This is a genomic window from Flavobacterium sp. HSC-32F16 (assembly GCF_024171645.1).
In the GTDB taxonomy this organism is placed as follows: Bacteria; Bacteroidota; Bacteroidia; order Flavobacteriales; family Flavobacteriaceae; genus Flavobacterium.
The window spans coordinates 1-57,671 of sequence record NZ_JALKAC010000006.1; the positions used below are offsets into that span (position 1 = coordinate 1).

Here is a 57,671-nt window from a genome sequence, read left to right on the forward strand (position 1 = left end):
TGCAGTATTGTGGGAGAGTATGTCGTCGCCTTTCTTTTGAAGAATCCTCATCATGTATTTGATGGGGATTTTTTTGCTTTTAATCATTTTTGGATATCAAAAATAGTGTGCGAACCGCGACAGCGATCGCGATATGCCACTCTTACTTGAAGTTAAAACAAAATGTCTTAAAATATAAGATTAAAAACGTTTAATGGCTGTTGAATGAATGTGTTAATTCGAAATTTGTAAATGTAAATATCGAATTGGTTGTGAAATTCTCAGTTATGATTTTTTACATTTTTATGGTATATCCTTTAAAAGAGAAAGCTTTTTGTTTTCTCTTTTTTTATGCAACAGCTCCAAATTAAGCTTTAAAACTGGAATGTTTCACTATAAAGTACTTAGTAATATAAATCGTATTTTATGGAGTCTTCTGAAAAATGGTATACGAAACACTTCAAAGATTTTATTGTTTAAGAGTAAAATTATTTCTGTCAAATTTTAATTCTGTAATAAGGCTATTGATAATAAATTTTTTAGATCTAATTAGGTTATAATTTAAATTTATATCGTAATATTGCAATATGTAAATATATAAAATGGGAGCAACAAAAACAGATCACTTTACAGACAGCCAAAACGAATTGGCGATTTTAGCTAAGGCTTTGGGGCATCCTGCCCGAATAGCTATAATAGAATATTTGTTAAAAGTAGATACTTGTATCTGCGGTGATATTGTAAATGAGCTTCCTCTGTCGCAGCCTACAGTATCGCAGCATCTTAAAGAATTGAAAACTGCCGGACTGATAAAAGGAAGTATTGATGGAAAGTCGATTTGTTATTGTATAAACGAACCGGGCTTAGAGAAAATAAAGGGCTTTTTTGAACATATCACAAACCATCTTGCAAAAAAAAGAAATGAATGCTGTTAATCTAAAATAGAAATTATGAAACTTTCAGAAATTAAAGAAGTATTAAAAACAGCAGAAGCTGTAAATTTTGAACTCCCAAACGGAACATTTGTGCCTGAATATTTTCATGTAACGGAGGTAGGGCTGATTAATAAAAACTTTATTGACTGTGGAGGCACTGTAAGAAACGAAACTGTAGTAAACTTTCAGCTTTGGAATGCAAATGATTACGAGCATAGGCTTAAACCGCAAAAACTGATTAATATTATTGAGCTTTCTGAAAAAGTATTAGGGATCGAAGATCATGAGATTGAAGTAGAATATCAGGATAGTACTATTGGGAAATACGATTTGGATTTTAACGGGAGACATTTTATTTTATTAAACAAGCAAACGGCCTGTCTTGCTCAGGAACAATGCGGTATACCTTCTGATAAGCCAAAAATAAAATTAGTACAACCTTACACAGATGATTCAAACTCCTGTACTCCGGGCGGAGGATGCTGTTAACTTTATTTTATTAATCTAATGCATTTTATAAATCATGTTATTTGCTGAAATAAAAAAAACAATGGAGTCATTTGATTTCAATCAGATTTCAAATGAACGAAAACTTATGTTGCAGCCATTAATAACATATATACAAAATAAAGTAAATAATGAGGAGCATATCCGTCTTAATTTTATTTGTACGCATAACTCCAGAAGAAGTCATTTGTCTCAGATTTGGGCGCAGGCAGCAGCGGCACATTACAGGATCAATAATCTTAGCTGTTATTCTGGTGGTACAAAAGTTACGGGTATGTATTCAATGATTGCCGAAACTTTAAAATCTGCAGGGTTTAAAATTAAAGAATTGGTTAAAGGTGAAAATCCCGTTTATTCGATAAAATATGGGGAAAACTCACATCCGATTATTGGTTTTTCTAAATTGTATGATGATGATTTTAATCCTGAAAATCAATTTGCTGCTATTATGACCTGTTCTCAGGCAGATGGCGGCTGTCCGTTTATCGCGGGAGCAGAAAAGCGCTTTCCAATTACTTTTGAAGATCCAAAAGTTTCAGACGGCACGACAATGCAAAAAGAAGTATATCAACAGCGCAGTTATCAAATTGGTACCGAAATGTTATATGTTTTCTCTAAGATTAAGTCATTTTAATTTCTTTTTATTCAAACGAAGAAGGATTTTATTTATAATTTTTTTTATCAAATATGCTTCTTACAAAGATTACTTAATTTGTAAAAGTTTTTGCATTTTCTTTTTCATTAATTGGTCTATCAATATTTTGGAGGTTTTCTAAGATCAATAAATACTATTTTTCCTTTTAAACATCTATATAAAAATGGCTGCAACTTATAATATCTCTCCTCTTTACTAAATCAATTTTGTATAGGTAACTAAACTCACTTATCTTATATTTAATAAGTGCAGTATTTCTTATATCACTGGATACCCCTATTAAGTGTAAAGTGACTTTTATAGGATATGATGTGTTTATATTGAATTCAATACAGATTTCCTTCTCTTCTACAGGTTGCAAATTATAACTTGCAACCATTTTCTAACTTCTTGTTTTGTAGTTGTTTGTAAATTGCACTCAACTAAAACCGGAATTAATTTACTACATAGATAAGCATTAAATAGCCCTTTAAAAACATTTAGCTTTTTAAGGAATTAATATTTAATCACATTTGAGTTATACTGCTTTCTATCTGCTTAAAAAACATTCCCTGCCCATTTAATAATAAAAACTTCTAATATCCCCAGATCGAAGTTATTGTTTATATGTAATACCGCTTTCAATTATCCTGGTTGATTAGAGTATTTTTTGTCTAAAATACATCTAGCAGTACTCTGTATGTTTTTTTTATATAAAAAAGGAATATAGGTATAGCTTAAAATCAATTAGCCAGAATATAGAATCATCATTTGTTTAATAAATAAAATTATGAAAACAAAAATTATCCTATTACTGAAGCTATTTTTTTTTCGTAACATTTCCATACAAGTAGTATGGAAGAAAAGGATGTGGCCTGTTAGTATTGATAATTTTAATGTATGGGTGGCTTTTTTCCAATTTTATAATACTACCCAGACTTATAGCTGTAGATTAAAAGCATCTTTTATCGAAGTACGTTTGGCAAGTTTAGCAAAAAACGGTATCACAACGTTTCAAAAAGAAAGACTTTTTTAAAACCCTGAACAAAAACAGGACTGCAGCCAGCAGTCCTGTTTTTGTTTTTAGGAAAAGCAAAAAACAGTATAAATTAATAATAAAAAAATTGTTATGGGAACAAAATTATTTTTTTTAGTCATAATGTCAGCAGTCTTTTCAGGTTATGCGCAGCAGGATGCACAGTACACACAGTATATGTACAATACCATAAATATAAATCCGGCTTACGCCGGTTCTCGTGGGGCGCTGAGCATTTTTGGACTTTACAGGACCCAGTGGGTGGGTCTGGACGGAGCTCCGGAAACCAGCGCCTTTTCTATCAATACTCCTATCAACAACAGCAGGCTGGGAGTGGGGCTTTCTTTGGTTAATGATAAAATAGGCCCCACAAACGACACTGATATTTCTGCGGATATATCTTATACTGTCCAGACATCGGCGAGTTTTAAACTCTCTTTTGGGGTGAAAGCAACCGGAAATTTATTCAATCTCGACATCAATAAATTAAATCCTTCCCAGCAGGGCGATCCTCAGTTTCAGGATTTCGACAATAAATTTTCACCCAATATAGGGGCCGGAGTGTACTGGCATTCAGATAAAGCCTACATTGGTTTGTCCATACCCAAATTCATCGAAACCAATCAATACGATGATAACGATGTTGCCATCTACAAAAGCAAAATCAATTATTACTTAATAGCAGGGTATGTATTTAATCTCGATAAAAATCAAAACTTTAAATTTAAGCCTGCCACACTTATCAAAATGACAGATGGTGCGCCGCTTCAGGTAGATATTTCGGCCAATTTTATGTTTATTGATAGGTTTGTACTGGGAGTTGCTTACAGATGGGATGCTTCAGTTAGTGCCCTGGCGGGATTTCAAATCACAGACGGACTTTACATTGGATACGGTTACGATCGAGAAACGTCCAATTTAAATAACTACAATTCAGGCTCGCATGAAATATTCCTGCGTTATGAATTCTTCAAAAAGAATGGTAAAATGACAACCCCTCGTTTCTTCTAAAAGTACGCATCATGAAAAACTATATACTTCTTTGTTTACTAGTTCTGAATACAATCTATGGTAATGCACAACAGTCCAAAACCAATTCAGGAGATAAAAAATACAACGATTATGCTTATGTCGATGCCATAAAAACATATGAGCGTATAGCCGATAAAGGTTATAAATCGGATGATTTGTTTAAAAAAATGGGAGATTCCTATTATTTCAATTCCGAATTTGAAGGAGCGGCCAAGTGGTACGGAGAATTGTTTGCACTCAACCCTTCGCCTGAAGCTGAATATTTCTACCGATATGCACAGGCTTTAAAATCAACAGGGCAGATGGACAAAGCCAATACAATCCTAAACGAATTCAATACCAAATACAAAGACGATTCGAGAGGAAAACTCTATAAGAAAAATGTAAATTATCTGGATGTTATCAAAGCCAATTCGGGTCGTTATAAAATTGAAGATGCCGGAGTCAATTCAAAATATTCCGATTACGGAAGCTTTATCTGCAATAACAAAATCTATTTCGCATCGGCCAGAGATACCGGAAATTTCAGCCAGCGAACACACAAATGGACAGGCGAATATTTTACCAATATATACAGTTCTTATCTGGACCAGCAGAACGGTGCAGTATTAAAACCTCAAAAATTTAAACCTTCTATAAACAGTAAATTTCACGAATCGACTCCGGTTTTTACTAAAGACGGAAATACAGTTTATTTTAGCCGAAACAACTATATAAAGGGAAAAAAAGGAAAAAATGAAAATAAAATTACTTTAATAAAAATTTACAAAGCTAGTCTTCAAAATGCAAAATGGACCAATATAACGGCGCTTCCGTTTGCAAGTAACAATTACAGCACAGCGCATCCTGCACTCAGTCCGGATGAAAAAACACTCTATTTTGCTTCGGATATGCCGGGAACTATCGGGCAGTCTGATATTTATAAAGTCAGTATAAACGGAGACGGCAGTTTTGGAAATCCCGAAAATCTCGGTGCACCGGTTAATACCGAAGGAAAAGAAACCTTTCCATACATAACCAGTGAAAACGAAATTTATTTTGCTTCAGATGGTCATCCTGGTCTTGGCGGTCTCGATGTTTTTGTGGGACAGATAGAGAACAGCTCAGCCGTAACCAATATACAGAATTTAGGAAACGATATAAATTCTCCTCATGATGACTTTGCTTACAGCATAGATCCTCTTTCCAGACAAGGCTATTTTAGTTCTAATAAAGAAGGAGGGCAGGGTTCTGATGATATTTACAAATTTCTTGAAACCAGAAGATTAAAATGCATTCAGGAATTAAACGGAATCATTACAGATGCTGCGGCCACTGTTATTTTACCCGGAACAAAACTAACCCTTTACGAAAATCAGCTGATAAAAAATACAACAGTTTCAGGAGTGGACGGCAAATATAGTTTTCCTGTTGAATGTGGTAAAAGTTATACGGTTAGAGCCGAAAAAACCGAATATGCGGTTAAAGAATTGACTGTAGAAATTGGCAGAACAACCGGCAAAACAAATCTGCCTATAGCTTTAGATAAAACGATCTGTAAAGTAGTCGTAGGCGATGATCTTGGTGTCTGCTTTGGGATCAAGATGATCTATTTTGATCTTGATAAGTACAATATTCGAACAGAAGCGGCTATTGATCTGGAAAAAATTCTGGATGTTTTAAACCAGCATCCCACAATGAAACTGGACATCCGTTCATATACAGACAGCAGAGCCACCCAAGCCTACAACAAAAACCTGTCTCAATGGAGAGCAAAAGCAACCATAGACTGGCTCATTAAAAACGGAGTCGCCAAAAATAGATTAACAGGAAAGGGATATGGTGAAACAGAACTGGTAAACCAATGTGCAGATGGTATAGATTGTACCGAAGAAGAACATCAGATGAATAGACGAAGCGAGTTTATTATAACAGGACTTTAGGTTTAGTGTTCAGTATTCAGCCCCAGTTTTCAGTCTGTGTGTCAACTAAATGCTGAATATTAAACACGGAACGCTGCGACTGAAACTGAATACAAAAAATGTCCTAAACTGTTACTTTAAAATCTTTTACTGGCAATATTAACTGAAGGATAGAAAGAACTTTGCAGCTTGATATTAATTATTAAATTATTTAAAAACAAGAGGTTAAAAATAAATGAATTCATTCCGTTTTTTGGGTTAATAATCTGATTTAATGGATGTATGATTTTTTTTTAATAAAAAAAAACGATTTATGAAAACAAAAATTACATCAATTTTGTTCTTATTGTTGTTGTCTTTGATAGGAGGAGCGGCATTTGCACAAGTGCAGATCAATGCTCCGTTATCTTATCAGCCCTCGAGTCTGGAACAGGGTGGTGCCCCTGGGACTTATAAGGTTGACATTGTAAACAATACAGGTGCAGCGCTCAACGGAGCAACATTTTCTTTAATGCTGCCCGCCGGAATGGAGTATGTTGCAGGAACTATAACAGCCGCCACTCAGGCGAATGTTAGTAACCTGCAGAGTCCTACCTTTACTTTAAATAGTATTCCTATTGGGAATACTTTGGTAGTTACTTTTAATGCCCGTATTAATTGTGGGTATTCTACTCCTTTAATCAATTACAGTGTGCTGCAGGGAGCAACACCTCTGGTTACAGCTTCAAGTGCGGTTGCGGCTAATACGCCGGCACCGGCTTTCGTGCTTTCAGCGGTACCTTCACCACAAGTACTTAATACACCTTTAAAAACGAATGCCTTTCGAACTATCAAATTTAAAAATAGTGGAAATGTACCCGTTTCTACCGTATATATAGAAAGTAGTGTGGCGACAGCTTCTCACTATTCGTCTTATAAAGTGATGAGTGCAGATCATGGTACGGTCTCAGCAGTACCAAACGGTTACCTTATAACTTTAACAGGAGCTGCACTTCAGGCTGCTATTACTACTACAGTAGGTGCAACAAATACCAGCTTTGATGCAGGTGAAGAAATTACAGTGGTACTTACGGAACAAATGCTAAGCTGTGCTGCAACAACAAGTATTGCCTTAAACATGAAGGCGGGTTCTGGAGATACAAAAGGAAGTTTTTGTTTTTCTGATGGATCTACGGCAGGAATTTCGACAACAGTAGGAAATCCTAGTATGGATTTTAGCCGTATAGTGGCTACAGGAACATATCCTAGTTTTTGTACCGATGGAAAAACTTCTTATATCATTAAGAATGCGGGAACTGGTGGAGCAGAATCGGCATTACACGATTTAAAATTACCTTGGAGTGTCTTTAGAAACAGTTCAGGTATATTAGCTGTAGCACCACAAGATGGACTTATATTAAAAAAAGTAACTATTGGTGGGGTTGATGTTACAGCCCAGATTTTAAAAGACAATGGCACAGGCAGTGGTGCTTTAATACCAGCTGCTCAAAATGTTAAAGTAATTAATTTTGCCTCTTTAACGAGTGCGCCAGGTGGTGTACCTTTAGTAGATTTAGACGGAGACGGTCATTTTGATGATTTAATGCCCGGACAAAGCTTTCAAATTGATTTTGAATATGGTTTTGATTTAAGCAAATTTCAATCTTGTATGTTGCAAAGTGCGACATCAACTGCAGATGGGAATGGTTATTTTAATTTAGGAACTTCTTTTAAAGATCAATGTGGCAACATAGTTAATAAGTTTGATTATAGTTTTGGAACTTCTATTACAAATAATACTCCAGGATTTTTAATTACGAATCAGTCTCAGAATACTACTAGTGCAACGATAGAGAAAGCTCTCTTTAATTTAGGAGATAAGTCGAATATTGTTTTAACAATGTTAACAACTATCAGTGGATCATATTATACTGGAACTGTACCAATTACAAAGACTTTTACTGTAGAATTACCTGATGGTTTAGATTATGACCCGACAGGTATTTTAAAGTATGGTACTAATGTATTACCAGGAACTCGATAATAAAGGCGTTTTTTTGAAAATGTTTAAAAGAAAATTTAAAAACAATTTTGAGTTTTCTGAAGATTCATTTTTGCTTAAAAATGAAAGTAAACCAGGTAATTATGATCGTTCGATATTTGTAGTTTACGACAAAACAGAATTACTTGATTTTTTAAGGTTAGAAAAAAAAGGAACCCATGTAATGGTTTGTCTGTTTAATAAACAATTGCATAATAGTTTCTCCTTTTTTAAAGATATTAAGAATTTATTTTTAATAGACGGATCACAAAGCCGAACAGAAATTTTTAAAGATCTGTCGGTTTACTTTAGCAGTAAATCAGATTTTGTTCCAAAAATACCCAATATGAAGCGTTCAAAATTGAATTCAAGTGAGATAAAACTCGATAACCTGCAGAAAGCTTTGTTTTTTATGATGTAGAGTATTTTGTATTAGTGTTTTATAAAAAAGGCGGTTACTTTTTAGGTAATCGCCTTTTTGTTGTTATTTTAGTTTATAAATTTCAGATCCGGCTAGTAAAAAACAACCTAATCCATAATCTTCAAAATCAGGAATTTTATCGTAAGACAAAGGCTGTCCGTCCTTAGGTTCCTTACCAGTAGACTGCAAATATCCTAAAAAACCATTTGTATGCAGACTCTCGGTTGTTATTGCATTCCACGCCTTTTGAATAACCGGCAGATAGATTTCTTTTTTAAGAATGCCGCTGTTTATTCCATAAGCCATTCCATAAATAAATAAGGCCGTTCCTGAGGTTTCTTTTTCGCCAAAATTTGCCGGATCATGAAGACTCACATTCCAGAAACCATCGGGTCTTTGAATAGGAACCAGAGCCGCTGCCATTGCCTTTAAATCTTTTACATACTGCTCTCTGTGCGGTGCATTTTCCGGAATAATAGTCAGGACTTTTGCCAAGGCCGCAATCACCCATCCGTTACCACGGCTCCAATAACAATTTTTTCCGTTAGGTTCTTTATAAGGCGGATCAAAATCAGCATCACGCCACCATAAACCTTCTTTTGGATTGTACAAACCATTGTCGCCGTGTTTATTTCTCGAGAACATATACATGTCATACATTTTTTCGAAATAACGGTTGTCTTTTTCTAAAACACCCATTTTAGCAAAAACCGGCATTCCCATTTGAATAGCGTCAATCCAAGACCAATCATTGAGCTGAGGTGTGTTTAACAGCATATTGATATTTGCCTTTGTGTTTTTGAGTTTTTTAGCATCAGGTTCCAGATTATACAAATCAATATACGTCTGAGCCGCACAATAATTATCAGCATTTCGTGTAACGTTGCCGCCGTTAAATCCCCATTTGTGAAATTCGGCCCAGCCATAAGCGTAATCATAATACGCTTCTTTAGGGAAAATTTCATGCAGAGCCATTAATCCTTCATAATATACACCACGTGTCCAGATGTTGCTGGGACGTTCTTTATTGGTTATAATGGTTTTTCCGGTTTCCGGCCATTTCTGCATAAAATAATCATTGGCAAGTATCATTTGTTTTAAAACCTGTTTTTTATCCAATGATTCCTGAGCACAAAGGCTTGTTAAGGATAAAATAGAGACGGTAAAGAGGGTGAATAATTTTTTCATTTTTTGGTTATTTGGCAGTTAGTTTTGTTGTTGTAAAGGCGTAAGGCTTACGGGACCTAAAAGTCCGGACGGCATGAGATTCCACTTTGTGGCATCAAATTTTTTATAATCCTTATCGACCATATTTATTTCGTAGAAAATTTTCCATTCCTGACCTTTTAATTCCATATCGCGTATGCGGTTGGCAGGGAGATTGGTTACCTGAATTTTTAAAATGTTTTTTCCGGATTTTAAATTTTGTATCTGTAGTTTATAGGGAACAGACCAGGCTGTGCCTATAAATTCATCATTAATCCAGACTTTGGCACTTTCGCGTACATCACCAAGATTGAGATCCCAATTTTTTATTTTAGAATTTGGACTCTCGAATTCAAGCATATATGTTGCTGATCCAGAAAAAGCTTCTGCATCCGGATTTAATTTTGTCCACGATTCTAAATTAGAAACTACAGCATCAGCAGGCAGTTTTGGTCCGCCTTTGTCAAACGATAATTTCCAGTTTCCCTTTAATGCGGCTGGCTCTGAAGTGCTTTCAAAATACATCCATTTTTTTTGCGAAGCTGTGTTTTCAGTTTTTAAAAAGTAAGACTGTCCCGGTTCAATTTTGAGTTTTACATACGTGATTTGATTTTTTTTATTGACAATTGCATTTCCAAATTCCCGAGTTAACGGATCAAGAATGATAACTTCTTTGTTTTCAATTTGAAGCGGAATAAAATCATCTATTGTTTTTGAAGTATGATTAACCAGATAGTAGATTTTTTCGCCGTTCATATTTCTTCTAATGAATTTTAAACCGGAATTTACCAAGCTTTCCGGGTGTATTTTGGTATCTTCTAAACTTTTAAAAAGATCAGAAACGGCTTGTATTTTATTCTCGGCCAAAAGATTTTTAAGATTTTGTTCTTGTTTTTTATACTCATTAAATCCCGGAACCGATTCCGGCAGTCCTTCAAATAGAACAGAAGCTCCGGCTTTTTTTAAGTCAATAAGTTTTTGCAGTGTTTCAAGCGGCATTTTTTGGCAGGACGGAATAATTAATGATTTGTAATTTCCTCCGGGCAATACAATTTTTCCATTTACAACTTTGGCCTCGGCAATAAATTTATCTGAGATAAAATCAACGCTGTAGCCTTTTTTCATAAGGTTTTTGGTTGTATCATAAAAAGAAGTTCCATAAAGCCATTCTGATAAAGAATGTATTTTGAACTGGTAAAACAAAGTGCCTTTTTCGTATTTGTCCCAAGCATCAAAAATAGGCCAGTAAAGCAGCATTTCGTTATCAGGTTTCCCCTGCTGTAATAAGGACTGACAATTTGAAATATAAGAAAATAAAGCCGGAGCATCTTCCCAAATGGTATTGTTTGAATTGAAATTTACCGAAGCATAAAACTGCCATCCCGGCCATACAGCTCGATCTGGAGAATAAGTAGAGCCGTGCAGAAAAATATGATTAACTCCATTAAGCAGTAAATCTTCGGCTTCTGGTTTAGACTGAGACAAAGCGGTTTTAAAATGTTCTCTAAGCCATGTAAAAGTTTCGGATGAAACTAGATTTTTACCCGAAATATGTGCTGCCGAAGAAGAAAATTTGAGCATTACAGGATCAGCATCTCCTTCGCGGATATCTTCTTTTTCACGTCGTAAACCCGGAATATCAAAAGGCATTGAGCCAAAAGTTTCACATTCAGGAATATCGGCAGATGCATACAAATCAATTAAATTTCCGGGAGAACCGTGTGCCTGAAGTTTTGTTTTGAAATTTTTAGAATGCGCCCAGCTGGTCCATGATTTGTCAAATTTATTTAAGAGCAAATCAGCTATAGTCTGGCGGTAATCGCTTCTTATTCGGTTTCCGGTTTCGTTATCGGTTTCATTCAATAAAATAGGAAGTTCTTTCTTTAAATCGTAGCCGCGTAATTTTTTAAATTCTTCAAAAAAATCAGGAGTAAAGTCTGTTCCGTAAACTTCAAAACTATCATTAAAAATGGCCCTGATTTTTCCTTCTCTTCCTCTTAAAGCGTTATCAAAAGGAACAACATAGGCTTTTAAGGCTTCTGCCGAATAATGATCTAGAGTATAACCACTGCCTGCCGGAGCAGCTCTTTTTACCTGTTGTCCGGTTTTACCGCTGAATACGGCATAAATTGTATAATCAGTTTTTTTAGCCTTCCAGTTTAGTTTATTAGGCTCCAGTTTATTGGGCAGTTTTATATTTGATCCTTCGAGTCCTTTATCGGTTACGTTTATTTTTTTGTTTTGAAGTTCATTAGTCAAATTGACAAACGAACCGTAGTTTCCGTAAGCCACAACATACAAAAGAGAAGCAGGAACTTTTTCTTTGCTGTTTTGAAGCGTAATGTTTCCATTAAAAGTTTCATTTTTTTTAAGCTGATATTTCTCGACAATAAGTTTAGTTGCGGCGTGAGGCAAAGTAACGTGCGATCCTCCATACGGCCATCCGGTTCCTAAAACCATATCGACCTGCATTTTTAAACTGTCGGAAACATGAAGGGTGTAATCGAGCATCTCCATCCATTTAGGCGATAAATAGTCAATAAAATTGTTCTCTTCGCCTTTTACGCCATAGATAGGCGTGATTTCAACGCCTCCAATTCCAGCTTTATGAAATTCTACAAGGCTTCTTTTTAAGTTAGGTTTATCAACCGCGCTTCCCATCCACCACCAGCGTGCCCACGGCTGATTAATGTTGGTTGATTTTGGCCACGGTGAAACCGTTTTTTCTTGTGAAAACACATAAAAAAAACAGAATAACATCACTATAATAAAGCCGTTTTTTTGAGATTGCTGCATGTATATTTTGATTTTTTAAACTTCTATAAATAAAGCTTATTTCTTATTTTATTGTCTTGAAAAGTGACATTTGATTTTCTTCGCAATAAGGTAAAAGTATGATCAGCGTGTGAAAATGCTATCCTGTAGCGTCCTGTTTTTATGAAATAATTCAAAAAATAAAATTATCAGTTAAATAAGGATATAAGTTATTATTTTATATTTTTTTATGTAAATAAATATGAAATATAAAAAAATAATTTGCTAAAATTTTTGATAATATATTTTTGAATTTCGCAATGAATTAGCAGTTGTAAATCAAGCAGTTGTGCGTAATTTTTGTTAAAGTAAACTTAGAAATAATTATAAGATATTGAAAGTTAACAGGATACTACAGGATACTGCGGAAAGCACTTCTAAATAAATTTGGTTTGAACTAATTAACTAACCAAATTGAACTTTTATGAAAAACAAGCTTAATCTTTTGCTGATTATGGTCTTATTTGTACTTGCGTACTCATCAGGCTACGGGCAGGAAAAAACGGTTACAGGAACCGTTACTGATCCAGCCAAATTATCAATACCTGGTGTTAACGTAATTGTCAAGGGAACCAACAGGTCTACCAGTACCGATTTTGATGGAAAATACAATATTTCGGCCGCAGCCGGAGAAACATTAGTCTTTTCGTTTGTGGGATTTGTAAAACAGGAAATAAAAATTGGAACCGCTGCGAGTTACAATGTTTCTCTTGATGCAGAAAGTGCAAACCTTAACGAAGTTGTCGTAATTGGTTACGGCACGCAAAAGAAGAAGCTGACTTCGGGAGCGATTTCAGGAATTAAAACCGAATCTTTTGCAGAGCGTCCAATTTCGAGAATTGATCAGGGATTAATTGGTCAGGTAGCCGGAGTTCGTGTAAAACAAACTACAGGGCTTCCGGGACAGCCTTTTAGTATAGAAATCAGAGGAGCGGGTTCTATTACCGCAGGAAACGAGCCTTTGTATGTTATTGACGGATTTCCTATCTATACAGAAGGATCAAATAGTAACGGAGCATTTTCAAATGGAAGCCCGCTGGACAATATGAACCCAAATGATGTGGCTTCTATTGAAGTTTTAAAAGATGCTTCGGCGGCTGCAATTTATGGTTCTCGTGCTTCAAACGGGGTAGTAATTATTACCACCAAAAAGGGTAAAAAAGGAAAACCAAAATTTACTTTTAATACTTACGGGGGAGTGAATAAAGAAGCAAACCGTGTAGATATGCTGTCTGCCGAAGGTTGGATTAAAAGAGCCAAAACAATGATCGATTCACAATGGGTTGGATCAGGAATTGCCGGTGCTTCTGCCGGTCAGACTACTTCAGAAAGAATTGCCGCTTACAACGCAGCAAATCCTTCTGCACCGCTTACAACAGCCAATACAAGATATTACTCGTATTTGTATGATGATAGATGGGATATGCCTGGACATCCTGGATTAGATTATATCGACTGGCAGGATAAAGTTTTCCGTACGGGAGAATTCAGCAATTATCAATTAACAGCTTCGGGCGCTACAGATGCGGTGAATTACTATGTTTCTGCCAATTATCAAAAAAATACCGGATACATTGTAGGAACAGATTATTCTCTTTTCTCGGCAAGAGCCAATGTAGATGTTAAGTTGTCTGAAAATTTTAAAATGGGAATTAATTTAGCGCCTTCGTATTCAATTAAAAATGATCCGGGTGTTGAAGGAAAAGACAATACTTTGTTTAAAGCTCTTACTGCAACGCCGGTTTTTGAAAGTGCGGCAAATGCAGCGGGAGAAAAATATACAACGCGTTATGCGTGGGGTTCCAGTACAACCAATATGCTGAATGCTTTAGCGAGAACAGGAAGAAACTCTATGTACAGAAACCTGATTTCGGGATATGCGAGTTACCAGTTTGCAAAAAGTTTTACTTTAAAAAGCACGATTAACTTTGATAACTCAGACAACGTAAACGAGAGTTATACGCCAAACGATGTAATTGCAAGTATTAGAGGAGCTTATAATACATATAGAAGACAGAATATCGTAAACGAAAATACATTGACGTTTGATAAAACTTTTGGAAGCCACAGTTTTAACTTGCTTTTAGGAGAGTCTTTTAACTCGTATGAAATTACAAAATCGACTATGTCTTCGGGAGCGCTTTACAACAATTCAAGTATCGAAACACTGCCTGCGGGATCTATTGGTTCTACAACGGCTGAAAAGAATACGCTCTTATCTTATTTCTCTCGTATTCAGTACAATTTCAGAGAAAAATATATTTTATCAGCAAGTATAAGACGTGATGGTTCTTCTAAATTTGGAACCGACAGAAGATGGGGAACTTTTTCATCTCTTTCATTGGGATGGAGAGTTAAACAAGAAGCTTTTCTTCAGAATGCAGACTGGTTGACGGAGTTTAAATTAAGAGCCAGCACAGGTATAAACGGAAGTAATAATATTGGAAGTTATGCGCAGTATGCCACTCTTGGAACTTACAATTACTCAATTGGAGGCGCAGTAGCGATTGGTCAGGGAGCGGCTTCTATACCAAATCCGTCATTACACTGGGAAGAATCAAAAAGTATTGATTTTGGTCTGGATTTCGGATTTATCAAAAACAGACTTACAGGAACTTTCGAATTGTACAGAAAAAATAACAGCGAATTACTTTTAAGAGTTCCTGTTCCGGGAGATTCTGGTTTTCAAACGTATTTAACCAACATTGGAGAAGTACAAAATCAAGGATGGGAATTTGAGTTAAACTCTCTAAACGTGAAAACGCCAAGTTTTGAATGGAGAACTTCGGCAAACATAAGTCATAATGAAAATAAAGTTTTGGCATTAGGTCCGGATCAGTCTAAAATAGAAATCAGCAATGCATATGACGGAGGTGTACCGTTTGTAAAACTGGAAGTGGGAAAACCAATGTACACGATTTTTGGATTAAAGCAAAACGGTGTAATCACTCAGGCCGATATTGATGCGGGTGGCACTACAATTGGAGGAAACAAACTGGTTCTTGGAGATCCAAGATATATTGACCAAAACGGCGATAAAAAAATCAATTCAGACGACCGTGTTGATTTAGGAAACCCAACTCCAAAATACACTTGGGGAATCACGAATACTTTTAAATACAAGGATTTAGATTTAAATGTTTTGGTTCAGGGACAAAACGGAGGAACGGTTTACGGATTAACAGGACGTGCTATTGATCGTACCGGAATGGGATCTGTAGAAAATTCTCTAAACGTTGATCCGGCTGTGAGAGGAAACTGGAGAACTTCTTTTGGATACCAGGCCAATTCAGACTGGTTGTATAAATCTGATTATGTAAGTATTAGAAGTATTTCGATTGGATATAATTTAAGACAGGCGCTTAAAGGTATTTCAAGAATTGATAACGCAAGATTATATGTAACAGGCGAAAACTGGTTTTACTGGAATAAATACAAAGTAGGTTTTAATCCGGAAGCCGTAAATACTTCAGCAAGTTCAAACAGTGATTTTTCTGTTCCGGTTGATTACGGCGGAGCGCCTTTGGCAAAATCTTTAGTGATCGGGCTTAACATTAATTTTAATTAAAAAAAAATGAAAAAATATATCTTTATAGCGGCAGGTGCTTTACTATTATTTGCACAGTCATCTTGTACAGAGGAGCTTACACAGCTGCCTTTGTCTCAGGGAACAATTGAGAATTTTTATTCGACTCCAGGCGATTTTGCTCAGGCCAGAAATGCAGCCTATTCAGTAGCTTTTCACGGAACAACCGTTTATGGTTATGCAAATAGATTAATGAATTTAAGCGAAACCAGATCTGATAATTTAATGGCAACCACACAGGCATCCAGAGACTGGGAAGGAATCAACAGTTTTTACACGTCAATAAGTTCTAACACTTACGTGAAAGAAGCCTACATGACCAACTATAATGCGATTTACAAAGCCAATCAGTTATTAGAAAAAATAGCAGAAAAAGGCGATGCAATTTTCGTAAATCCTGCTGAAAAAACGGCAATGGCAGCCGAAGCCCGTTTCCTTAGAGCATTCTGCTATTTTGATTTAGTAAGATGGTTTGGACGAGTACCATTAATAGACAGAACAATGACGGCTGCAGAAGCGGCAAAAGTGCCAAGAACGGCTGTGGCTGATATTTATAAACTAATTATTTCAGATTTAGAATTGGCTATTCCGGATCTTGCCCCGTCTTATGATACAGCAAATTTTGGGCGTGTAACGAAATATGGCGCTAAAGCTATTTTAGGTTTGGTTTACATGACGCGTTCAAGCCCGACTTATGGAATCGACGGCGCAACGCTGGGTTTAAGCGAATGGGATAAAGCGTACAAAGAATTAAACGATATTAAATTAAGTGGTTTATATGCCTTTGGAACAGAGTACGATCCAATTTTTAAAACTGAAGGAAATGCGAATAAAGAAAATGTATTGGTAATTCCGTACACACAAAATATTTCAACTCCGGTAGGAGGTAACTTTATGGTAGAATTGGGTTACGAGCCTTATTTTGCTTCTGTAAATTTATCAGCGCAGGGAGCTTTAGAAGCCAGGCCAATTTCAAATGGTTTCATGACAAAGTTTGCCGCAACAGATAAAAGAAAAATCTTTGGAATCGCTACAAGTTATACCGTAGCCACAGGAACTTACAAAGGCAGTTACACGCTTCCGGTTTTTAAAAAATATATCGATGCCACAAGATACGGAAACGGTCGTGAAGACTGGGGAGTTGATTTCATGATTACACGTTACACAGATGTATTAATGCTTATGGCCGAATGTACGCTTCATGGCGGGGGTGGCTCTCAGGCAGAAGTTGACGATATTGTAAATAAAGTAAGAACCAGGGCCGGACTTACGGCAAATGCGGCAAATATTACACTTGACCAATTATTTGACGAAAGAAGAAAAGAGTTCTTTGCAGAAGGAACAAGATGGTTTGATTTAATTAGATCAGGCAACGCAGTAACGATTATGAATGCCTGGAAAGCAGCAGAAGATACAGAGAATAAAATCAGAACTATTGATAATAATTCATTGTTATATCCAATTCCTTTATCAGAAATCCTAGCTGTTCCAGGACTTTACGATCAAAATCTTGGTTACGATTAATAAATTTTGCCCCACTTTTATTTTTTGTTTTTTTTTGAAAGAAGCTGTCTTTTCTGACAGCTTTTTTTTCATTTTTGTATTACACTAAACAGGAAAGCACAGGATGCTTTACTCGTGTAACTATTTTAAATTTAAAATGTACTTAAAATCAATGCCCATGATTTACTCAAAAAAATTACTGTTTCTTTTTTTAGTTTTAAGTGTAAAGTTCTCTGCGTCAGCACAAGTAAAACTGCCGGCTTTGGTTGGCGATAATATGGTTTTACAGCAGAATGCCAAAGTTAATTTATGGGGATGGGCCTCTCCAAACGAAAAAATCACGCTGAATTTAGGATGGACAAATGAAGCTGTTGAGGTTACGGCCGACGCTGAAGGAAACTGGAAAACAGTCGTTTCTACCCCAAACGGCAGCGATAAATCCTTTGAAATCACAATTAATGCTTTCAATAAAATTGTCCTGAAAAACATTCTGATAGGTGAAGTCTGGCTTTGTTCCGGACAATCGAATATGTTTTTTCCTGTGGGAAGAGAAGAAGGAACCTGGAAAACCGGAGTTAAAAATTATGAAGAAGAAGTGAAAAACGCTTCATTCCCTAATATCAGATTATTTACAGTGGCGCTTAATGCTTCGCCAAAACCGCTTGAAGATGTTACAGGAAACTGGAAAGTGTGTTCGCCGGAAAACATCAAAACATTTTCGGCCGTCGCTTATTTTTTCGGAAGAGATATATACCAAAGACTTAATGTGCCAATTGGGTTAATTTCGACTTCTTGGGGAGGAACAAAAGCCGAAGCGTGGACAGCTCAGAATATTTTAGAAGAAGATACCGCATTTTTGCCTATTCTTCAGGAAGATGCCAAAAACGAAAAAATACATCAGGAAAAACTAGAAGCGTATTATTTAGCTTTAATAAATGAAAGAATTGCAAGTGCTGCCAACGCTCCAAAAGGACAGTTGAAAAAACCTAAAAAAGAACCCAACAAAACGTCGTATGTTTTGTACAATGCCATGCTCCACCCAATTGTAAATTATACCATAAAAGGCGCAATTTGGTATCAGGGAGAAAGCAACTCCGGAAAAGCGTATTTGTACAGAAGTTTATTTCCAGCAATGGTAAAAAGCTGGAGAGACGAATGGAAGCAAGGCGATTTCCCATTTTACTATGTGCAGATTACTCCGCATAAAGGACAAAATGCCGAAATACGTGAAGCACAGCTGATGTCTTTAAAAACAATTCCAAACAGCGGTATGGTCGTAACAACCGATGTTGGCGACGCACAAAACATTCACCCAATCGATAAACAAACAGTAGGGCACAGACTCGCCTTAATTGCCGGAGCGAAAACGTACGGAGAAAAAAAACTGGTTTATTCCGGACCGATTTTTAATCATATGAAAATAAAGAAACAAAAAGCACAATTATTTTTTGATTATGCCGATTCCGGATTAAAGAAAACAGATGATGTTTTAAAAGAATTTGAAATTGCCGGACAAGATCAGGTTTTTTATCCCGCAGATGCTAAAATTGATGGAAAAACTGTAGTGGTTTCTTCTTCAAAAGTCAAAAATCCAATAGCCGTTCGTTTTGCCTGGAAAGCCGTTCCGGAACCCAATTTATTCAACAATGATAATTTACCGGCTTCTCCTTTTAGAACAGATGACTGGGTAATAGTTGAAAAGAAGTAAAAGCGATAAAATTAAACACATAGAAACATAGTTTGAGGAACTTTAAAAAAGGCGTTTCACTTGCATAAACGAACATAGCTATGGGTAAAAACTAGTTTTTTTAAAGCTCTTTTATAGAATTAAAAAATCTATGTTGCTATGTGTTTAAATTTAAAATCAAAGAGCAAATGAATAGAAGACAATTTATAATAGGAAATTCTTTGGCTGTTATGGGATTATGTCTTCCATTTTCGGCGAAAGCCCTTAATTTTTTAGACGATCCCAGACTTTCAGATTTCGAGAAAAAACTCCGTCCAGTTGGGCGCGCTTTAGAATTTGAAGAGTATTACGTTTGGTGCAACAGCCCGATTGAAGGTCCGGACGGAAAAATTCATGTTTTTTTCTCACGATGGAAAAAATCAAAAAGCATGAGCGGCTGGATAAACGGTTCAGAGATTGCCCATGCCATTGCTGATAAACCAGAAGGTCCTTATGAATATGTCAGCACTATTTTAGCTCCAAGAGGCGAAGGTTTTTGGGATGCCACAACCTGCCATAATCCGAGTATTCATTTTGCAGACGGAAAATATGCGCTTTTTTTCATGGGAAATTCCAATGGAAAAATGGATACCAAACGCATCGGCTTAGCCGTTTCAGATTCACTTTACGGCCCGTGGGAACGACCAGACGAACCATTGCTGTTTCCTGGAGAAAAAGGTTCTTGGGACGATCTGCTGACCACAAATCCTTCTTTTTTAAAACATCCAAACGGAGAATACTGGCTCTATTATAAGTCATTGGATACAGAAAATTATGTGCATCCAAAATTTCCCGTAAAAGGAAACCGAAAATACGGACTCGCAGTTTCTAAATCACTTAAAGGGCCATATATAAAATCGCCGGACAATCCCGTAATTGATTTTTCAAAACTCGGCGATAATAAACAATGCGAAGATGCTTTTGTATGGTATGAAAACAACAAATTCAAAATGCTGGCAAGGGATATGGGTGTTTTTGGAATGGATTATGGCCTTTATATGGATTCTGATGACGGAATTCACTGGAATGATCCGCAGATTTCCTATCAGCCTTTAGATAAATATATCAAACAGCCCGATGCGCCAAAACATTTAAACCGATACGGACGTGCCGAACGTCCGCAGTTATTGTTTCAAAACGGAAAAGCGACGTATTTGTTTGCCGCTTCACAAGGCGGAAAATACGAAACTGCTTCGGCCTTTATTTTTAAGATAATTTAAAAGTGAAAAAAATGGAAAACACAATTAGGAATGCTTTTACGATGAAAGTAAAATCAGGTTTTGAAGCTGAATATAAAATACGACACGACCAAATCTGGCCGGAACTCACGGCACTCCTTTCAGAAAGTGGTATTTGTGATTATTCTATTTTTCTGGATGAAGAAACCGGAATTCTTTTTGGTGTTCAGAAATTAAATAAAGGTTTTGATCGTTCGCAGCTTTCAAGTCATCCGCTAATGCGAAAATGGTGGAACCATATGTCAGATATAATGGAAACAAATCCAGATAATTCACCCAAAACAAATTCGCTGAAAGAGGTCTTTCATTTAGATTAAATGATTAAATTGTTTTTCAATAAAAAAGTAATAAAATAATGAAAAGTACAATCAAACTTTACGTTCCAATTGCATTTTCAATGTTGGTTTTTGCAAACACTAATGCGCAGAAAAAAACTGAAAATACGATTGTCTTAAAAAACACTTCCAATTTAGAACTGCCTCAAAAAGCTGTTTCCATAAAAAGAAAACAGCTCCCTTCACAAAACGATTCAGGAAAATATCCAATTTTAATTTATAAAAACGATACCATTCCGGCACAGGTAAATGATTTAGACGGAGACGGAAAGTGGGACGAATTGTTTCTGGTAACTGATTTTGCTCCAAAAGAAGAAAAGAAAGCCGTTTTAAGCTGGTCCAGTACAGATCCAAAATTTAAAATACGAACAAGCGCCAGATTTGGGAAAAGAGAAGGGAAAAATCTGCCGGTTCATCCCGATACTCAAGAAGTTTTATTAGCCAATCAGGTTCTAAAAAAACTCGGTTACCAAAAATACCAAACCGACGGACCAACTTGGGAAAATGATAAAGTAGGTTTCAGGCACTATCTGGACGGAAGAAACTGTAAAGACGTTTTCGGTAAAAAAACACCCGGAATTACACCAGAAGATGTGGGTATAAACAGCAAAGGTGAAGTTGAAGACAATTACCATGTAATGCTGGATTGGGGAAGAGATATTTTTCCTGTTGGAAGTTCTTCAGGATTAGGAGGTTTTGCATTGCTGACCAGCGATAATAAAGTACACCGACTTGGTATTTTAGGCAATGACACGATCAACAATATTGAGAAAACGACTTTTAAAATTATAAGTGAAGGTCCTGAAAATTCAGTTTTAAATTATAAATACGAAAATTGGGAAGTCTCAGGAAATAAATATCAGGCAGAAGAAACCGCTTCAATCTGGCCGGGAATGTATGGTTATAAAAACACCGTTTCTGTAAACGGACTAAAAGGAAACGATACACTTTTGATTGCATTTTCAAATATTAATAATCAAAATCCGCTTCAGGTAATCAATTCAGGAGATTTTGTGTGTTTCATTCAGCATGATAAATTAACCTACGAACGCCAGTGGATTTTAGGAACAGCCATAATAATTCCGAAAGGCGTTTATAAAGGATATATAGAAGCTCCAAAAACAGGACAGCTGACTGATTCGTATTTGATAAAAACGTTAGCCAAAAACAACCAGCAGATAAGTTATTACCCAATAGCCGGCTGGGAATTAAGCGCAGATAAAGGCTTTAAAGATTCGGCTTATTTTACCAGTTATGTAACCACTTTGGCAGAGCAGTTATCTGCAAAAGTTAAAGTTGAGGTGAAATAACGAGATACTGGCCGCTCAAAACTTTCACAAAGTTCAATAACCACAAAACTAACAACTAACCCAATGAAAACTATTTTAAAAACCTTATTCTGTCTCATTGTCTTTACTCAAGTGGCAATCTCTCAGAATTACACCAATGATACATTTCCAGACGGAAGCCCGATTTCGAATTGGTTTAAAGACTACTCGAAAATTCAGCTGAAAAATTTAGGAAAAAAATACACCATAACCGATTTTGGAGTGAGTAAAGACAGCACTAAAATCCAGACCATTACCATACAAAAAGTAATCGATAAAGCTTCGGCAAATGGAGGAGGAGTAATTGTAATTCCTAAAGGTGTTTTTTTAAGCGGAGCCTTATTCTTTAAACCGAAAACAGCTTTGTATGTATCAGAAGGAGGGGTTTTAAAAGGTTCAGATGATATTACCGATTTTCCCATTATGCCATCCAGAATGGAAGGACAGAACCTTGATTATTTTCCTGCGCTAGTAAATGCTTATGGAGTTGATAATTTCTCGATTTCTGGAAAAGGAACCATCAACGGAAATGGCAAAAAATATTGGGAAGCTTTTTGGGAACGACGCAAGGAAAACCCAAAATGTACCAATCTGGAAGTTTCAAGACCAAGATTAGTTTTTGTGTGGAATTCAAACAACGTACAGCTTCAGGATGTAAAACTGATCAATTCCGGTTTTTGGACGAATCATTTTTACAAATGCAATAATGTAAAACTGCTTGATTTGTATATTTTTTCACCCCATGTAGAAATTAAAGCACCAAGCACAGATGCTATTGACATTGATATCTGTAATAACTTTTTGGTAAAAGGCTGTTATATGTCGGTTAACGACGATGCTATTGCCTTAAAAGGAGGGAAAGGCCCTTACGCCGATCAGGGTAAAAACAACGGACCTAATTCGAATATTATAATAGAAGACTGTAATTTCGGATTCTGCCATTCAGCCTTAACAAACGGAAGCGAATCTATTCATAATAAAAATGTAATTATGAGAAACTGTAAAATAAACGGCGCTTCGCGAATGTTGTGGCTTAAAATGCGTCCGGATACACCGCAGCGATATGAATACATAAGAGTAGAAGATATAAAAGGACAGGCTAAAACAGGTTTGGCCATTTTTGCATGGAAACAATTTTTTGATTTAAAAGGACGTCCGGATATTCCGTTGTCTTATGGAGATAACGTGACTCTGAAAAATATAGATTTAAAATGCGATACTTTTTACGGAGTAGAAAATGATCCCAATGTTCGTTTAACCAATTTTACATTTGAAAATTTAAATATCGAAACCGTAAAAACGAATATTGATAAAAGCTTAATAAAAGGTGTTGAATTTAAGAATGTCTACGTGAATAAGCAGTTAATCGAGTAATTTTTCCGCACATTCTCAATCAGGTGTAATGGATTTTAAGCCAAAATCTTATGTTTTTTAACACTTTTGGAGATTTAATAAAAAATATTTTAAGACTCAATCTAAAGCATAGAGGAATGGTTGGGAATTTAATTTTGATAGTAAATGTCTGATTAATAGTTTATTGTGAAGATGAAATTTTTAAAAAATTGGAAGGTAAACTTTTAGTTAAATTTAGACTTAAAAAACAATGATAATTTTAACAGCAAATATGTTGTAACTCTCAGGCAAGTTTCTATTTTTGCGCCTTAATTTAATAATTATAAGCATGAAAGATCTATTAGTAAAAATCAACGCCGAAATTGAAACATTCAAAGCAGAAGCTGAATCTTTAACTGAAAAAGGTATCAAAGCTGCAGGACCAAGAGCACGTAAAGCTACTTTAGAAATCGAAAAACTTTTGAAAGAGTTCAGAAAAGTTTCTATCGAAGAATCAAAAAAATAATACAACTAAACCTCGTCACTCGACGAGGTTTTTTTATGGCTTTAAGTGTAGATGTAAAAGTTCGGTTTAGTTTTCATTACTTAACCGCAAAACACGCCGGTTTTTAAACTATTGTCGAATAGCGCAAAGTTAAAAGCCTTTGTAAACTTTGCTGTTAAATATGCCATTTCACAACTCACAATTCATAATTCTTCTTAATACATTGTGCAGCGGTTAATGCATTTAAATCAGCACCTTCTATACCCGTATGCGTATGATCTTTCGGGAAAAAGACTTTTACCTTTTCTTTTCCTAAAGCCTCATATTTTTGAGCCACAGCCTCGCTTAAATCTATATACAAAACACCTTCTTTCTCTGCAATTTCTTTAGACCATTTAATATAGGTATCGGTTCTGCGTTCGACTTTATCGTTTGGCCATTCGTTTCTTGGCGTTAAGCTCAAAACAATCGGAATCGCACCTTTTTCTTTGGCTTCACGAATAAATTGGGTCATGTACCAGCCAAAAGTATGAACGATTTCTTTTGAACCATCAGGACGAATCACTTCCTGAGTTTCATCACCAATCCCTTTTAAAGAACCTCTGAATTTTTCCTTATCAACTGCTCCGGCATCATTGTGTCCAAACTGAATCAGAACAAAATTTCCCGGCTGTAATTGATTTTTGACTTCATCCCAAAGACCTTCATAATCAAACGTTCTGCTGCTTCGGCCGCCTTTTGCTTTATTGATAACCTCAATTCTTGTAGTGTCGCAGTATTTAGGAAATACAACGCCCCAGCCCACAGCATCCGGATTTCCATTATCGGCCATAGTAGAATCGCCAATTAAAAAGACTTTATTTTTAACTGGCAGAACGATTTTTGGATTTTTTAAAAAGTAATTTTTTAATGAATTTTTACTGTTTTTTAATTCCTCAATAAGTATTGAAGCAGACAAAACAGCACCTTTTGCAGAAGTATGCGTATGATCTTTTTTATAAAAATAAGTTCCAGTTACCTTTTGTTCGCCCATTTTTTCCATTTCAAGCGCCATTTTTTCATTCAAATTTAGGAACGTAACTTTCTCTTTTTCGGCAATTTGTTTCGCCCACAAACCGTATGAAGCATCATTGCGTGGTACTTTTCCATCTTTCCAGTCATTTCTCGGAATTGGCGAACACACAATCGGAATTGCGCCTTTTGATTTTGCTTCGCGAATAACTTTCTGTATATACCAGCCGTAACTGTGTACGATTTCATGCTTTTTGGTGAGAATATTATCAATTTCCTGAGTTTCATTTCCAATACCTTTTATAGTGCCTCGCGCACGGAGACTGTCATTTATTGGTCCGTCGTCATTATGTCCAAACTGAATCAGGACATAATCACCTTTTTTAAGTTTATTTAATACCACATTCCACAAACCTTTCTCCTGAAAAGTACGACTGCTGGTACCACCCAAAGCATGATTTTCCACATTAATTTTGGCTGTATCCAAAAACTGGCCAATAAAATCTCCCCAACCCCAAAGTCCGCCCGCACCGTTGCCTTTTCCATTTTTTACAGTAGAATCACCAATCATAAAAAGAGTGGGCTTGTTGTCTTGTTTTGGTGTAAAATTGAAGAATAATACAGCCAGAAAGAAAAAGAAAAGTAGTTTAAGTGATTTCATATTTTTTTCAATTATGAATTATGAATTGTGGAATGATTTTATTTAACCGCAAGGTTCGCAAAGTTTTTTTTAACCATTGTTGAAATAGCGTAAAGTACGCAAGGCTTTGCGAACCCTGCGTGAATCTTTGCGAACCCCGCAGTTAAATGATATTGTGTTTTCAATCTGAAGCAAAATTTAGTTTCTAAAATCAAACCACAAATCCATCCTTATCCCGTCATCGCCTTTTTTAATTCGGATGTTTGTGGGCTGGCTCTGTGGGCCTTGCTGTTCCAAAGGTTTAAAATCTCTCATGGCCGGAATTTCATACATAAACGAAATATCACCTTCGGGAAAATCAGGCTGGGGAGAACTTCCCGGGAATCCATTTTTAGGAAGATCTGGTGTAAATAATCTCAAAAATAAATTATCAGATTCGCTGAAAATTTTAAACGATGAGGTTCCTGCTTTTAAATTGGCACCCAATAAATTAGCGTGATATCCTTTAAATTCAGGATAAATCAGGTTTTCAAAACTTTCTCCCGTAATCGTATTGTTGTAATCTTTCTCCCAAAATCCGTACGTGGTTCCTTTAATTCTGTTTTTCCAAACCCTGTACGGACCTCGTCCAAACCATTTAATTCCCGTAACTTCTTTTTCCGGAAAACGAAACGTAATACCAAAAGCATTGATTTTATCTTCAAAAAAAGCGCCGTCAAAACCTTCTCCGCCAGAAGCATTTTTTAAAGCCAGCAGTTCCATTTTAAACCTTCCGTCAGCTTCCATAATCCATTTTATAGACGATAATCCGCCTGAATAATTTACAATACAAACCGCTTTTTCAGCTTCCTGAGAAATCTGAATGTCTTTTAATTTGGCTTTCATGCCAATTGGGCGAGGGCCATGCGTAAGCGGAATCACAGCCGTCTTATTGCTTATTTTCTGAATTTCTCCCGTTGCAGGATTTATAATTACCGTAACATCATTTCCTTTTAAAGTAATTTCAGAATCGGTTTTGGTTACCGAAGCTTTTGCTTTTGTACTTTGAACCGCCATAAATTTTGAAGCATAAAAGGCCGCTTTATGAATAGGCCATGTCCAGGTATAAATTTCCTTTTCAAATTGGTCAAAAGCCGTTATAGATAAAATATCGCCTTCAAAGAAATTTTGAGGCACATCAAATTTTATTTTTCGGGTTTCTCCCGGATCAATACTCGGAATTTCAATTTTACCCGTACTTATTTCCTGAGCTGTTTTATTGGTGTAAAAAACATCGTTTTCCGATTTTAAAACTTTGAATTCCATTTTACAGGAATTTAAATTGCTGAACAAATAAGCATTGGTAATCAAAAATGAACCGTTAAAAGCATCTGTAATTTGTTTGGGCTGAAACTGAATTGGCGCCCAAATTTCTTTAACCGAAAAATAACTGCCTTCTTTTTCACGATGAGGTCCCAGAATTCCGTCAGCGGCCAAAGAACCTTTTGAATCAAACTTTTGTTCTCCTTTCCAGTCCGAACGTTTTACCGCTTCGTCGAGCATTGCCCACATAAAACCTCCCGCAAAAAGCGGACTTTCTTTGTACCGATTCCAGAAATCTTCCAGCGCTGCGCCGTGACCGTTATCATACGTTCCGTGCATAAATTCAGTTGGAAAAAATACATTTTCACCCGAATTGAATCGATGCATTCCCGTTAAATAAGTAGGATAATGATGTGTGTCCCAGCCGTTAAAATCGGCCCACGGATGAATGACAATCCTTTTCTGCGGATCATTTTCGGCAAATACTTTATCAACCTCATAATTCCAGCCGCCTTCATTTCCGTTGTCCCAAATAATAACCGAAGGATGATTGACATCGCGAGCCACCATTTCTTTAACCAGTTTAGTTCCGGTTTCGGTATCATACGAATTCTGCCAGCCAGCCAATTCATTTAAAACAAAAAGACCTAGTGAATCACAGACTTGCAGAAAATGATCGTCAGGCGGATAATGCCCGCGAACAGCATTCATATTCATGTCTTTAATTAATTGAACGTCCAGCTCGCTGATACGTTTACTCGTGCTTCGTCCGCCTTCCGGCCAAAAAGAATGACGATTAATACCTTTCATTATAATTTTGGTGCCGTTTACATAAATGCCGTCTTTCTTTTTAAATTGTAAAGTTCTAAAACCAATTTTTTTATCGTATTCATGAAGGATAATTCCGTTCTGTTTTAAAACTAGTTTTAAATTATACAAATTAGGCGTTTCAGGATTCCACGGTTTAATGTTTTCCCATTTGGCAGTAATTGTTTCTTTTGTATTTTTCGCTTTAAGCGGAAAAGTAAAAGCAGGAAAATTTTCTCCGTTTTTACCTGAAAGTGAAACTTCTAAAAGTGTATTTTTTGAAATACCGAACAAATTCAAATCAACCGAAATCGAACCGTCCATTTTCGGATTTACAGCAATTTTCTCTATATGTGTTTTTGGAGAAACTTCCAGCCAGACCGGACGATAAATACCTCCAAAAAGCCACCAGTCGGCTCTTCTTTCTGCATTATTTACTGATTTATTGGCAGAATGTTTCCAAACGTGAACCTCCAAAGTATTTTTAGAACCAAATTTTAAAAGTGAAGAAATATCGTATTTAAACTCGTAAAAACCGCCCTGATGAATTGGACCCGCAATTTTTCCGTTGATTTTTACTTCTGTATCTGTCATCGCACCCCCAAATGCAATTAGAACCGTTTTGTTTTTATAATCAATCGGTATTTCAAAATCATATTTATATAAACCTTCTTCTTTGCTGGGTTCTTTTTGGTTTAATTCTTTGTACCAGCGTCCGTACGTGTATTCGCCAAAACCTTCCAGTTCCCATTGCGAAGGCACATTTATTTTAGACCATACTTTACTGTTATTTCCATCTGTACAATAAAAATTCCATTGAACGGGATGCTCAAAATCTTTTCCCGAAAGGTAAATTTTATCCGTTTTCTGCGCTTTTATATTCGGAATAATAAAAAAACAATTTAAGAGAATAAATAAAGTTCTGATTGCGTTTTCTGAAAGCATAAAATAGAATCGGGGGTTTATAACAGGTTCGTATTTTTTGGTTAAAAACTTCTTTTTTGCATTTATTTTTTCTTAAAATTTATGCTCAAAAAGAAATTGTATTTTCAAATCTAGTTGATCCATTTTTATATTGTATCCTGTACTATGATGTTAAAAAATATTAGATAATTCTAAAAATTAATACATTTTTTAAATTTCTAAAATCAGGTAGGTACAGGATACTATCCCATAAAAAAACAAAGAAATTGCATCTGCATTATTGAATTGATAAAATAATCAGGGATTAATTTTATTATTCAAATTTTAATAATTGTCAATTTTTTGAATTTTATGGGAATTAAAAAACGAACTATTTGCACTTTAGCCGGCTTATTTCTGACTTCAACTCTGATTGTTTTTGGTCAGGAAAAAATACCGATTCGTAAAATACATTACGCACCCGAAGGAAATAGTTTTGTTTTAAAAAATGGAACCCGAAAATTCAACCGTGCTCTTTATGGTTCTAATACGGGATTTAGAGTTGAAACTGGAGATTTGCCGGAATTTGCTATATATATGCCCGGAATGGGAGGCAATTTTAAATTAGGATTGTCAAACGGAAAAGAAAGCAAATGGATTACCGAAGCGGCAAAAATTGATACCCGCTATATTTTGGGAACGATGCAGTATACAATTGAAGATCCAATTTTAGAAGGCAGTAAATTGTTTATTGATGTTGTCGCTTTAAAGGAGAGCGAAGGTTTTATTGTAAAAGTATATGGTCAAAAAATATCCAAAAACATCAATTTAATCTGGGCTTTTGGCGGTGCAACGGGTAAAAAGTTCAGTCGTGACGGCGATATCGGCGCAGATCCGGAATCGGTTTTTTATCTCCAGCCTAATTACTGTCTCAATAATAAATATACGTTGAAAAAACAATCTTTTCTTTTGGATTATGGTTCTGAAAGCAACAAGCAAAAAACAGGAAATAATAAAAGTCTGAGCGGTTTTTTTCCAAATTCAGAAATTCGTTTAGCAGATGCCAATATTCAGAATAAACCTTTAGAACTTTTTAATTCTAAGGCAGAAATACTTCCTTTAATAAGCGGAAAAATAAATTCAGTTTCAGAAAAAGGGAATTACTGGCTGTTTGTTCCTGAGGTTTCAAAAGTAAATTATACACAAAAAACGATTGCCGGACTATATGAAAAATCGGTTACGGCAACACATCTTTTAGGCAATAGAATAAAGGTGAAAACGCCTGATAATTATATTAATACACTGGGTTCTTCACTTGCAATTGCTTCTGACGGAATCTGGGAAAGTCCAGCCTATCTTCACGGTGCTATTGCGTGGCGAATGTATTTAAATGCATGGCGAGGCGCGTACACGGCAGATCCTTTGGGCTGGCACGACAGGGCAAAAACGCATTTTGCAAGTTACAGCAAGTCGCAGGTTACATCGCCGGAAAGTGGTCCGGTTGTTTTTGATGAAGAAAAAAATCTGGCACGACAAAAAGAAGAAATAGGAACGTCAATGTTCAGCAGCGGTTACATAAGCCGAAGTCCAAATAAGAACAATGTGGCACATCATTATGATATGAATCTGGTTTTTTTCGATCAGATATTCCGTCATTTTAAATGGACGGGAGATATCGCTTTTTTAAAAGAAATGTGGCCGACGATTGAACGACATTTAAAATGGGAAAAACGAAATTTTGATCCGGATAATGACGGACTTTATGATGCTTATGCTTCGATCTGGGCAAGTGATGCTTTGCAATACAGCGGCGGCGGCGTAATTCATTCTTCGGCTTATAATTATTATGCGAATAAAATAGCGGCAGAACTGGCAAAAAAATTAAACATCGATGCCGTTCCTTTTGAAAAAGAAGCAGACAAAATTTTAAAAGCCGCAAATAAGCAGCTTTGGATTCCGAAAAAAGGCATTTTTGCCGAATATAAAGATGCTTTAGGAAACAGAATATTGCACGATACACCGGGAGTCTGGAGTATTTACCATACTATCGATTCAGAATTATCAAATCCTTTTGAGAGTTATCAAATGTTGGATTATGTGAATAATCAGATTCCGCATATTCCAATTAATGCAGATGGATTAGACAAAAAAGATTTGTATGTAATCAGCACTACAAACTGGCAGCCTTATACCTGGTCGACCAATAATGTGGCTCTGGCGGAGCAATTGCATACTTCGCTGGCCTTCTGGCAGGGCGGGCAATCTGAAAAAGCCTATACGATGTGGGAAAGTGCTTTAATTGAAAGTATGTATCTGGGCGCTTCTCCAGGTGGTTTTGAACAGCTTTTGTTTCAGGATGCGATGCGCGGCGAATTGTACCGCGATTTTGCTGACCCAATTGGTATGGCTTCACGAACTTTAGTCGAAGGACTTTTCGGGATTCAACCTGATGCTTTAAATGAAGTTTTAATCATAAAACCTGGTTTTCCGGAAAAATGGAATCAGGCTTCACTAGAAATTCCGGATATTTCAATTGATTTTAAAAGAGAAAATAAAAAAGATACTTATATAATAAAGAATCAGTTTTTAGCCAAAATGAATTTAAAATTGCTTTTGAATGCCAATTTTGAAGCTGTTGAAAGCATTTTGGTGAACGGAAAATCAGTATCGTGGAAAGCGGTTTTGGAGAACATCGGAAAACCAAAAATAAGTATTGAGGTTCCGTATAATTTGAATTATGATATTCAGATTACATGGAAAGGAGATTCTTTAGAAGAAATCATACCAAAAGAAAATTATGTTTTTAATGAAGCTTTAGAGATCAATACCTCAAAAGCAAAAATCATTTCTGTTTATGATCCGCAGCAGGTTTTGAGTGCTGTTTCGAAAACAGAATATTCCCTTAAAGCTAAAGTGAATTCAGCAGGCAGTAAAGTTTTTTTTGTGGAAGTAAAACAAGGAGAATTTTCTTGGTGGAAACCGATTCATTTCAATGTAAAAGCTGAAAAACAATTAAATGAAACGTTTACAGATTGGGATAAGCCTTTAGATAAAGCTGCACGTTTAGAGACGATTTCTCTTGTTCCGTTTTTCAATTCAAAAGTTACCGACATTTTTAATTACGAATATTTGTCGCCAAGACCTAATACGGTAACCTTACAATTACCAAAACAAGGCATTGGAAACTGGTGTTATCCCAATGTTTCGGTCCAGATTGATGATAAAGGGCTGCGTGAAAAAGCAAAAAAAACCGGGAAAATTTCAACTCCAAACGGGATTTTATTTCAAACGCCTTCTGATGAAAATCAGAAAAATATAATCTTCACTTCTATGTGGGATAATTTTCCGGAAAGTATCACTATTCCGTTAAACGGAAAAGCTTCTCACGCTTATTTTATGCTGGCCGGAACTACAAATCCTATGCAAAGCCGAATTGTAAATGGAGAAATTACGATACAATATACTGATGGAACTTCGAAAATTCTGCCCTTAAAGAATCCGGAAAACTGGTGGCCGATAGAGCAGGATTATTTTACAGACGGACTTGCTTTTACAACCGATGCTCCAAAACCGTCGAGGGTTTATTTTAAAACAGGAGAAATCTCGAGAGATTTTAAGAATTTCAAAACCATAAAAGGATTTAGTAATTACGGTGTTGATGGCGGAGCAGGAACGATTTTAGAACTGCCTTTGGATAAAAATAAAACTTTAAAAAACCTGACTCTGAAAACTATTGCAAATGATGTTGTGATTGGTTTGATGAGTGTGACTTTAATTAGATAATGAGATAATTGTAGAAATGGTCTTCGACTACGCTCAGCCTGACACCTGAAACTTCAAAAAAACTATCAAAACAAAATAACCACATGAAAAACTATCAACTCATAACTGTATTCTTATTTTCGGTTTCGCTTTTTGCACAGAAAATAGATCGAAAGGCTTTGGTAACAAGGCATAACGTTCAAATTTCGGCTATTGATACTCTGGCTTCTTTAACGGTTGGGAACGGTGCTTTTGCTTTTACGGCTGATGTAACCGGACTGCAGACTTTTCCGAAAGAATATCAAAACGGGATTCCGCTTGGAACACAGTCAGAGTGGTGCTGGGACAGTTATAAAAACACGAATAATTATAAGTTTTCTGAAACCTTAAGAGACTATAAACAATACGGAAGGGACATTTCATACACAGTTCAGATAAAAGAACCCAAACGAAAAGTAGAAGCTGTAAACTGGTTCAGACAGAATCCGCATTTATTGCAGCTTGGGAATTTAGGTTTTGAAATTACAAAGAAAGACGGAAGTCTGGTAAAACCTTCGGATGTAAAAGCGATTTCACAAAAACTAAATGTATGGACAGGAGAAATTGAAAGTTATTTTGAAATTGAAGGAACTCCGGTTACGGTTTTAACGGCTTCACATCAGGAAAAAGATGAAATTGGCGTAAAAGTAAAATCGGATTTATTACAGCAGAAACGTTTAAAAATAAGTCTTCGAATTCCGTTTCCAACCGGAGACTGGGCCGATATGGGAACAAAATGGGAAGGGAAACAGGATTATAAAAGCACTCTGACTGAAAAATCAAAAACCGAAGCGGTTGTAACACACGTTATGGACAGTATTTCATACAAAGTTCATTTTAACTGGAAAGGAAACGTGCAGATTAAACAAACATCAGATCATTATTTTGTTGTTGAAGCTTCGAATACCAATACATTAGAATTGAGCTGTCTTTTTGCTTTGGCAGAAAAAAAATCGGTTAAAAATTCTTCATTTGCAGATATTCAAAACAGCAGTATAAAAGGCTGGGAAAAATTCTGGAACAGCGGTGCAGCGGTTGATTTTTCGGGTAGTACAGATCCTCGCGCAAATGAACTGGAACGAAGAATTATTTTATCACAATATCTTACGAAACTCCAATGTACAGGAAAAGTACCGCCACAGGAAACGGGTTTAACGTACAACAGCTGGTACGGAAAACCGCATTTAGAAATGCACTGGTGGCACGGTGTTCATTTTGCACTTTGGAACAGACCGGAATTGCTGGAAAAAAGCCTTCCGTGGTATCAAAAAGTATTTGATAAAGCCAAAAATATTGCCAAAAGACAAGGTTTTGAAGGTGCAAGATGGCAGAAAATGGTAGATGCGGACGGTAACGAAAGTCCGTCGTCTGTGGGTTCCTTTTTAATTTGGCAGCAACCGCATTTTATTACGTATGCGGAATTGATTTACAGAGCAAAACCAACAAATTCGACTTTAAATTTATATAGCGAACGTGTTTTTGCAACGGCTGATTTTATGGCTTCATTTGCCCATTATGATTCTAAAACAGATCGTTATGTTTTAGGCCCCGGCGTGATTCCGGCTCAGGAACGTTTTAAAGCGATGGAAACTTTTAATCCAACGTATGAATTGGCATATTGGAACTGGGCATTAAAAACAGCAATCGAGTGGAAGAAAAAACTAAACCAAAAAGTACCCGAAAAATGGGACATAGTTTTGGCTAAATTATCAAAACTTCCAGTTGCAGATAATGTGTATCTGGCAACGGAAAGCGCGACAGATTCCTATACCAATCCTGAATTTAAAACAGATCATCCATCGGTTTTAGGCACATTTGGAATGCTTCCTGAAACTTCTCTTTTAGATAAAAAAATCATGAAAAACACTTTTGATCTGGTTTGGAAAATATGGTCATGGGATAAAACCTGGGGTTGGGATTTTCCAATGACGGCGATGTCGGCAGCACGTTTAAATATGCCCGATAAAGCGGTTGATGCTCTTTTTATGAAGGTAACCACAAATACGTATTTAAAAAACGGACATAATTATCAGGCAGAACGATTAACGCTTTATCTTCCGGGCAACGGCGGAATATTAACGGCAGTTGCCATGATGTGTGCCGGATGGGACGGATCTGAAGGAGAAAATCCGGGTTTTCCTAAAGATGGAACATGGAAAGTTAAAAGTGAAGGGTTTAAGAAGATGTTTTAGTTTTCTAGAGGTTCTAAGTTTCTAAGATGCTAAGGGACTAAGGGCTAGGTTTTATCTTTAGTTCTCGCAAAGCCGTAAAGAAAACCTTCGAATATAAACTTTGTGTGTTTGCGGCTTTGCGAGATTAATAAAAATCTGCGTGAAACAACTAGCCAGAATTCAATATAAATTCTATGAAAAAATATATTCTCTTTTTATTGCTTTTTGTGAGTTTGAAAGCTTTGAGCCAAAGACAAATGGAAAATCTGGATCGTGGTATCATCGCCATAAAAGATAAAGGACAGTTTTTTATAAGCTGGAGGGTTTTAGGAACTGATCCTGATGATCTGGCTTTTAATGTGTATCGAAAAAGCGCCACTCAAAAAGCAGTTTTATTAAATGAAAAACCCATTACAGGCGCGACTAATTTTATTGATGCCAAAGCTGACGTTAAAAAAGAAAATACCTGGTTTGTAAAAACGGTTTTAAAAGGAAAAGAAGCTGCAGCTGCAGGAAGTTTTACAATTCCGGCGAATGCCTCAGATAAACAATATTTACCCATTAAATTAAAAGAAATTGATGGCTATACGGCAAATGATGTTTCTGTTGGCGATTTAAATGGAGACGGAAAATATGAATTAATAGTTCATATGACAGGAAAAGGACATGATAATTCTCAAACCGGAATTACAGATCCGCCTATATTTCAGGCGTATACTTTAGACGGAACGTTTTTGTGGCAGATTAATCTCGGAAAAAACATTCGCGAAGGTGCACATTATACGCAGTTTATGGTGTATGATTTAGACGGTGACGGTTTTGCTGAACTGGTTTGTAAAACTGCCGACGGAACAAGGGACAGTCATGGAAATGTGGTAGGAGATGTTTCAAAAGACTGGGTTGACCGTGATCCTGATTCTAAAACGTATGGCAAGATTTTAAAAGGCCCGGAATATCTTTCTGTTTTTGACGGAAGAACCGGAAAATTGATTACAACAGTAGATTATATTCCGCAGCGAGGTGATCTGGCAGGCTGGGGCGGAAGAGGAGGAAGCGGAGGAAACGACACAAAAGGAAACCGAATGGATCGTTTTATTGCCTGCATTGCTTATCTCGACGGCATTCATCCTAGTGTTGTTATGTGCCGTGGTTATTATGGCAGAACGGTTTTGGCAGCATGGGATTTTAAAAACAAACAATTAACCTCAAGATGGGTTTTTGACAGTAAAGATGCTGAAAATCTATATTCGGGAATGGGAAATCATAATTTGACTGTTGCTGATGTTGACAATGATGGAAAAGATGAAATAATCTACGGATCAATGTGTGTTGATGATAACGGAGAGGGGTTGTACACAACAGGTTTTAGGCACGGAGATGCAATTCATGTTTCTGATCTTGATCTGGATGTTCCCGGTTTGGAGGTTTTTGGAATTCATGAAATAGAAAACGGAACAACGGGTCCTGGTGTTACTTTATTTTCGGCTAAAGACGGAAAAGTATTGTTTACAGGTTCTCTTAACGAAGATGTAGGCCGGGGCGTTGCAGACAATATTGATTCAACCAGAAAAGGAGCGCAGTGCTGGTGGTCAGGTTCTCCCTATCTGCATGATATGAAGGGAAATAACATTGGTAAAGCACCAAGTTCTACCAATTTTTTAATTTATTGGGACGGCGATACTTCAAGAGAACTTTTAAATTCGAATTATATCGACAAATACAATTCAGGAAGATTATTTACGGCAGAAGGAGCGGTTTCTAATAACGGAACTAAATCCACACCGGCTCTTTCGGCAGATATTCTGGGTGACTGGCGTGAAGAATTGATTTTAAGATCTGAAGATAATAAGGAACTTAGAATTTACTCTACAACAATCCCAACTGATGTAAGGCAGTATACTTTAATGCACGATCCACAGTATAGATTAAGTATTGCGTGGCAGAACGTAGGTTATAATCAGCCGCCTCACACTAGTTTTTATATGGGAACAGGAATGGAACCCGCTCCCAAGCCTAACATTGTTTTGATACTCATGAAGAGATAAAAAACGATGTTTCAGTGCGCTGAAAGAGAAAATAACAAAAAAAAGATGTCAGAAACTGCTTTTCCTGACATCTTTTTTTGTTATGCTTACATAGGAAATTTTGTTAAAAAAAAGAATTATTTATTTTTTTGACCTGAAAAACTGTTAAATAAACGATAAATACAAACAAACGCATTATTATCTGGAATAAATAAAAATAATTTGGTATAGTTTAACACAACATATAAATTTGCCTTATTCAAAATAAATCTAAATAAAATGAAGGTAAAAATATTATTTCCGTTTTTAAGCTTTTGCTTAATGCTGCTTACAAGTGTGACTTCGTTTGCACAAACGGCTACTATTAGAGGTATGATTTCATTATCGACTAATGAAGCTGCAGATAATGTTTCTGTAACTTTAAAAGGAACACGTGTTGGAACTACTACTGATGCACAAGGAAATTACGAAATTAAAAACGTTAAGCCGGGAACTTATACTATTAAAGTTTCGGCAGTAGGATTTTCATCAAAAGAAAAAAGCATTACAGTTAGTTCTGCAAATGAAATTGTAGAAAATTTTACCTTAATTACTACATCTGAAAACCTTACTGAAGTATTTGTAAAAGGTAATGCCAACAAATACACAAAATCAGAAAGTGAATATGTTTCTAGAATGCAGGTTAAAAACCTTGAAAACTCACAAGTTTACAACGTAGTTACTAAGGAATTAATGAAAGACCAATTGGTTATCAATCAAGATGAAGCTTTGAAAAACGTTCCGGGTTTATACCAGTTATGGGGCGCTACTAACCGTGCAGGTGATGGAGGTTCTTGGTATTCATTACGCGGTTTTACTACTCAGAGTTTAGTAAGAAATGGTATTGCTGGAAAAGTAAACAGTAATTCAGATGCGGCAAACCTTGAAAGAATTGAGGTTATCAAAGGACCTTCTGCTACTTTATTTGGAAATGTACTTTCTTCATACGGAGGTTTAATCAACCGTGTAACTAAAAAACCGTATGAAACTTTTGGCGGTGAGATCGCTTATCAGGCAGGAAGCTACGGATTTAACCGTGTTTCTGCTGACGTTAATACGCCTTTAAATGATGATAATACAGCATTATTTAGATTAAATACTTCTTATACAAATAACAATACTTTTCAGGATTACGGTTCTTCAAGAAGCTTTTTTGTAGCGCCTTCTTTCTCTTATAAAGTAAACGATAAATTGACTTTATCTCTTGATGCTGAAATTGGTGACCAGAATAATTCTGGTATGCCATTAATTTATCTTCCTTTTGATGTATCTGTTACGGCCTTAGGCTTTAACAATGCAAAAGATCTTAACATGAACTTTAAAAGATCTTTTTGGGGAGATGAATTCATAACAAATACAAAAACTTTCAACGTTTTTGCTCAGGCCAATTATAAAATCTCTGATGAGTGGACTTCTCAGTCTGTATTCAGCAGTACATCTAACAAAGCTTCAGGACTGCAGACTTGGTTCTATCTTTACCCAAATGAAATAATATCCAGAAATGCATGGAATGCTAATGGAAAAGACAACGCAATTGAATTCCAGCAAAACTTTAACGGTGATTTCTTACTTTTTGGAAAAATGAGAAACCGTTTCTTAATTGGTGGTGATTTATTCCACTCAACAAACAGATTAGGATACAGACTTTTACCAAATGGTGAACTTGACAGGATAGGATATACAGGAGCTGCACCAACTTATAATAACTTTAATCCAACAACTGTAAATGCTGAATTGGTAAATGGATTTGATTATAAAACAAACAGCGCCCTTTCAACCTATAGTGCTTATGTTGCAGATGCTGTTAACATTACAGAAAGTTTAATTGTTTCAGCAGCAGTACGTTTTGATCACTACGACAATCAGGGAACTACAGATGATACTACAGGTCAAAGAGCGGGTGATTTTTCACAAAATGCATTTTCTCCAAAATTTGGTGTAGTTTACCAGGTAATAAAAGATCAGGTTTCTGTTTTTGGTAACTACCAAAATAGTTTTACAAATATTGGATATATAAATGCAAATGTTGGAGGTGCTCTTCAATTGCAAAAATTTGATCCGGAAAGAGCAAACCAGTTTGAAGGAGGTATTAAAGTTAATGCTTTCCAAAACAAAGTAAGCGCTACACTTAGCTACTACGATATTAAAGTAAAAGATATTGTAACTGCTGACCCAAGTTTACCAAATTCAAGTATACAAAACGGTACACAATACAGTAAAGGTTTTGAACTAGAAGTTACGGCTAACCCAATTCCGGGATTAAATCTTCTTGTGGGTTACTCAAACAATGATTCTAAATTAAACGGATTAAGACCAGTAACTGCAGGACCAGAAAATTTAATTAACTACTGGATCAGCTATAATTTGCAAAATGCTGCATTTAAAGGTTTAGGTTTAGGATTTGGAGGTAATTATGGAGACGCTACATACATTTACAACAATGGAACTGAAACTTTCGAACTTCCATCTTATGCTGTATTAAACGCAGCTTTGTACTACGATCAGCCTAAATACAGAGTTTCTTTAAAAGTAAACAACCTTACAGACGAATTGTACTTTAATGGTTATACAACAATCAATGTACAAGCGCCGCGTACCTTTATGGGAAGCGTAACGTATAAATTCTAATAAGGATTTAGATATTAAAAATAACAAAGGCTCGGACAAAATGTTCGAGCCTTTCTTTATAAAAAAAAACTTAGAATCTCAGTATCTTAGAACCTTAGGATCTTAAATAGAATTTCTATCAATAAAATTAAAAGGAACTTTAAATAAGCCTTTCTCTTTGTTTAAAATCATTCGGGCTGCAGTTTCTCCCATTATATTAAAATCTGTAGACATAACAGTTATTCCCAGTAATTCTTTTAAAGGTGTGTCGTTATAAGAAATAACGCCGATATCTTTTCCTAAAACAAATTCTTCGTCGCGAATCTGTTTCATTAAATTCACTAAATCCGATTCTTCAATAGTAATAAATAAATCCCCTTTTTTAAGGATCATGTCATCGTAAACTTCGCTTAAAATCTCAAAATTGATTTCGTGCTCAACGCAGAACTTTCTGAATCCGTGCAGAATTCTTCTTGGATAAGGATAAACCGCTTTATCAGGATAAATTAAAATTAAGCGTTTGTATTTTGAAATTTTTTCTAAACCTTCCTTTAAAGCATTGTAAATATCATTTTCAAAATCCTGATAAATTTTAATGATTTCACCTTCATGCGACAATTTAATATTGTCCATTAAAACCAGTTTTTCTTCGGGAATTCTCTGGATTGCTTTAGCCACTTCATCCGTAAAACTAAGATGTTTTAATTCATCGGTTTTAAAATGGGTCGTAATCACATAGTAATCATATGCGCCTTCAAACTTGTCTAGTAAGTTCAAAAACAACGTTTCGTCGCAATGGTAAATATGTAGGTCGGTGTGTGCATTTGCGCCCAGCGTATTAATAAATGAGCTGTAAGTTTTCATTTTATAGGCACTCAGTTTATTAAATAAAAACAAAACATTTACTTTCGATTCCAGTTTTGTTCTTGTAATATAATATCCTTTTCCTCTAATCGATGAAATGATTTTTCTTTCTTTTAAAATATTATAAGCTTTTTCAACTGTATCACGCGACATATAAAACTCTTCGCTAAAGCTGTTTATAGAAGGAATTTTTTGATTTATTTTTAAATTTCCGTTAGCAATATTCTGCAAAATCGAGTCAACAATCTGTTTGTATTTTGGAACCCTCGAATCTTCGTCTATTTTAATTAATTTAATCATGCCTGTATGTTGCAAATTGGATTCATGAGTAACATGCAGCCAATTTTTTTAATTGTATTTTTTAAAAAAGCAAAACTTGAAAAAACGCTTTATATGTTGATTTTGCTACTTTCCTTACAAAAAATAAAAATTAAATAAAGGCTTACTTTATTTTCAGGCACTTAGGTTAATTTAATATTAAATTAAAGAAATTATAATTACGAAATCGATTGCTAAAATAGGGCTTTTAAATTTATTTTTCCAATATAATCCAATCGTTCTTTGCAATTAGTGCGCATTTTTAACATAAATTACACAAATCATAAAGGATAGTACAGGACAGTTTTAATTTTTACATTATATTATTTTACAAAACCAAACTAACTATCACAATTAACCAAAACAAATTATTAAATGGAATCATTATTAGGAATCATTTTTCATTCTATCGGAGGATTTTCTTCAGGTAGTTTTTATATGCCTTTTAAAAAAGTTAAAGATTGGGCTTGGGAAAGTTACTGGCTTGTGGGCGGTTTCTTTTCCTGGTTAATTGTACCGCCGATTGCTGCTTATTTAACGATTCCTCATTTTACTGATATTATCGTTGCTGCTTCACCATCGATTAAAGCCTTTACCTATTCAATGGGATTGATCTGGGGAATTGGAGGTTTAACATACGGACTTGGCGTTCGCTATTTAGGAATGTCATTAGGAAACTCAATCACTTTAGGATTTTGTTCTGCTTTTGGAGCATTGGTTCCCTCCATTTACTACGATTTATATCCAACTGAAGGTAAAATTTCATTTTCGGATATGCTGGCAACTTCTGGCGGACAATTGGTTTTATTGGGCGTTGCGGTATGCCTTTTAGGAATCGCTATTTCAGGAAAAGCCGGGATGCTTAAAGAGAAAGATTTTGCAGCAGGCCACGAAGACAAGGATAAAGATTTTAGTTTAGCAAAAGGCTTAACAGTAGCGGTTATTTCAGGAATTTTAAGCTCATTCTTTAATTATGGAATCGAAGCCGGAAAGCCAATGGCAGAGCAGGCAGTTGAATTTGGCTGTAATCCGTTGTTTCAAAATAACGTAACCTATATCGTTTTGCTTTGGGGAGGTTTAACAACCAATTTTATTTGGTGTTTGTATCTTAATTTCAAAAACAGATCAATTGGTGACTATACGAATAAAGCAACACCAATTACTAAAAACGTTTTATTTTCCGCACTTGCCGGAACCATGTGGTTTCTTCAGTTTTTCTTTTACGGAATGGGAGAAAGCAAATTAGGGAACGGTGCAAGTTCGTGGATTCTGCACATGGCCACTATTATTCTAACGGCTAACTTCTGGGGATTTTATTTAAAAGAATGGACAGGAGTTTCTAAAAAAACATTCAACACTTTTATCTGGGGAATCGGGCTTATTATGCTTTCGATCGTTTTGGTAGGAATTGGTAACTCATTATAAATAATACAAGAAATAATTATAAAGTATATGTCGAATACAAAAACAATTAATACAAATTTTAAGCACGTAAGCTACCTTTGGGATGATGCTAAAGCCGCACAACTAGCGGGAGATGAAGTAGCGCTTTTCATTTATCGTTCTAATTTATTAGGAGCCGATTTAAGATTGACAAACTATGGAGGAGGAAATACTTCTGTAAAAATTACAGATAAAGATCCATTAACCGGAGCAAGCTCTGAAGTTATGTGGATTAAAGGTTCTGGAGGTGATATTGGAACATTGACAAAATCTGGCTGTGCAGCATTATACTTAGACAGACTTCGTAATCTTGAAAATGTTTACAGAGGAATTGAGTTTGAAGACGAAATGGTAGAATTGTTCAATCACTGTATTTTCGACTTAGCTTCAAAAGCGCCTTCTATCGATACGCCTTTGCATGGTTTCTTACCATTTAAACATATTGATCACTTGCATCCAGATGCAGCAATTGCAATCGCTGCAGCAAAAGACGGAGCAAAAATCACAGAAGAATTGTTCGACGGAGAAATTGGCTGGGTAGGCTGGCAGCGTCCGGGCTTTGACTTAGGACTTCAATTAAGAAGCTGTTTAGAAGAAGCGGAAAAGAAAGGTAAAAAACTAAGAGGAATCATGTTAGGTTCTCACGGTTTATTTACATGGGGAGATACAGCTTATGAAAGCTACATCAATACATTAGAAGTAATCGAAAAATGTGCTGAATATCTAGAAAGTAACTACGGAAAAAAACGTCCGGTTTTTGGAGGTCAGAAAATCGAAAGCCTTCCAGAAGCAGACCGTAAATTAAAAGCAGCAAAAGCAGCGCCTATTTTAAGAGGTTTCTGTTCATCAGAACGTCAAATGATCGGTCACTATACAGATGATGCAAGAGTATTGGAATTCATCAATTCAAACGATCTTTCAAAATTAGCTCCATTAGGAACTTCTTGTCCGGATCACTTTTTAAGAACTAAAATCAGTCCATTGGTTTTAGAATTAGATCCAAATGAAGATTTATCTGATATAAACGCAGTTAAAGCAAAATTAGCTCCGGCTTTTGAAGCTTATCGTGCGATGTACAAAGACTATTATAATGCCTGCAAAAAATCGAATTCTCCTGCAATGCGTGACCCAAATCCGGTTGTAATTTTATATCCAGGAGTAGGTATGTTCACTTTTGCAAAAGATAAAACGATGGCGCGTTTGGCATCAGAATATTATGTGAATGCAGTAAATGTAATGAAAGGTGCAGAAGCCGTTTCAGAATATACTTCACTGCCTCACCAAGAAGCTTTTGATATCGAATATTGGTTATTAGAAGAAGCAAAATTACAACGTATGCCTAAACCAAAAGCATTGTCTGGACGAGTAGCTGTAATTACGGGTTCTGCAGGCGGAATTGGTAAAGCTATCGCAAAGAAATTTGCTCAGGAAGGAGCTTGTGTAGTAATTAATGATATTAACGAAGAGCGTTTAGAAGGTGCAACAGCTGAGTTTATTAAGTCATTTGGAAAAGATGCCGTTTCAAGCACTTTATTAAATGTAACAGATGAAGCAAGCACAGAATTAGCTTTAGACCAGGCTTCATTAGCCTTTGGAGGTGTAGATATTATTGTAAACAATGCCGGAATCAGTATTTCAAAATCTATTGCAGAACATACTCTTGAAGAATGGGACAGATTATACGATATCTTGGTAAAAGGACAATTTATTGTTTCCAAAGCAGGAATCGAAGTAATGCGCAAACAAGGTTTTGGAGGAGATATTGTGAACATTGTTTCTAAAAATGCCGTAGTTGCCGGTCCAAACAATCCGGGTTACGGTTCTGCAAAAGCAGCGCAGGCCCACTTAACACGTTTAATGGCTGCTGAATTAGGAGCAGATAAAATTCGTGTAAACACAGTAAATCCTGATGCGGTAATCTCAGACTCAAACATTTGGTCTGGCGGATGGGCAGAAGGTCGTGCAAAAGCATACGGAGTTACTGTAGAAGAACTTCCGGCTTATTATGCAAAACGTACGTTATTAAATGAAATCATATTGCCGGATGATATTGCAAATGCTTGTTTTGCTTTTGTTGGAGGTTTACTTGGTAAATCAACAGGAAATGCCTTAAACGTAGACGGCGGTGTCGCAATGGGCTTTTATAGATAAAGATTATTTAAGTTTTTTTATAAGTTTGTTTAAGCAAAAGTGGTTTTTTGTGGTCTAACGTTCGATATTTCGAGCGTTAGATTTTTTTTAGAAGAACATTGCAGCAGACCAAATACATAAAGAAGAAAAGTTAAACAAAGGGTTGGGGTATACAAATTAACCTGCTTGGAATATTTTCAACACGTAGAAATATAATTTTTACTTAAAATTAAAGAGTAAAAAACGATTTGGGATTAATACATTAATAAGTGCTTTAATGTCTAAATTACGCAATCGATTTTTTTATGTGTTAAAAATACACGAATAAAATTAAATTGTATATCTTGTAAACCCTATTAAAATATAAAGTATTATGATAATCGGATCAAACAATATTGAATCTCATAACGAGGGATTATTAAAAAAACACCAAAGCAAATTGGTTTTTACAGCATCAGAAATTGATAATACAGAGGCGATTATCCAAAAATTAATCGACTTTCAAATTGCCATTCCATCTTGGGCTTTAGGAACAGGAGGAACAAGATTTGGTCGTTTTGCAGGCGGAGGAGAACCGCGCTCAATCGAAGAAAAAATAGAAGATGTTGGATTACTTCATAAATTAAACAGTGCTTCGGGAGCAATTTCACTTCATATTCCGTGGGATATTCCGCAGGATTATAAAGCAATTAAAACCCTTGCAGCACAACACAATTTAAAGTTTGATGCCATGAACTCGAATACGTTTCAGGATCAGGCAGATTCAGAACATACTTATAAATACGGGTCATTACAAAACGTAAACAAAGCAGTCCGTAAACAAGCAATTGCACACAATATTGAAGTTATTAAACACGGAATTGAACTAGGATCTGAGTCATTAACAATCTGGCTTGCTGACGGTTCTAACTTTCCGGGACAATTAAACTTTAGAAAAGCATACCAAAATACATTAGAAAGTTTAGAAGAAATCTACGATGCACTGCCTGCAGACTGGAAATTATTTTTAGAATATAAATGTGCTGAGCCTAACTTTTATTCAACGACTGTAGCAGATTGGGGGCAGTCTTACTCGTATGTTAAAAAGTTAGGTGATAAAGCGCAGACATTAGTCGATTTAGGACATCACTTACCAAATGCCAATATCGAGCAGATTGTTTCTTTATTATTGATGGAAAACAAACTGGGCGGATTCCACTTTAACGATTCAAAATACGGAGACGATGATTTAACTGCTGGAGCTTTAAAACCTTATCAGTTATTTTTGATTTTCAATGAATTAGTTGAAGGAATGGACGCAAGAGGAATGAACCACGCCAAAGATCTAGGCTGGATGATCGACGCATCACACAACGTCAAAGATCCGTTAGAAGATTTATTACAATCTGTTGAAGCTATTATGATTGCTTATGCACAGGCACTTTCTGTAGACAGAAAAGCATTAGAAAAAGCACAGGAAGAAAATGACGTAGTAAAAGCACAAGAGATTCTTCAAAACGCTTTCCGTACAGATGTCCGCGCATTAGTTGCTGAGGCTCGTTTACGTTCTGGTGCCGCTTTAAATCCGGTAGAATTGTACAGAAACCTTTCTGTAAGAAAAAATCTAATTGGAGAAAGAGGATTAAAAACATTGGCAACAGGACTATAATTATGAATTGTGAGTTGTGAATTATGAGTTAATAAAAAGACTGAACTAAAATCACAATTCACAATTCACAACTCACAACTCACAATTTACAATTTAAAAAATGAATGTAGTTGCAATTTTTGATATTGGTAAAACAAACAAAAAAGTATTCTTATTTGATGAAAACTATAGAATTGTTTGGGAGAAATCAGTTAATCTAGATGAAACGGTCGACGAAGACGGTTTTCCCTGCGAGAATATAGAACTGCTTAAAAACTGGATTTTTGAGCGTTTAGAAGAAATAAAAGCTTTAACCAATTACGTTTTAAAAGCGATCAATTTCAGCACTTATGGTGCTAGTTTTGTCTACATTGATAAAGAAGGAAAAGTTTTAACTCCTCTGTATAATTATCTAAAAGATTATCCGGAGGATTTAAAAAACGATTTCTACCATAAATACAAAGGCAAAGAAACATTTGCTGTAAAAACGGCTTCTCCGGTTTTAGGAAGCTTAAATTCAGGAATGCAGATTTACCGTTTAAAAGAAGAAAAACCAGAATTATTCGAAAAAGCAGCATATTGTTTGCACCTGCCGCAATTTTTAAGTTTTCTTTTAACCAATGAAGCTTACGCCGATATTACAAGTGTAGGCTGTCATACCAATCTTTGGAATTTCAAAAAAATGAAATACCATAAATGGTTAAAAAAAGAAAGTATTTCATCTAAAATTCCGCCGTTTTATTATGGAAAAGATGTTATAAAAACAAAAGAAGGTCTGGCAGTAGGAGCAGGACTTCACGATAGTTCATCGGCAATAATTCCGTACACCATCAACTTTACAGAACCTTTTGTTTTATTGTCAACAGGAACGTGGAGTATTTCCTTAAATCCCTTCAACAATAAAGCATTGACTTTTGAGGAATTACAGCACGATTGTTTGTGCTATTTGCAATACACAGAAAAACCTGTAAAAGCCGCCAGACTTTTTGCCGGAAACGAACATGAAGTACAAACCAAAAGATTAGCAGAACATTTTAACGTACCGCTGGATACATACAAAGAGGTTTATTTTGATAAAAACGTCGTATCTAATTTAAGAGCTTTGAATTTTCAGATTATTTACCCTAAAAAGTATAATTTTGATATACTGAAAGAATGTCCTTTTCAAGAAAGAGACCTTTCAACATATAAAAGCTATGAAATCGCCTATCATCAATTAATGCTTGATTTGGTAGAGCAACAAGTATTTTCAACTAATTTAGTCATTCATAACAGTCCTGTAAAGAAAATTTTTGTAGACGGAGGTTTCAGCAAAAATTCAATTTTCATGAATTTACTGGCCGAAGCCTTCCCTGATGTAGAAGTTTATGCCGCATCGATGGCGCAGGCAAGCGCTTTGGGAGCAGCATTGGCAATCCATCAAAACTGGAATCCTAAACCAATCCAGAATGATTTGATTGATTTGAAGTTTTACAAACATTAAAGTGTATGCCAGATTAATGGATTAAATTGATTTGTTGTTCACGCAGATTCTGCAGATTACAGCAGATTTAATTTTAGAAATTCTGCGTGTATGTGTTCAATATGCTAAATCTGCGGGTAAAAAATAAAAAAAAATGAAAATGAAAATCGGACTATTTATACCGTGTTATGTCGATCAGTTTTACCCAAAAGTGGGCATTGCGACATACGAGCTTTTACAGAAATTAGGCTGTGAAGTTCATTTTCCGATGGGACAAACCTGTTGTGGCCAGCCAATGGCAAACAGCGGTTATGCACACTTAACAAAAGGCTGTGATGCCAATTTTATAGCCAATTTTTCGGGATTCGATTATATTGTTTGCCCTTCCGGAAGCTGCGTTCTGCATGTAAAAGACCATTTGCACGACGAAAAAAATGAAGAAGCAGCGACAAAAATTAGAAACAGCGTTTTTGAATTAACAGAGTTTATAACTGATATTTTAAAAATTGACCATATCGACGGAAAATTTCCTTTTAAAGTAGGAATGCATGTAAGCTGCCACGGACAACGCGGTTTAAAGCTCTCGCAGATGTCAGAATTAAATGCGCCATTTTTCTCAAAACCAGAGCAATTACTGCACAACATACAAGGACTGGATTTGGTTGCTTTAACCAGAAAAGATGAATGCTGCGGTTTTGGAGGAACATTTTGCGTAACCGAAGAAGCCATTTCTGTAAAAATGGGACAAGACCGAATTAGAGATCACGAAAGTCATAATGTCGATTACATTACAGGTGGTGATATGTCTTGTTTAATGCATTTAGACGGAATTTTGAAAAGACAAAAAAGCAGAATAAAAACCATTCATATTGCTGAAATATTAAATTCACTCGAAAACTAAAAATAGATGTTGAGTATAAAATTTAACTGCAAAGTTCACAAAGTTTTACGCAAGGTTTGCAAACTTAATTTTGATCCTTGCGTACCTTGCGTTTTTTTCTTTGCGCACTTTGCGGTTAAATAAACCATTATAAACATTTCAAAATTGACTTTTAAATAATTAAAAATGTCATCAGAAAAAATAATACAGCACAGCGAAGCCGCAACAAAATTCAACAAAGATGTAGAGCGTGTCAACTGGCATGATGAAACACTTTGGTTTGTTCGTGCGAAACGCGATAAATCGGCGCATCAAATTGATGATTGGGAATTATTACGTGAAACAGCTTCAAAAATTAAAGCCAATGTGCTATCTAATATTCATGATTATTTAGTTGAATTTGAAGCCAATGCTCAAAAAAATGGGATTATAGTACATTGGGCTGCTGATGCAAAAGAACACAATGAAATAGTACATTCTATCATGGCAAAGCATGATGTAAAGCAAATGGTGAAATCAAAATCGATGCTTACAGAAGAATGCCATTTAAACGATTATTTAGCCGAAAAAGGCATAGAAGTTATCGACTCAGATTTAGGCGAATATATTGTACAGCTTCGTAAAGAACCGCCAAGTCATATTGTACTGCCTGCCATTCACCTTAAAAAAGAAGATGTAAGTGAAACTTTTCACGAACATCTAGGAACTGAAAAAGGGAATTTTAATCCGCAGTATTTAACTGAATCGGCACGTCATAGTTTAAGAAATACCTTTTTAACTAGAAAAGCAGCTTTAACCGGAGTAAATTTTGCCGTAGCCGAAACCGGAGAATTTGTAGTGTGCACCAATGAAGGAAATGCCGATATGGGCGCACACTTAGCCGATGTTCATATCGCCTGTATGGGATTTGAAAAACTGATTCCGCAGAGAAAACATTTAGGCGTTTTTCTGAGATTACTAGCAAGAAGCGCCACAGGACAGCCTATAACAACTTTTTCAAGTCATTTTAAGAAACCAAGAGACGGAAAAGAACTTCATATTGTAATTGTCGACAACGGCAGAAGCAAACAATTAGGTCGTGAAGATTTCAGAAATTCCCTAAAATGTATTCGATGCGGTGCCTGTATGAATACATGTCCAGTTTACAGACGAAGCGGCGGACATAGTTATCACAATGCGGTTGCGGGACCAATTGGTTCTATTTTAGCGCCAAACTTAGATATGAGCAAAAATGCCGATTTACCTTTTGCCAGTACACTTTGTGGTTCTTGCACCAATGTTTGTCCCGTAAAAATTGACATTCACGATCAATTATACAAATGGCGTCAGGTTTTGGTAAAAGACGGATATACGCCAAAAGCCAAAACAATTGCAATGAAAACGATGGCAACAGTTTTAGCTAATCCAACTATATTTAACATTGCAGGAAAATCAGGAAGATTTGTAATGAAAAATATTCCGGCAATGGTCAATAATAAAATGAATAAATGGTACGATCAGCGCGAAATGCCAGACGTTCCCGAGGAATCTTTTAGAGAATGGTACAAGAAAAATTCGAGAGAATCTAAAGCAAAAGACAATGAGCAGTAAAGCCGAAATTTTAAAAAGAATAAAACTAAATCAGCCTGATTTGGTTACGGACCTGCCGGATTTAAGTGTTTTAGGTTCCGAAGATTTTGATACACTCGAAACCTATAAAACAGTTTTAAAAGGAATTGGAGGAGATCCGGTTGAAGTATCTCATTATGAAGAAATAATTGAGTATATAAAAGCCAATTATGATCTTCAAAAAAGAATAATTACTACGCTTCCGGAGCTTTCAGAAATCGCTTCTTTGGATTGGAACAATGTCGATCCGCATTCGCTGCAAGATGTTGAATTAACAGTTGTAAAGGCACATTTTGGAGTGGCTGAAAACAGCGGACTCTGGGTAACAGATGATATTTTAGGACAGCGAATAGCTCCTTTTATTGCGCAATATTTAGCGATAATTGTTCATAAAAATGATATTATTAGAACCATGCAGCAAGCTTACGATAGAATAGGAAATCAGGAGTATGGTTTCGGAACTTTTATTGCAGGACCATCTAAAACCGCCGATATCGAACAATCATTGGTTTTAGGAGCCCATGGTGCAAGAGGATTGATTGTTTTTTTATTAGATTAAGAAGGAAAATATCTACATAATTAAAAGAGGGCAGACAGCCCTCTTTTTTTGTTTTAAAAATATAGGTAAAATCTCAAATGAGATTAATTGAAATATAAGTAAAAAATTATAAACAGAATTAATTACAACCTCTGGTTATATTCTATAAGCTGTCTTGTAAGAAAAAAAAGGTGATTATGCGTAATATTGCGAAATGATGTGCTGTTGCACTCATCAGTATTTTCAAAACGTATTTTTTTAAGCCTTTAGCAAATTTTTTGAAAGTCTCCCGAAGCTTTCACTAAATAGAGTCTTGTATTTTTTAATTATTTATTATTATGTTCATTTCCCTTACTCATGATCTAGTGCAGTTTAGCTACGGATCAAAAAAATGGCAGTACAGTTTTAATGAAATTGTAGAACTTGGACTGCTCAAAAAAAAGAGAACCTACCTCTTAGAAAATGGAGCCTTTATTGCAGTTACCGTTTTGGCGTATTACTGTATGATTTTTACCAATTTAATGGAGCTCTATTATGTAATTCCTGCATTATTGTGTTATACATTTTTAATTATTATGCGGTTTCACAACAATACTGAATTCGATTATTTCGTTATTGTAAAAGACATCTACCGAAAAGAAACCAAAGTAAAAATAAATGCTCAGGATCGCCCAGCGATTGGTAAGCAGATCGACAGCTATCTAAATTTTGAATTTAATCGAATTTTAGAAAAAACAAAAAACTAGACATTGCAATGAATCGAATATTGAACGACGTTTCTACATACGATTTTGCGTTTATTATTATTGCTCTAGTATATGGTTTTATCATTGTAATTAGAAAAAAATAAACAATTCCAGCTTCACTTACCTACAATTTGAAGCCGTATTTAGATTCAAAAACAAAAAGATATAGCTGCAATATCCTAAGTTTATCAGCGGCTGTTTCAGCTATACACGCCCGTCCCCTCAAATCAAACTTATGGCAACTTCAATCAAAAACAAAATCAAAAGCATTAGAGAGTTAAAAAATTATACTCAGGAATATATGGCAGATCAACTTGGTGTCACTCAGGCAGGTTATAGTAAAATTGAAAAAGGTAAAACTATATTATCCTATATTAAATTAGTAGAAATTGCAAAAATTTTAGAAGTCAGTGTAGAAGATATTATCAGTTTTGACAGCCAGAGATATTTCAACAGCTTTAATACCGTAAAAGGAAACAATAATAACGGCAGTATATTAATCAATTCAAACAATGATGAAGCTTTAAAAGAACTTTATGAAGATAAAATTAAACTTCTAGAAAAACTTCTCAATAAAACAGAAGAAGAATTAAGTCTTTATAAAAAGAAATTTGGTCACTTATAATAATAAAAAAAACGAGGTTTAAAAGCCTCGTTTTTTTTATTCCTGAATTTTTTTATTTAAACCGTCTGATCGTCAACAGCTGCATCCGGAGCATTTTTCTTCACAGATTCAATTCCGTTTTCTCTTGCCGACACACTTTCATACATTTCGCTTGAACCAATAATCTGGCCGTTACTTGCTTTTAGATTAAAATATGGTTTTCCGTTGCTGGATTCTTTTCTGTCATAACGACCGTCATCCTGCGAGTTTGTTTTTACAGATTCAATTCCGTTTGTTGCGGCCGCTTTGGTTGTGTAGCCCTCACTTGTTAAAATTGTCTGGCCGTTGCCGGCTTTCAAATTAAATTGAAATTCACCATTGGTTCTTTTAGTAATTACAAATTTTCCCATGTAGTATTATTTTAAATTAACTATAAATATTTTGCTATTGATAAAAATACAAAACTTGATGATATAAATGATATTGTAAGAAAAAATAATCGTTTATTATTTGTTAAGCACAATCGCAGAGTAATTAACATCTTGATTCTTAATGTAAGAAAATTTTGTATATTTGAATGAATGATAAATTTTAGTAAGATGAAAAATTTAGTTGTTTTATTAGCAATTGCAATTCAATTAACAGCTTGCAATTCAAAGAAAAAAGAAGAAAAAGTTACAAAATCAGAAACAGATTCTACGACTGTAAACACAGAAAAAAGTATAACTGAAACATTTTTGGTTTATGAAGGATTACTGCCTTGTGCAGATTGCAGCGGTATAGCAACAGTTCTTAAAATTGATCAGGGAAACGGAACCATGGAAGGTCAAAAATTTGAATTATCAAGTATTTATAAAGGAAAATCTCCTGAGAAAGAGTTTGTTGAAAAAGGAAATTTTAATACAGAAAGAGGTTTAGAAAGCGATCCTAACGGAACAACTTTTATCTTAAATTGGGATAAACCAGCAGACAAACAAATCTACTACGGTTATTTTAGTTCAGATACCAAAAAGATCTATATGCTGGACAGAAACAAAAAAATAATAAAATCAAAACTGAACTATTCTTTAGATCTTAAAAAATAAAACCTCGTTTTTCTATTCAAAATATTATAAACTTAAATCCGGTTTACTGCCTTTAAGTTTATAATATTTTTTATTTTTAGAGTATAAAAAGAATCATCAATGCTAAATTTTGTTGATGATCAATTATTTTATGAAGGAAATAAAGGAAATTCTTAAAGCTTATTCACAAGCAAAGTCCGAAGGAAAGAAAACAGCTTTGGCGACAGTTGTTAAAGTTGAAGGATCATCATACAGACAGCCGGGAGCCCGTATGCTGGTTACAGAAGAAGGACAGCTTACCGGTGCCATAAGCGGTGGATGCCTGGAAGGAGATGCACTTCGAAAAGCGCTGCTTTCAATCAACCAAAAACAAAATAAACTTATTACTTACAATACCAATAATGAAGATGATATCGAATTAGGCTTACAGCTTGGATGCAACGGAATTGTTCATATTTTGTTTGAATATATAGAAGATGAAGAGCCAAATAATCCGATACAGCTTTTACAACAACTAGAACTAGAAAGAAAAGAAGCCGTAATTGTTACCGTTTTTTCAATAAAAAGAAATGCGCAGCAAATAGGAACCGCATTATTTTTTAGAAAAGACAGTCCGGTTTTAAGCTATAAAAATGATGTTTTACATTTAATTTCTGATGTCAATGAAATATTACACACTAAAACTTCAATAGTAAAAAAGCTGTCAGAAGAAAACAACAGTGAAGCTTTAATCGAATATATAAAACCACCAATATCTCTTGTAATTGCCGGCGCTGGAAACGATGTACAGCCTTTGGTAAAAATGACTTCAATTTTGGGCTGGAAAATTACCATTGGCGACGGCCGTGCGACCCATGCCATAGAAAAAAGATTTCCCAAAGCAGATATTGTACAAGCTGTAAAACCGGAACAATTTTTAGAAAATATCGTAATCGACGAACAAACTTATTTCGTTTTGATGACGCACAATTACAAATACGATTTAGCGATTTTAAAAACATTATTAAAAACCAATTGTTGTTACATTGGAATCCTTGGCCCCAAAACGAAATTAAACCGAATGCTGGATGATCTTCAAAATGAAGGAATAAAGGTCAGCGATGAACAATTAGAACGCATTTACAGCCCTGTAGGTTTAGATATTGGAGCCGAAACTTCTGAAGAAATTGCACTTTCAATTGTTTCAGAAATCAAAGCCTTTTCAGCAGGAAAAAAGGGAACATTCTTAAGATATAAGCTGGGAAAAATACACGATGAAATTCATTATGGAGAATAAATTTCAAAATAAAACAGCGATTATTATTTTGGCAGCCGGAAGTTCTTCCCGATTAGGACGTCCGAAACAATTGCTGGAATATAAGGAATCAACACTTCTAAAAAATACAATTTCAGAAGCCCTAAAAGTACACGCTGCATTTGTAATTGTTGTTATGGGAGCCAATAATGAAATAATAGGAAAAGAATTAAATCCTGCCGAAATAATAACTTGTTTCAACGCAGATTGGGAAACCGGAATGGCATCCTCTATTGTAAAAGGATTAAATGAATTATTGCTTTTAAATCCAGATTGCAAAGAATGTATTCTAGCTGTTTGTGATCAGCCTTTTGTTACCAATTTAGTTTTCGAAAATTTAATCAGCGAATACCATAAAACAGGAAAAGGAATTATCGCTTCTTCATATTCTGAAACTTTAGGAACACCAGTTTTATTTCATAAAAAATATTTCGATGAATTGCTGGATTTGAAAGGACAGGAAGGAGCAAAGAAACTTATTAGGAAATATGCTGAAGACGTTATTTCTATTCCTTTTGAGAAAGGCAATATTGATATTGATACCGAGGAAGATTATAACAAGCTTTTTGAATAGAGGTTCAAAGGTACAAAGCGACAAAGGTTCAGAGGTTTAGTTTGTCATTCCTCTAAATGACAAACCGAGTTTTATAAGAAAAGAAAAAAATCTGCTAAATCTGCAGAATCTGCGTGAAACAAAAAACTTTGCACCTCTGCGACTTTGCGAGATTATTTCTCAAAACAAAAAAAACTTAGTGCCTTAGCGACTTAGCGGCAAATTCTCTCGCCAAAGCCAAAACCCGTTCAACCGCAATATCAATTTCTTCTAAAGTTGTGAATTTCCCCACACTAAAACGAATAGAATTCAAAGCCTCTTCATCAGATAATCCCATTGCTTTTAAAACATGCGAAGGTTCAGAAGTTACCGCAGAACACGATGCTCCATTTGAAACTGAAATATTCCCTAAAGCCATAATAAGCTGTTCAGAATTTACGCCCGGAAAACAAATATTGGAAGTATTATAAATTCGGTTTTGAATATTTCCATTTATAAAAGAACCTTCAAATTGCAGTAAACCAGATTCCAGTTTGTTTCGTAATAAATTAATTCTATTTAAATCTTTTTCTATTTCATTTACAGCTATTTCCGATGCTTTACCTAAACCAATAATTCCCGGAACGTTTAATGTGCCGCTTCTTAATTTTCTCTGTTGTCCACCGCCAATAATTTGCGAAAGCAGTTTTACTTTGGCTTTCGCCGAAACATACAAAGCGCCAATTCCTTTTGGTCCATAAAATTTATGTGCAGACAATGCCAAAAGATCAATTCCTAAAGCTTTTACATCCATCGGAATTTTTCCAACTCCTTGAGTAGCATCACATAAAAACAATACATTTTTTCTTTTAAGTAATGCAGAAATTTCACTGACATTTTGAATGACACCAGTTTCATTATTAGAAAGCATTCCTATGAAAACCAGCGTTTTATCTGTAATAATTTCACTTAAAAGATTAAGATCTAAAAGTCCGTCCTGACTAACAGGCAAATAACTTATTTCAAAACCAATACTTTCCATAAAAGTGCAAGTTTCGAGTACCGCTTTGTGTTCTGTTTCAATGGTAACGATATGTTTTCGATCTTGTTCTGCCAAACCTTTAATTGCTAAATTAATCGCTTCTGTTGCACCAGAAGTAAAAATGATCTCTTCGGGATCAGCATTAATTAAATCAGCAACTTGCCACGCAGCATTTTCTACAGCTTCATTTACTGTCAATCCTGCAATATGCTGACTTGTGGAATTAGCATAAAAATCGGTGAAATAAGGAAGCATAGCTTCTAGAACGCGTTCATCAACACGAGTTGTAGCATTATTATCGAGATAAATATTTTGTTGATTTGGCATAAATAAAAGCTTAGTCTTGTAAAAGTACAATTTTCAGAATAAAGAATAAAGGAGCTTGATAGGTGTTTTTTAACGGAAAGACCGCAAAGTATTTTTCTCCTAGTTATCTATAGAAAACACAAAGTTCGCAAAGCTTTGTGTAGATGAAGCTTTGCGAACTTTGCGTTTTTTGTAAAACCTAGCTTAAAAAAACTTTGCGTGCTTCGCGGTTAAATCTCGAAGTGAAATTGTAATTATTCTAAATAAGAGTAATGTTTGAATTTCATAACTTTTTGTGATTTAAGTTGATTAAATTTGTTAGAATGACAAAAGTGAATTTGCTAATTTAACAAATAGACTGAATGGATTCTAAGAAAACAAATCAGAATAAAGTAACTCCGGAAGATTCAAATTCGCGTCGGGACTTTATAAAAAAATCAGGACTTTTTACCGCTCTTGCTTTGGCACCGCCTTCATTGGTAATGGCTTCAGACAAGAAATGGGATGAAAAAATAGCGGAGTACTTAGAGACCGTTCCGCTTTCTATTGAAGTAAATGGTAAAAAACACAATCTTAACATCGAACCGAGAACTACTTTACTGGACTTGTTAAGAGAACAATTACAGCTTACAGGTACCAAAAAAGGCTGCGATCACGGTCAGTGCGGCGCGTGTACCGTTCACGTAAACGGAACGAGAATATTATCGTGCCTGACTTTGGCTTCTATGCAGCAAAATGCACAGGTGACAACAATTGAAGGACTTTCAAAAGGAAAAAAACTGCATCCCATGCAGGAAGCGTTTATCAAACATGACGGTTTTCAGTGCGGTTATTGCACACCGGGACAAATCATGTCGGGAATTGCTTGTATAAAAGAAGGTCACGCAAATAGCAGGGAAGAAATTAGTGAATATATGAGTGGTAATATCTGCCGTTGTGGCGCTTATCACAACATCGTTGATGCTATAACAGAAGTGAAGGAAGGAGGGAAGGAACTATGAAAAATTTTCAAATAATTAGAGCATTATCCTCGGGTTCCGCGGTAACCAATATCAGTAAAGAAAAAGAAGCAATGTTTATTGCGGGAGGAACCAATCTGGTGGATTTAATGAAAAAGAACGTAGTTGCTCCAGAAAAACTGGTTGACATTAACGGACTTGATCTTAAAAAAATAGAATTTTTAAAAGGAAAAGTTTCAATTGGCGCTTTGGCAAAAAACAGTCAGGTTGCCGAAGATGCTTCTATAAAAGAAAAACACCCTTTGCTGGCTTTGGCTTTAGCAGCGGGCGCATCGCAGCAAATCAGACACATGGCGACAGTTGGTGGCAACATGCTTCAAAAAACGCGTTGTTCGTATTTTTATAATACAGATATGCCCTGTAATAAAAGAACACCAAAAAGCGGCTGTGGCGCGATTGGCGGCTCAAACAGAATGCATGCGATTTTTGGCGCTTCAGACAGCTGTATTGCCGTTCATCCAAGCGATATGTGTGTAGCTTTGGCTGCATTAGACGCACAGGTTTTGGTGGAAGGGCCAAAAGGAAAACGACAAATTAAATTTACCGATTTTCATCGACTTCCTGGAAATACGCCCGAAAAAGACAATACTTTAGATGTTAAAGAATTAATTACTTCCGTTGAAATTCCTGATAATAATTTTACTAAAAATGTTCATTATTTAAAAGTCCGTGACAGAACGAGTTATGCTTTTGCATTGGTTTCAGTCGCTGTGGCTTTGGACTTAAAAAATAATGAGATAAAAGATGTTAAACTGGCAATGGGCGGTGTCGCTCATAAACCGTGGAGATTAACAGAAGCAGAGGATTTTCTGAAGGGAAAAGCAGTTTCAGAAGAAACATTTCGACAAGCG

General features: G+C 35.6%; 40 protein-coding genes (1 of these 40 running past the window's edge). 33 read left to right on the top strand and 7 right to left on the bottom strand.

Annotated elements, in window-relative coordinates; genetic code table 11:
* Positions 1–581: 581 nt before the first annotated feature.
* From L1276_RS16645 to L1276_RS16675, 7 genes are all read left to right on the top strand, one after another.
* Positions 582–914 (top strand): helix-turn-helix transcriptional regulator, encoded by a 333-nt coding sequence (locus L1276_RS16645; RefSeq protein ID WP_253789710.1) that lies wholly within the window; start codon positions 582–584, stop codon positions 912–914.
* 15 nt (positions 915–929) lie between these two features.
* Entirely contained in the window at positions 930–1,403 is a 474-nt protein-coding gene (locus tag L1276_RS16650) for a DUF6428 family protein (RefSeq protein ID WP_253789712.1), read from the top strand.
* 34 nt (positions 1,404–1,437) lie between these two features.
* Positions 1,438–2,055, top strand: a complete 618-nt coding sequence (locus L1276_RS16655; RefSeq protein ID WP_253789714.1) for a low molecular weight phosphatase family protein — start codon at positions 1,438–1,440, stop codon at positions 2,053–2,055.
* A 1,129-nt stretch (positions 2,056–3,184) separates the two neighbouring features.
* Positions 3,185–4,102, top strand: a complete 918-nt coding sequence (locus tag L1276_RS16660) for a type IX secretion system membrane protein PorP/SprF (RefSeq protein ID WP_253789716.1) — start codon at positions 3,185–3,187, stop codon at positions 4,100–4,102.
* Positions 4,103–4,113: 11 nt separating this feature from the next.
* Positions 4,114–6,045 (top strand): OmpA family protein, encoded by a 1,932-nt coding sequence (locus tag L1276_RS16665; RefSeq protein ID WP_253789718.1) that lies wholly within the window; start codon positions 4,114–4,116, stop codon positions 6,043–6,045.
* A gap of 292 nt (positions 6,046–6,337) precedes the next feature.
* Positions 6,338–8,047, top strand: coding sequence for a hypothetical protein (locus L1276_RS16670; protein WP_253789720.1), 1,710 nt, complete (start codon positions 6,338–6,340; stop codon positions 8,045–8,047).
* 19 nt (positions 8,048–8,066) lie between these two features.
* On the top strand, positions 8,067–8,465 hold the full coding sequence (locus tag L1276_RS16675) for a hypothetical protein (RefSeq protein WP_253789722.1): 399 nt from the start codon (positions 8,067–8,069) through the stop codon (positions 8,463–8,465).
* A gap of 63 nt (positions 8,466–8,528) precedes the next feature.
* Here L1276_RS16675 and L1276_RS16680 read toward each other — a convergent pair whose 3' ends face one another.
* Complete coding sequence (locus L1276_RS16680) at positions 8,529–9,653, bottom strand: glycoside hydrolase family 88 protein (RefSeq protein ID WP_253789724.1); 1,125 nt, start codon at positions 9,651–9,653, stop codon at positions 8,529–8,531.
* Between the two features lie 18 nt (positions 9,654–9,671).
* Entirely contained in the window at positions 9,672–12,467 is a 2,796-nt protein-coding gene (locus tag L1276_RS16685) for a glycosyl hydrolase (RefSeq protein ID WP_253789726.1), read from the bottom strand.
* A gap of 442 nt (positions 12,468–12,909) precedes the next feature.
* On the opposite strand from L1276_RS16685, the gene L1276_RS16690 reads away from it, so the two are divergent.
* The 8 genes from L1276_RS16690 (at position 12,910) to L1276_RS16725 (ending at position 24,059) form a co-directional block, all read left to right on the top strand.
* Entirely contained in the window at positions 12,910–16,053 is a 3,144-nt protein-coding gene (locus L1276_RS16690; protein ID WP_253789728.1) for a TonB-dependent receptor, read from the top strand.
* A gap of 6 nt (positions 16,054–16,059) precedes the next feature.
* A complete protein-coding gene (locus tag L1276_RS16695; protein WP_253789730.1) occupies positions 16,060–17,595 on the top strand; it encodes a RagB/SusD family nutrient uptake outer membrane protein in 1,536 nt (511 codons plus the stop codon).
* Positions 17,596–17,752: 157 nt separating this feature from the next.
* Entirely contained in the window at positions 17,753–19,282 is a 1,530-nt protein-coding gene (locus tag L1276_RS16700; protein ID WP_253789732.1) for a sialate O-acetylesterase, read from the top strand.
* A gap of 167 nt (positions 19,283–19,449) precedes the next feature.
* Complete coding sequence (locus tag L1276_RS16705; RefSeq protein ID WP_253789734.1) at positions 19,450–20,520, top strand: glycoside hydrolase family protein; 1,071 nt, start codon at positions 19,450–19,452, stop codon at positions 20,518–20,520.
* Between the two features lie 11 nt (positions 20,521–20,531).
* A complete protein-coding gene (gene rhaM / locus L1276_RS16710) occupies positions 20,532–20,855 on the top strand; it encodes an L-rhamnose mutarotase (RefSeq protein ID WP_253789736.1) in 324 nt (107 codons plus the stop codon).
* A 38-nt stretch (positions 20,856–20,893) separates the two neighbouring features.
* Positions 20,894–22,183, top strand: coding sequence for a DUF4861 domain-containing protein (locus tag L1276_RS16715; protein WP_253789738.1), 1,290 nt, complete (start codon positions 20,894–20,896; stop codon positions 22,181–22,183).
* 63 nt (positions 22,184–22,246) lie between these two features.
* Positions 22,247–23,575: a glycoside hydrolase family 28 protein gene (locus tag L1276_RS16720; RefSeq protein WP_253789740.1), complete on the top strand. Its 1,329-nt coding sequence runs from the start codon at positions 22,247–22,249 to the stop codon at positions 23,573–23,575.
* Between the two features lie 307 nt (positions 23,576–23,882).
* A complete protein-coding gene (locus L1276_RS16725; RefSeq protein ID WP_012026201.1) occupies positions 23,883–24,059 on the top strand; it encodes a histone H1 in 177 nt (58 codons plus the stop codon).
* A gap of 175 nt (positions 24,060–24,234) precedes the next feature.
* Here the strand turns inward: L1276_RS16725 and L1276_RS16730 are convergent, their stop codons facing one another.
* Positions 24,235–25,710: a rhamnogalacturonan acetylesterase gene (locus tag L1276_RS16730; protein WP_253789742.1), complete on the bottom strand. Its 1,476-nt coding sequence runs from the start codon at positions 25,708–25,710 to the stop codon at positions 24,235–24,237.
* A gap of 177 nt (positions 25,711–25,887) precedes the next feature.
* Complete coding sequence (locus tag L1276_RS16735; protein ID WP_253789744.1) at positions 25,888–28,743, bottom strand: glycoside hydrolase family 2 TIM barrel-domain containing protein; 2,856 nt, start codon at positions 28,741–28,743, stop codon at positions 25,888–25,890.
* Positions 28,744–29,073: 330 nt separating this feature from the next.
* Here L1276_RS16735 and L1276_RS16740 point away from each other — a divergent pair, with 330 nt between their 5' ends.
* From L1276_RS16740 to L1276_RS16755, 4 genes are all read left to right on the top strand, one after another.
* Positions 29,074–32,484 (top strand): DUF4450 domain-containing protein, encoded by a 3,411-nt coding sequence (locus tag L1276_RS16740; RefSeq protein ID WP_253789746.1) that lies wholly within the window; start codon positions 29,074–29,076, stop codon positions 32,482–32,484.
* An 83-nt stretch (positions 32,485–32,567) separates the two neighbouring features.
* Positions 32,568–34,694, top strand: coding sequence for a hypothetical protein (locus L1276_RS16745; protein WP_253789748.1), 2,127 nt, complete (start codon positions 32,568–32,570; stop codon positions 34,692–34,694).
* Positions 34,695–34,867: 173 nt separating this feature from the next.
* On the top strand, positions 34,868–36,718 hold the full coding sequence (locus tag L1276_RS16750) for a rhamnogalacturonan lyase (protein ID WP_253789750.1): 1,851 nt from the start codon (positions 34,868–34,870) through the stop codon (positions 36,716–36,718).
* Between the two features lie 258 nt (positions 36,719–36,976).
* On the top strand, positions 36,977–39,364 hold the full coding sequence (locus L1276_RS16755) for a TonB-dependent receptor (protein ID WP_253789752.1): 2,388 nt from the start codon (positions 36,977–36,979) through the stop codon (positions 39,362–39,364).
* A 102-nt stretch (positions 39,365–39,466) separates the two neighbouring features.
* On the opposite strand, the gene L1276_RS16760 is transcribed toward L1276_RS16755, so the two are convergent.
* Positions 39,467–40,507: a GntR family transcriptional regulator gene (locus L1276_RS16760; RefSeq protein ID WP_253789754.1), complete on the bottom strand. Its 1,041-nt coding sequence runs from the start codon at positions 40,505–40,507 to the stop codon at positions 39,467–39,469.
* Positions 40,508–40,900: 393 nt separating this feature from the next.
* Here L1276_RS16760 and rhaT point away from each other — a divergent pair, with 393 nt between their 5' ends.
* The 9 genes from rhaT to L1276_RS16805 all read left to right on the top strand — a co-directional run bounded on the left by rhaT (position 40,901) and on the right by L1276_RS16805 (position 51,584).
* A complete protein-coding gene (gene rhaT / locus L1276_RS16765; RefSeq protein WP_253789756.1) occupies positions 40,901–41,950 on the top strand; it encodes an L-rhamnose/proton symporter RhaT in 1,050 nt (349 codons plus the stop codon).
* A 27-nt stretch (positions 41,951–41,977) separates the two neighbouring features.
* Complete coding sequence (locus tag L1276_RS16770) at positions 41,978–44,119, top strand: bifunctional aldolase/short-chain dehydrogenase (RefSeq protein WP_253789758.1); 2,142 nt, start codon at positions 41,978–41,980, stop codon at positions 44,117–44,119.
* A gap of 352 nt (positions 44,120–44,471) precedes the next feature.
* The gene (locus L1276_RS16775; protein WP_253789760.1) at positions 44,472–45,746 is read left to right on the top strand and encodes a TIM barrel protein; all 1,275 of its coding nucleotides are present in this window, start codon (positions 44,472–44,474) and stop codon (positions 45,744–45,746) included.
* A 100-nt stretch (positions 45,747–45,846) separates the two neighbouring features.
* Positions 45,847–47,208, top strand: coding sequence for an FGGY-family carbohydrate kinase (locus L1276_RS16780; protein WP_253789762.1), 1,362 nt, complete (start codon positions 45,847–45,849; stop codon positions 47,206–47,208).
* Positions 47,209–47,347: 139 nt separating this feature from the next.
* Positions 47,348–48,088 carry a (Fe-S)-binding protein gene (locus L1276_RS16785; protein WP_253790208.1) on the top strand — a complete coding sequence of 247 codons (741 nt, stop codon included), beginning with the start codon at positions 47,348–47,350 and terminating at the stop codon, positions 48,086–48,088.
* Between the two features lie 165 nt (positions 48,089–48,253).
* Positions 48,254–49,657: a lactate utilization protein B gene (locus L1276_RS16790; RefSeq protein WP_253789764.1), complete on the top strand. Its 1,404-nt coding sequence runs from the start codon at positions 48,254–48,256 to the stop codon at positions 49,655–49,657.
* Positions 49,647–50,234 carry an LUD domain-containing protein gene (locus L1276_RS16795; RefSeq protein ID WP_253789766.1) on the top strand — a complete coding sequence of 196 codons (588 nt, stop codon included), beginning with the start codon at positions 49,647–49,649 and terminating at the stop codon, positions 50,232–50,234. The genes L1276_RS16790 and L1276_RS16795 overlap by 11 nt, the downstream gene beginning before the upstream one ends.
* Before the next feature lie 317 nt (positions 50,235–50,551).
* Positions 50,552–50,959, top strand: coding sequence for a hypothetical protein (locus tag L1276_RS16800; protein ID WP_253789768.1), 408 nt, complete (start codon positions 50,552–50,554; stop codon positions 50,957–50,959).
* Positions 50,960–51,194: 235 nt separating this feature from the next.
* A complete protein-coding gene (locus L1276_RS16805; RefSeq protein ID WP_253789770.1) occupies positions 51,195–51,584 on the top strand; it encodes a helix-turn-helix transcriptional regulator in 390 nt (129 codons plus the stop codon).
* 56 nt (positions 51,585–51,640) lie between these two features.
* Here L1276_RS16805 and L1276_RS16810 read toward each other — a convergent pair whose 3' ends face one another.
* Positions 51,641–51,973 (bottom strand): YegP family protein, encoded by a 333-nt coding sequence (locus tag L1276_RS16810; RefSeq protein WP_253789772.1) that lies wholly within the window; start codon positions 51,971–51,973, stop codon positions 51,641–51,643.
* A gap of 189 nt (positions 51,974–52,162) precedes the next feature.
* Here L1276_RS16810 and L1276_RS16815 point away from each other — a divergent pair, with 189 nt between their 5' ends.
* The 3 genes from L1276_RS16815 to L1276_RS16825 all read left to right on the top strand — a co-directional run bounded on the left by L1276_RS16815 (position 52,163) and on the right by L1276_RS16825 (position 54,495).
* The gene (locus tag L1276_RS16815) at positions 52,163–52,648 is read left to right on the top strand and encodes a copper resistance protein NlpE (protein WP_253789774.1); all 486 of its coding nucleotides are present in this window, start codon (positions 52,163–52,165) and stop codon (positions 52,646–52,648) included.
* 130 nt (positions 52,649–52,778) lie between these two features.
* Positions 52,779–53,903 carry an XdhC family protein gene (locus L1276_RS16820; protein ID WP_253789776.1) on the top strand — a complete coding sequence of 375 codons (1,125 nt, stop codon included), beginning with the start codon at positions 52,779–52,781 and terminating at the stop codon, positions 53,901–53,903.
* Positions 53,893–54,495 carry an NTP transferase domain-containing protein gene (locus tag L1276_RS16825; RefSeq protein WP_253789778.1) on the top strand — a complete coding sequence of 201 codons (603 nt, stop codon included), beginning with the start codon at positions 53,893–53,895 and terminating at the stop codon, positions 54,493–54,495. Before L1276_RS16820 ends, L1276_RS16825 begins: the two co-directional genes overlap by 11 nt.
* A 175-nt stretch (positions 54,496–54,670) precedes the next feature.
* On the opposite strand, the gene L1276_RS16830 is transcribed toward L1276_RS16825, so the two are convergent.
* Positions 54,671–55,822 carry a cysteine desulfurase family protein gene (locus L1276_RS16830; protein ID WP_253789780.1) on the bottom strand — a complete coding sequence of 384 codons (1,152 nt, stop codon included), beginning with the start codon at positions 55,820–55,822 and terminating at the stop codon, positions 54,671–54,673.
* Positions 55,823–56,163: 341 nt separating this feature from the next.
* Between L1276_RS16830 and L1276_RS16835 the strand changes: the two genes are divergently transcribed.
* A complete protein-coding gene (locus L1276_RS16835; protein WP_253789782.1) occupies positions 56,164–56,802 on the top strand; it encodes a 2Fe-2S iron-sulfur cluster-binding protein in 639 nt (212 codons plus the stop codon).
* Positions 56,799–57,671: the 5' portion of a xanthine dehydrogenase family protein subunit M gene (locus tag L1276_RS16840; RefSeq protein WP_253789784.1), read on the top strand. 108 nt of this gene lie beyond the right edge of the window; the window shows 873 of its 981 coding nt (coding positions 1–873); its start codon is at positions 56,799–56,801; the stop codon falls past the right edge of the window. The genes L1276_RS16835 and L1276_RS16840 overlap by 4 nt, the downstream gene beginning before the upstream one ends.

What these genes read in the sequence shown, in the direction of transcription:
- L1276_RS16645 (WP_253789710.1), top strand. Translation starts at nt 582, where the DNA reads ATGGGAGCAACAAAAACAGATCACTTTACAGACAGCCAAAACGAATTG.
- L1276_RS16650 (WP_253789712.1), top strand. Translation starts at nt 930, where the DNA reads ATGAAACTTTCAGAAATTAAAGAAGTATTAAAAACAGCAGAAGCTGTA.
- L1276_RS16655 (WP_253789714.1), top strand. Translation starts at nt 1,438, where the DNA reads ATGTTATTTGCTGAAATAAAAAAAACAATGGAGTCATTTGATTTCAAT.
- L1276_RS16660 (WP_253789716.1), top strand. Translation starts at nt 3,185, where the DNA reads ATGGGAACAAAATTATTTTTTTTAGTCATAATGTCAGCAGTCTTTTCA.
- L1276_RS16665 (WP_253789718.1), top strand. Translation starts at nt 4,114, where the DNA reads ATGAAAAACTATATACTTCTTTGTTTACTAGTTCTGAATACAATCTAT.
- L1276_RS16670 (WP_253789720.1), top strand. Translation starts at nt 6,338, where the DNA reads ATGAAAACAAAAATTACATCAATTTTGTTCTTATTGTTGTTGTCTTTG.
- L1276_RS16675 (WP_253789722.1), top strand. Translation starts at nt 8,067, where the DNA reads ATGTTTAAAAGAAAATTTAAAAACAATTTTGAGTTTTCTGAAGATTCA.
- L1276_RS16680 (WP_253789724.1), bottom strand. Translation starts at nt 9,653, where the DNA reads ATGAAAAAATTATTCACCCTCTTTACCGTCTCTATTTTATCCTTAACA.
- L1276_RS16685 (WP_253789726.1), bottom strand. Translation starts at nt 12,467, where the DNA reads ATGCAGCAATCTCAAAAAAACGGCTTTATTATAGTGATGTTATTCTGT.
- L1276_RS16690 (WP_253789728.1), top strand. Translation starts at nt 12,910, where the DNA reads ATGAAAAACAAGCTTAATCTTTTGCTGATTATGGTCTTATTTGTACTT.
- L1276_RS16695 (WP_253789730.1), top strand. Translation starts at nt 16,060, where the DNA reads ATGAAAAAATATATCTTTATAGCGGCAGGTGCTTTACTATTATTTGCA.
- L1276_RS16700 (WP_253789732.1), top strand. Translation starts at nt 17,753, where the DNA reads ATGATTTACTCAAAAAAATTACTGTTTCTTTTTTTAGTTTTAAGTGTA.
- L1276_RS16705 (WP_253789734.1), top strand. Translation starts at nt 19,450, where the DNA reads ATGAATAGAAGACAATTTATAATAGGAAATTCTTTGGCTGTTATGGGA.
- rhaM (WP_253789736.1), top strand. Translation starts at nt 20,532, where the DNA reads ATGGAAAACACAATTAGGAATGCTTTTACGATGAAAGTAAAATCAGGT.
- L1276_RS16715 (WP_253789738.1), top strand. Translation starts at nt 20,894, where the DNA reads ATGAAAAGTACAATCAAACTTTACGTTCCAATTGCATTTTCAATGTTG.
- L1276_RS16720 (WP_253789740.1), top strand. Translation starts at nt 22,247, where the DNA reads ATGAAAACTATTTTAAAAACCTTATTCTGTCTCATTGTCTTTACTCAA.
- L1276_RS16725 (WP_012026201.1), top strand. Translation starts at nt 23,883, where the DNA reads ATGAAAGATCTATTAGTAAAAATCAACGCCGAAATTGAAACATTCAAA.
- L1276_RS16730 (WP_253789742.1), bottom strand. Translation starts at nt 25,710, where the DNA reads ATGAAATCACTTAAACTACTTTTCTTTTTCTTTCTGGCTGTATTATTC.
- L1276_RS16735 (WP_253789744.1), bottom strand. Translation starts at nt 28,743, where the DNA reads ATGCTTTCAGAAAACGCAATCAGAACTTTATTTATTCTCTTAAATTGT.
- L1276_RS16740 (WP_253789746.1), top strand. Translation starts at nt 29,074, where the DNA reads ATGGGAATTAAAAAACGAACTATTTGCACTTTAGCCGGCTTATTTCTG.
- L1276_RS16745 (WP_253789748.1), top strand. Translation starts at nt 32,568, where the DNA reads ATGAAAAACTATCAACTCATAACTGTATTCTTATTTTCGGTTTCGCTT.
- L1276_RS16750 (WP_253789750.1), top strand. Translation starts at nt 34,868, where the DNA reads ATGAAAAAATATATTCTCTTTTTATTGCTTTTTGTGAGTTTGAAAGCT.
- L1276_RS16755 (WP_253789752.1), top strand. Translation starts at nt 36,977, where the DNA reads ATGAAGGTAAAAATATTATTTCCGTTTTTAAGCTTTTGCTTAATGCTG.
- L1276_RS16760 (WP_253789754.1), bottom strand. Translation starts at nt 40,507, where the DNA reads ATGATTAAATTAATTAAAATAGACGAAGATTCGAGGGTTCCAAAATAC.
- rhaT (WP_253789756.1), top strand. Translation starts at nt 40,901, where the DNA reads ATGGAATCATTATTAGGAATCATTTTTCATTCTATCGGAGGATTTTCT.
- L1276_RS16770 (WP_253789758.1), top strand. Translation starts at nt 41,978, where the DNA reads ATGTCGAATACAAAAACAATTAATACAAATTTTAAGCACGTAAGCTAC.
- L1276_RS16775 (WP_253789760.1), top strand. Translation starts at nt 44,472, where the DNA reads ATGATAATCGGATCAAACAATATTGAATCTCATAACGAGGGATTATTA.
- L1276_RS16780 (WP_253789762.1), top strand. Translation starts at nt 45,847, where the DNA reads ATGAATGTAGTTGCAATTTTTGATATTGGTAAAACAAACAAAAAAGTA.
- L1276_RS16785 (WP_253790208.1), top strand. Translation starts at nt 47,348, where the DNA reads ATGAAAATCGGACTATTTATACCGTGTTATGTCGATCAGTTTTACCCA.
- L1276_RS16790 (WP_253789764.1), top strand. Translation starts at nt 48,254, where the DNA reads ATGTCATCAGAAAAAATAATACAGCACAGCGAAGCCGCAACAAAATTC.
- L1276_RS16795 (WP_253789766.1), top strand. Translation starts at nt 49,647, where the DNA reads ATGAGCAGTAAAGCCGAAATTTTAAAAAGAATAAAACTAAATCAGCCT.
- L1276_RS16800 (WP_253789768.1), top strand. Translation starts at nt 50,552, where the DNA reads ATGTTCATTTCCCTTACTCATGATCTAGTGCAGTTTAGCTACGGATCA.
- L1276_RS16805 (WP_253789770.1), top strand. Translation starts at nt 51,195, where the DNA reads ATGGCAACTTCAATCAAAAACAAAATCAAAAGCATTAGAGAGTTAAAA.
- L1276_RS16810 (WP_253789772.1), bottom strand. Translation starts at nt 51,973, where the DNA reads ATGGGAAAATTTGTAATTACTAAAAGAACCAATGGTGAATTTCAATTT.
- L1276_RS16815 (WP_253789774.1), top strand. Translation starts at nt 52,163, where the DNA reads ATGAAAAATTTAGTTGTTTTATTAGCAATTGCAATTCAATTAACAGCT.
- L1276_RS16820 (WP_253789776.1), top strand. Translation starts at nt 52,779, where the DNA reads ATGAAGGAAATAAAGGAAATTCTTAAAGCTTATTCACAAGCAAAGTCC.
- L1276_RS16825 (WP_253789778.1), top strand. Translation starts at nt 53,893, where the DNA reads ATGGAGAATAAATTTCAAAATAAAACAGCGATTATTATTTTGGCAGCC.
- L1276_RS16830 (WP_253789780.1), bottom strand. Translation starts at nt 55,822, where the DNA reads ATGCCAAATCAACAAAATATTTATCTCGATAATAATGCTACAACTCGT.
- L1276_RS16835 (WP_253789782.1), top strand. Translation starts at nt 56,164, where the DNA reads ATGGATTCTAAGAAAACAAATCAGAATAAAGTAACTCCGGAAGATTCA.